50 protein-coding genes and 2 pseudogenes (2 of these 52 cut by a window edge) are annotated in these 55,943 nt (G+C 65.9%); 24 read left to right on the top strand and 28 right to left on the bottom strand.

The features are described from left to right. Positions 1-388: pseudogene (locus tag BMZ25_RS05645) on the bottom strand (YifB family Mg chelatase-like AAA ATPase); its annotated part reaches 488 nt to the left of the window's first position; the annotation flags it as partial. A 715-nt stretch (positions 389-1,103) separates the two neighbouring features. Here BMZ25_RS05645 and BMZ25_RS05640 point away from each other — a divergent pair. The 5 genes from BMZ25_RS05640 (at position 1,104) to BMZ25_RS05620 (ending at position 5,270) form a co-directional block, all read left to right on the top strand. Continuing rightward, on the top strand, positions 1,104-1,424 hold the full coding sequence (locus tag BMZ25_RS05640) for an H-NS histone family protein (RefSeq protein ID WP_092689874.1): 321 nt from the start codon (positions 1,104-1,106) through the stop codon (positions 1,422-1,424). 658 nt (positions 1,425-2,082) lie between these two features. Beyond that, positions 2,083-2,367 carry a hypothetical protein gene (locus tag BMZ25_RS05630; protein ID WP_092689868.1) on the top strand — a complete coding sequence of 95 codons (285 nt, stop codon included), beginning with the start codon at positions 2,083-2,085 and terminating at the stop codon, positions 2,365-2,367. A gap of 856 nt (positions 2,368-3,223) precedes the next feature. Then, complete coding sequence (locus BMZ25_RS20740; protein ID WP_177190397.1) at positions 3,224-3,394, top strand: hypothetical protein; 171 nt, start codon at positions 3,224-3,226, stop codon at positions 3,392-3,394. A 3-nt stretch (positions 3,395-3,397) separates the two neighbouring features. Then, positions 3,398-4,660, top strand: a complete 1,263-nt coding sequence (locus tag BMZ25_RS05625) for a radical SAM/SPASM domain-containing protein (protein WP_092689864.1) — start codon at positions 3,398-3,400, stop codon at positions 4,658-4,660. A gap of 34 nt (positions 4,661-4,694) precedes the next feature. Continuing rightward, the gene (locus BMZ25_RS05620; protein ID WP_092689862.1) at positions 4,695-5,270 is read left to right on the top strand and encodes a DUF1353 domain-containing protein; all 576 of its coding nucleotides are present in this window, start codon (positions 4,695-4,697) and stop codon (positions 5,268-5,270) included. Positions 5,271-6,251: 981 nt separating this feature from the next. Here the strand turns inward: BMZ25_RS05620 and BMZ25_RS05615 are convergent. From BMZ25_RS05615 to cobU, 8 genes and pseudogenes are all read right to left on the bottom strand, one after another. Continuing rightward, positions 6,252-6,518 carry a hypothetical protein gene (locus BMZ25_RS05615; protein WP_092689857.1) on the bottom strand — a complete coding sequence of 89 codons (267 nt, stop codon included), beginning with the start codon at positions 6,516-6,518 and terminating at the stop codon, positions 6,252-6,254. Further along, positions 6,515-7,066, bottom strand: coding sequence for a recombinase family protein (locus tag BMZ25_RS05610; protein WP_092689852.1), 552 nt, complete (start codon positions 7,064-7,066; stop codon positions 6,515-6,517). Before BMZ25_RS05610 ends, BMZ25_RS05615 begins: the two co-directional genes overlap by 4 nt. A gap of 145 nt (positions 7,067-7,211) precedes the next feature. Then, entirely contained in the window at positions 7,212-7,355 is a 144-nt protein-coding gene (locus BMZ25_RS20735) for a hypothetical protein (protein WP_177190395.1), read from the bottom strand. Next, positions 7,352-9,574, bottom strand: coding sequence for an NERD domain-containing protein (locus BMZ25_RS20395; RefSeq protein WP_143071493.1), 2,223 nt, complete (start codon positions 9,572-9,574; stop codon positions 7,352-7,354). Before BMZ25_RS20395 ends, BMZ25_RS20735 begins: the two co-directional genes overlap by 4 nt. Before the next feature lie 618 nt (positions 9,575-10,192). Beyond that, the gene (locus BMZ25_RS05605) at positions 10,193-11,956 is read right to left on the bottom strand and encodes a recombinase family protein (RefSeq protein WP_092689849.1); all 1,764 of its coding nucleotides are present in this window, start codon (positions 11,954-11,956) and stop codon (positions 10,193-10,195) included. 51 nt (positions 11,957-12,007) lie between these two features. After that, a pseudogene (locus BMZ25_RS05600) lies at positions 12,008-12,652 on the bottom strand (magnesium chelatase domain-containing protein); the annotation flags it as partial. A gap of 72 nt (positions 12,653-12,724) precedes the next feature. Beyond that, positions 12,725-13,297 (bottom strand): histidine phosphatase family protein, encoded by a 573-nt coding sequence (locus tag BMZ25_RS05595; protein WP_092689848.1) that lies wholly within the window; start codon positions 13,295-13,297, stop codon positions 12,725-12,727. Next, on the bottom strand, positions 13,294-13,827 hold the full coding sequence (cobU, locus tag BMZ25_RS05590) for a bifunctional adenosylcobinamide kinase/adenosylcobinamide-phosphate guanylyltransferase (RefSeq protein WP_092689845.1): 534 nt from the start codon (positions 13,825-13,827) through the stop codon (positions 13,294-13,296). Before cobU ends, BMZ25_RS05595 begins: the two co-directional genes overlap by 4 nt. A gap of 109 nt (positions 13,828-13,936) precedes the next feature. Here cobU and BMZ25_RS05585 point away from each other — a divergent pair, with 109 nt between their 5' ends. From BMZ25_RS05585 to BMZ25_RS05560, 6 genes are all read left to right on the top strand, one after another. Further along, positions 13,937-14,815, top strand: coding sequence for an RNA polymerase factor sigma-32 (locus BMZ25_RS05585; RefSeq protein ID WP_092689842.1), 879 nt, complete (start codon positions 13,937-13,939; stop codon positions 14,813-14,815). Continuing rightward, positions 14,812-15,606 carry a ChaN family lipoprotein gene (locus BMZ25_RS05580; protein ID WP_092689839.1) on the top strand — a complete coding sequence of 265 codons (795 nt, stop codon included), beginning with the start codon at positions 14,812-14,814 and terminating at the stop codon, positions 15,604-15,606. Before BMZ25_RS05585 ends, BMZ25_RS05580 begins: the two co-directional genes overlap by 4 nt. 63 nt (positions 15,607-15,669) lie before the next feature. Continuing rightward, a complete protein-coding gene (gene coaBC, locus BMZ25_RS05575; protein ID WP_092689836.1) occupies positions 15,670-16,863 on the top strand; it encodes a bifunctional phosphopantothenoylcysteine decarboxylase/phosphopantothenate--cysteine ligase CoaBC in 1,194 nt (397 codons plus the stop codon). Continuing rightward, complete coding sequence (gene dut / locus BMZ25_RS05570; RefSeq protein ID WP_092689833.1) at positions 16,860-17,327, top strand: dUTP diphosphatase; 468 nt, start codon at positions 16,860-16,862, stop codon at positions 17,325-17,327. Before coaBC ends, dut begins: the two co-directional genes overlap by 4 nt. Continuing rightward, a complete protein-coding gene (locus BMZ25_RS05565) occupies positions 17,327-18,379 on the top strand; it encodes a HesA/MoeB/ThiF family protein (RefSeq protein WP_092689829.1) in 1,053 nt (350 codons plus the stop codon). Before dut ends, BMZ25_RS05565 begins: the two co-directional genes overlap by 1 nt. Before the next feature lie 80 nt (positions 18,380-18,459). Next, complete coding sequence (locus BMZ25_RS05560) at positions 18,460-20,484, top strand: M3 family metallopeptidase (RefSeq protein ID WP_092690963.1); 2,025 nt, start codon at positions 18,460-18,462, stop codon at positions 20,482-20,484. Positions 20,485-20,503: 19 nt separating this feature from the next. Here BMZ25_RS05560 and BMZ25_RS05555 read toward each other — a convergent pair whose 3' ends face one another. The 3 genes from BMZ25_RS05555 to BMZ25_RS05545 are packed head-to-tail and all read right to left on the bottom strand — an operon-like array spanning position 20,504 to position 22,217. Continuing rightward, on the bottom strand, positions 20,504-20,752 hold the full coding sequence (locus BMZ25_RS05555; protein WP_092689826.1) for a hypothetical protein: 249 nt from the start codon (positions 20,750-20,752) through the stop codon (positions 20,504-20,506). Further along, positions 20,749-21,645 (bottom strand): cation diffusion facilitator family transporter, encoded by an 897-nt coding sequence (locus BMZ25_RS05550; RefSeq protein WP_092689820.1) that lies wholly within the window; start codon positions 21,643-21,645, stop codon positions 20,749-20,751. The genes BMZ25_RS05555 and BMZ25_RS05550 overlap by 4 nt, the downstream gene beginning before the upstream one ends. A 47-nt stretch (positions 21,646-21,692) precedes the next feature. Then, positions 21,693-22,217, bottom strand: a complete 525-nt coding sequence (locus BMZ25_RS05545) for an SH3 domain-containing protein (protein WP_092689817.1) — start codon at positions 22,215-22,217, stop codon at positions 21,693-21,695. Between the two features lie 127 nt (positions 22,218-22,344). On the opposite strand from BMZ25_RS05545, the gene BMZ25_RS05540 reads away from it, so the two are divergent. Continuing rightward, a complete protein-coding gene (locus tag BMZ25_RS05540; RefSeq protein ID WP_092689812.1) occupies positions 22,345-23,331 on the top strand; it encodes a 2-hydroxyacid dehydrogenase in 987 nt (328 codons plus the stop codon). A 204-nt stretch (positions 23,332-23,535) separates the two neighbouring features. Here the strand turns inward: BMZ25_RS05540 and BMZ25_RS05535 are convergent, their stop codons facing one another. Together BMZ25_RS05535 and BMZ25_RS05530 are read right to left on the bottom strand one after the other, a co-directional pair. Beyond that, positions 23,536-24,165 carry a Hint domain-containing protein gene (locus BMZ25_RS05535; RefSeq protein ID WP_092689809.1) on the bottom strand — a complete coding sequence of 210 codons (630 nt, stop codon included), beginning with the start codon at positions 24,163-24,165 and terminating at the stop codon, positions 23,536-23,538. 109 nt (positions 24,166-24,274) lie between these two features. Further along, positions 24,275-26,767: a GcvT family protein gene (locus BMZ25_RS05530; protein ID WP_092689804.1), complete on the bottom strand. Its 2,493-nt coding sequence runs from the start codon at positions 26,765-26,767 to the stop codon at positions 24,275-24,277. 218 nt (positions 26,768-26,985) lie between these two features. Here BMZ25_RS05530 and BMZ25_RS05525 point away from each other — a divergent pair, with 218 nt between their 5' ends. The 4 genes from BMZ25_RS05525 (at position 26,986) to BMZ25_RS05510 (ending at position 29,980) form a co-directional block, all read left to right on the top strand. Then, positions 26,986-27,636, top strand: coding sequence for an alpha/beta hydrolase family protein (locus BMZ25_RS05525; RefSeq protein WP_092689798.1), 651 nt, complete (start codon positions 26,986-26,988; stop codon positions 27,634-27,636). Positions 27,637-27,711: 75 nt separating this feature from the next. Beyond that, positions 27,712-28,569, top strand: a complete 858-nt coding sequence (gene panC, locus BMZ25_RS05520; protein WP_092689793.1) for a pantoate--beta-alanine ligase — start codon at positions 27,712-27,714, stop codon at positions 28,567-28,569. Next, positions 28,566-29,381 carry a 3-methyl-2-oxobutanoate hydroxymethyltransferase gene (gene panB, locus BMZ25_RS05515; protein ID WP_092689790.1) on the top strand — a complete coding sequence of 272 codons (816 nt, stop codon included), beginning with the start codon at positions 28,566-28,568 and terminating at the stop codon, positions 29,379-29,381. The genes panC and panB overlap by 4 nt, the downstream gene beginning before the upstream one ends. A 71-nt stretch (positions 29,382-29,452) precedes the next feature. Continuing rightward, on the top strand, positions 29,453-29,980 hold the full coding sequence (locus BMZ25_RS05510) for a hypothetical protein (RefSeq protein WP_092689785.1): 528 nt from the start codon (positions 29,453-29,455) through the stop codon (positions 29,978-29,980). A gap of 49 nt (positions 29,981-30,029) precedes the next feature. On the opposite strand, the gene BMZ25_RS05505 is transcribed toward BMZ25_RS05510, so the two are convergent. The 13 genes from BMZ25_RS05505 to BMZ25_RS05445 all read right to left on the bottom strand — a co-directional run bounded on the left by BMZ25_RS05505 (position 30,030) and on the right by BMZ25_RS05445 (position 45,174). Further along, on the bottom strand, positions 30,030-30,254 hold the full coding sequence (locus BMZ25_RS05505) for a CsbD family protein (protein WP_092689780.1): 225 nt from the start codon (positions 30,252-30,254) through the stop codon (positions 30,030-30,032). A gap of 191 nt (positions 30,255-30,445) precedes the next feature. Continuing rightward, entirely contained in the window at positions 30,446-31,225 is a 780-nt protein-coding gene (locus BMZ25_RS05500; protein ID WP_235859792.1) for a GH25 family lysozyme, read from the bottom strand. Continuing rightward, a complete protein-coding gene (locus BMZ25_RS05495; protein ID WP_092689775.1) occupies positions 31,222-32,301 on the bottom strand; it encodes an NAD(P)/FAD-dependent oxidoreductase in 1,080 nt (359 codons plus the stop codon). Before BMZ25_RS05495 ends, BMZ25_RS05500 begins: the two co-directional genes overlap by 4 nt. Continuing rightward, a complete protein-coding gene (locus tag BMZ25_RS05490; protein ID WP_092689772.1) occupies positions 32,298-33,230 on the bottom strand; it encodes an aldo/keto reductase in 933 nt (310 codons plus the stop codon). The genes BMZ25_RS05495 and BMZ25_RS05490 overlap by 4 nt, the downstream gene beginning before the upstream one ends. A gap of 185 nt (positions 33,231-33,415) precedes the next feature. Then, positions 33,416-34,489 carry a BMP family ABC transporter substrate-binding protein gene (locus tag BMZ25_RS05485; RefSeq protein WP_092689769.1) on the bottom strand — a complete coding sequence of 358 codons (1,074 nt, stop codon included), beginning with the start codon at positions 34,487-34,489 and terminating at the stop codon, positions 33,416-33,418. 68 nt (positions 34,490-34,557) lie between these two features. Beyond that, a complete protein-coding gene (locus BMZ25_RS05480) occupies positions 34,558-36,069 on the bottom strand; it encodes a tannase/feruloyl esterase family alpha/beta hydrolase (RefSeq protein WP_235859791.1) in 1,512 nt (503 codons plus the stop codon). 30 nt (positions 36,070-36,099) lie between these two features. Then, the gene (locus tag BMZ25_RS05475; protein WP_092689764.1) at positions 36,100-37,032 is read right to left on the bottom strand and encodes an ABC transporter permease; all 933 of its coding nucleotides are present in this window, start codon (positions 37,030-37,032) and stop codon (positions 36,100-36,102) included. After that, positions 37,032-38,114: an ABC transporter permease gene (locus BMZ25_RS05470; protein WP_092689760.1), complete on the bottom strand. Its 1,083-nt coding sequence runs from the start codon at positions 38,112-38,114 to the stop codon at positions 37,032-37,034. The genes BMZ25_RS05475 and BMZ25_RS05470 overlap by 1 nt, the downstream gene beginning before the upstream one ends. A 40-nt stretch (positions 38,115-38,154) precedes the next feature. Continuing rightward, positions 38,155-39,687 carry an ABC transporter ATP-binding protein gene (locus BMZ25_RS05465; protein WP_092689756.1) on the bottom strand — a complete coding sequence of 511 codons (1,533 nt, stop codon included), beginning with the start codon at positions 39,685-39,687 and terminating at the stop codon, positions 38,155-38,157. Next, entirely contained in the window at positions 39,684-40,616 is a 933-nt protein-coding gene (xdhC, locus tag BMZ25_RS05460; protein ID WP_092689752.1) for a xanthine dehydrogenase accessory protein XdhC, read from the bottom strand. Before xdhC ends, BMZ25_RS05465 begins: the two co-directional genes overlap by 4 nt. Further along, positions 40,613-43,087 (bottom strand): xanthine dehydrogenase molybdopterin binding subunit, encoded by a 2,475-nt coding sequence (gene xdhB, locus BMZ25_RS05455; RefSeq protein ID WP_092689748.1) that lies wholly within the window; start codon positions 43,085-43,087, stop codon positions 40,613-40,615. The genes xdhC and xdhB overlap by 4 nt, the downstream gene beginning before the upstream one ends. Next, positions 43,084-44,571, bottom strand: a complete 1,488-nt coding sequence (xdhA, locus tag BMZ25_RS05450) for a xanthine dehydrogenase small subunit (protein ID WP_092689746.1) — start codon at positions 44,569-44,571, stop codon at positions 43,084-43,086. Before xdhA ends, xdhB begins: the two co-directional genes overlap by 4 nt. Positions 44,572-44,709: 138 nt before the next feature. Continuing rightward, a complete protein-coding gene (locus tag BMZ25_RS05445) occupies positions 44,710-45,174 on the bottom strand; it encodes an SRPBCC family protein (RefSeq protein WP_092689743.1) in 465 nt (154 codons plus the stop codon). A gap of 139 nt (positions 45,175-45,313) precedes the next feature. Between BMZ25_RS05445 and dnaE the strand changes: the two genes are divergently transcribed. The 5 genes from dnaE to BMZ25_RS05420 are packed head-to-tail and all read left to right on the top strand — an operon-like array spanning position 45,314 to position 52,430. After that, a complete protein-coding gene (dnaE, locus tag BMZ25_RS05440) occupies positions 45,314-48,820 on the top strand; it encodes a DNA polymerase III subunit alpha (protein ID WP_092689737.1) in 3,507 nt (1,168 codons plus the stop codon). Then, positions 48,820-49,419 carry a hypothetical protein gene (locus BMZ25_RS05435; RefSeq protein WP_092689732.1) on the top strand — a complete coding sequence of 200 codons (600 nt, stop codon included), beginning with the start codon at positions 48,820-48,822 and terminating at the stop codon, positions 49,417-49,419. The genes dnaE and BMZ25_RS05435 overlap by 1 nt, the downstream gene beginning before the upstream one ends. A 46-nt stretch (positions 49,420-49,465) precedes the next feature. Then, positions 49,466-50,512: a pyridoxal-phosphate dependent enzyme gene (locus BMZ25_RS05430; protein WP_092689726.1), complete on the top strand. Its 1,047-nt coding sequence runs from the start codon at positions 49,466-49,468 to the stop codon at positions 50,510-50,512. Next, a complete protein-coding gene (locus tag BMZ25_RS05425; protein ID WP_092689723.1) occupies positions 50,509-51,672 on the top strand; it encodes a M24 family metallopeptidase in 1,164 nt (387 codons plus the stop codon). Before BMZ25_RS05430 ends, BMZ25_RS05425 begins: the two co-directional genes overlap by 4 nt. Next, positions 51,669-52,430 carry a maleate cis-trans isomerase family protein gene (locus BMZ25_RS05420; RefSeq protein ID WP_092689718.1) on the top strand — a complete coding sequence of 254 codons (762 nt, stop codon included), beginning with the start codon at positions 51,669-51,671 and terminating at the stop codon, positions 52,428-52,430. The genes BMZ25_RS05425 and BMZ25_RS05420 overlap by 4 nt, the downstream gene beginning before the upstream one ends. A gap of 10 nt (positions 52,431-52,440) precedes the next feature. Here the strand turns inward: BMZ25_RS05420 and BMZ25_RS05415 are convergent, their stop codons facing one another. After that, positions 52,441-52,647 carry a SlyX family protein gene (locus tag BMZ25_RS05415; protein ID WP_092689714.1) on the bottom strand — a complete coding sequence of 69 codons (207 nt, stop codon included), beginning with the start codon at positions 52,645-52,647 and terminating at the stop codon, positions 52,441-52,443. A gap of 111 nt (positions 52,648-52,758) precedes the next feature. On the opposite strand from BMZ25_RS05415, the gene hisS reads away from it, so the two are divergent. The 3 genes in view from hisS to hisG are tightly spaced (each overlapping or abutting the next) and all read left to right on the top strand, a layout consistent with a single transcriptional unit that may run on beyond the window. Next, positions 52,759-54,252, top strand: coding sequence for a histidine--tRNA ligase (hisS, locus tag BMZ25_RS05410; RefSeq protein WP_092689710.1), 1,494 nt, complete (start codon positions 52,759-52,761; stop codon positions 54,250-54,252). Beyond that, on the top strand, positions 54,252-55,340 hold the full coding sequence (locus BMZ25_RS05405) for an ATP phosphoribosyltransferase regulatory subunit (protein ID WP_092689707.1): 1,089 nt from the start codon (positions 54,252-54,254) through the stop codon (positions 55,338-55,340). Before hisS ends, BMZ25_RS05405 begins: the two co-directional genes overlap by 1 nt. Beyond that, positions 55,337-55,943, top strand: partial view of an ATP phosphoribosyltransferase gene (gene hisG, locus BMZ25_RS05400; RefSeq protein ID WP_092689704.1) — the 5' portion only. It continues 92 nt past the right edge of the window; the window shows 607 of its 699 coding nt (coding positions 1-607); it begins with the start codon at positions 55,337-55,339; its stop codon lies beyond the right edge, outside the window. Before BMZ25_RS05405 ends, hisG begins: the two co-directional genes overlap by 4 nt.

Below are 55,943 nucleotides of genomic sequence, written 5' to 3'. Positions count from 1 at the left end.
CGACCAGCATGAAGCGGCAGGGATAGCGCACATGGGCGTTCGCCCGCGCGATCACCACGTCGCCGGTCTCGATCGGCTGGCGCAGCGTCTCGAGCACTGCGCGGGGAAATTCGGGGAACTCGTCCATGAACAGCACGCCGTTGTGGGCGAGGCTGATCTCGCCGGGCTTGGCGCCCTTGCCGCCGCCCACCACCGCGGCCATCGAGGCAGTATGGTGCGGCTCGCGGAAGGGCCGCGCGCGTGAAATGCCGCCCTCGTCCAAGAGGCCGGCGAGCGAGTGGATCATCGAGGTCTCCAGCGCCTCGGCGGCGGAAAGCGGCGGCAGCAGGCCGGGCAGCCGCTGCGCCAGCATCGACTTGCCGGACCCCGGCGTGCCCACCAGCAACATGTTGTGGTCAATTCTACAACAGCGGGCGCGTGAAAAACTTGCAAAAACAGCGAAAAATCTTTGAGATACAGGGCGCTGGGCCACATGGGTCGTATAAATACATGTACTACGCACGGTTCCTCCCGGTGTCGTCGTAGCCATAAAACGGACGTCAAACCTGTTGAACGTCCAAGTTGCACATCGACTTGGCCGTGGAACTCAGTATAGGACCCGCTTCCTTCGGGAAGATCATGCTATCAGCAAAGGTAGACTGGCTGACGAAAAATTCCTACCGTGACGAGGGCAATGCTGCACTGTAACCCTCATGCTCAAACGAAGTCGCTCCAATGGCTCGTTTCGAGTAACCGTCAGGACGAAGCAGAGAATAAAAGGCGACCGGCTGACCGCCCTTTCCTGTTGTGATACAGGTTTCTCTATTGGAGGGTGCGACCGGGACGGTTAATAAGACCGAGGCACACTTCACCTGTCGGAAGGTGAAGTGTGTCTCCCAAACAATTAATAAGAAATTATTAAAATAAGGAATATTTGTAATAAAAGGTCATAAATGAAACGAATGCAACGCATTCAATCGCCAACGGCGATTTCTATGAAGTATCTATTGTGAAATTTTCTGGGTTGTTTGTTAAGATCCAATTTCGTGTTCTTAATCAGTTGATGATATTTCCAGCCTCACTATATTTTTTGTGTCTCTACACACTGTTCGGAGGTTTGGCTGTTGCACAAACAACTTGATCAAATGAACCGCGACGAACTTGTGGACCTTCGCAAGCAGGTCGACAAAGCCTTGAAGTCGTATGAGAAGCGCAAGTTGGAAGAGGCAAGGCGAGAGGCGGCAAAGGCTGCCGCCGAGTTCGGTTACTCGCTGAACGATCTCAGGGGAGGCGACAAGGGGAAGCCCAAGGGGGCGAAGTTGCCGCCGAAGTATGCACATCCGGATCAACCGGGATTGACGTACTCGGGACGGGGTCGGAAACCGAAGTGGCTTCAAGAACGGTTGGACGCCGGCGCGAGCCTTGACGATTTTCTCATAAAGTAACGTTGTTACAATTTCTTGTTGATAATCGAACGATATAACAGCATTCTCAAAATCCAAACAAATTGGAGTGTTTAATTATGGAGAAAACAATTGCTGTGGTTTCGTTCGGATTGTTCACAGCCATTGCGCCAGCCTACGCGGCTACCACGTCTTCTGTCTCTGGGATCCTCTCCCATCAAGCCGTTGAGCATGGTGGGGGTTGCAGGAAGGATTCGCCGGCGGGACAGTGCTGCCACGCGGGTTCGGAACCGTATCACTGCCATTGAGGCGGTGTTCCGAAGTTCTTAGCCAGTAGGGTCTGTAACGGGCCACGGTAATGGGTGACAGGGCGCTATGTCCTGTCATCTCATCGATATTACGAGGCTACCTTGCGTCTTTCCGCAGGTGTCTCGTGAGCCATGTTGACGGCTGTCCGGATGAGGTTCCGTCGGGTTGGTCCAGTAGCAACCTGATCGCGTTCTCGATTAGCCGCGTTCGGGACAACTGCTCTGTCCGGCGCTGATCCAGCCGGTCCACCAAGTCAGCATCAAGGTTCATGTGAACGGCTTTTGTTGTTTTTGGCATGTATCTACACTCCATGTTGTTTGGTCATGTAGATATTTATCCAGAAAACGTGCTGAACTATGAAAAGATCTAAAAAAGATAAAAGAAAGGTAGTATGGTAAGAAAACAGTTTCAGAATATTCCGCGAGAATCCGATACAACCATTATACTGCGAGCCGATGCCCACATCGACGATCTTGAAGTGTTATACGAGAAATGGTGTTGGGGCGGCATCTACGCTGAAAGCATCGTGTTTCTGGCCTCAGATGTTGCCGGCTACACAGACGAACAGATTTCAGACCTTGTTAATAGCACTGCTGTTCCGCAAGGCGAGGAAGATACGATCGTACGACGTTCGGGCGATTTCGTGTTTGCGAGCCTGAACTTCGTGGAGCCTTGACCGGGGCAGTTCCCCCAGCTCACCAAGGGTTGCCCTCATCGTCAAACGCCTGCGATACCTGCGCCGCCGCCGACTGGCTGGCGAGGACCTGTCGTCCATAAAATGCCGGCATCTCTGGTGACCGCCAGCGTCCGGCGACCATGATCGAGGACAAGTCGCGACCAAGCCGGAAGGCATCCTGAACCCCACCGACGCGCGTGCTGTGCGCTGAAACGTCTGCCCGGCCCGTGCAACGCTTTTGACCCGTGACGCCTTCGCTGGGTCAAGAGGCGTCTTCATACTGCCCTTCTGGGACTTCGTTAGTATCGGATCATCTTGTCTGAGGACGGCGACTTCGATCCATCGCAAGACGTCGACGGTTCCGCGTGCCGAGAGAAATGCATAGGCGCCCTCACCGAAGGGATCCGTTCTGGACCGGGCGACGAAAAGGACGCTGCTACCATCTTCTTGTCGGGTGACGTCCCGGACCTTGAACGCTACCAGTTCAGAAGCGCGGCACCAGCTATCGGTTGCGAGCCAGAGCAATGCCTTGTCACGCAAGTCTTTCCGCCTCCCACCGAGCCGTTCGATCGCGGTGACAACCTCACGCTTCCCAATGCGATCGACCGTGGGGATCTCCGGAACAGGAGAGGTCGGTCACGTAGTAAGCCTAGTTCCCGGCTTGCGTGTCTAGGTCGAACTTCGGTGGGCGCGAGGCGGGAGAATGTACAGACTTGCAAGCGCAGCGGCAATTATCCGTCCATCTCGTCCTCGTCTTCAGCAGTATTAGAGGAGGGTCGTGTAGGTGCGTGTCTAAAGTTGTAGCCATCAAACTGATTCTAGGATATAGTGTTTGTTATTAGCATGGGAGTCTATTATGGCAGAGCAAAAGATCTCCAGCGAACGCGGAGTTTTCCTTACCGTTGAAGATATTGAGCGGCTTGCAAAGGCGTTCGAGGGCACGGTGAAGGCGGACGTCAATGCAGCAGCTGATGCCCGTGCCAGTAGCTGTGGAGTGGTTGTTTGCGGTAATGGCGCTGCTGTGTAGCAAATGCCTCGCTTCTCACAGGCGCACTACGCCACTTGGTATGACACGTTGAGCCCCAAGGAACGACAATTTTTGGGGCCGGCGACACCAAGCGCGTCCGTGCGAAAGCTCGTTTTCGATCTCGCATCAACATGCAACATGGGTTGCACATATTGTTTCGCGGATCGAGGTATGTATGGCGCTCCCTCTGAGCCGACGTCCCGTATCCTTACAGCGGAAGCCGCGGCGCGGATCGTAGAGAAGGTTGTCCAGAACTGCGATCAAATTAATCATGTCAAGTTCTTCGGTGGTGAGCCGCTGCTAGGAGCTGATGCCATAGATGTAGTTTGCACTATGATGCGTCGTGCATTTGATGATGGCTTGCTTTCTAGGCAGCCGACTTTCAACATTATTACCAATGGAACGATCTATTCTGAAAAGATCGCCAGAATGTTAACTGAGCATTCTATACGAATTACTGTCAGTATTGATGGACCAAAAGACATACACGATGCTCAACGCCGATTCAATAACGGCCGAGGAACGTTTAATAAAATATGCAATAACGTTGAAAAACTCGCTAGTTATGGGTGCCGGTTAGGTGTGCTTGAAGCTGTTTTTACTCCTCTTCATGTTGAGCAGGGGTATTCATTGCTGTCATTGTATAAATCTCTCGCGAGCGACTTTTCAAAAGATTTCGAAATGATTGTAGTACACCCAATGGATCAGCCAACAATCAATGAGCTCCCCGAGAATGGATTCAAGAGCCGGTATCAGGATGCTATTAGAGAGCAAACGAAAGAGCTTTACGAGTACTTGATCTTTGAGGATGTGAAATCCGGCAGCGCGGAAAGAACACGACACGCAATAGATTCTCTTACCAGCGCGGCAAAAGACGAAAACCTATGTGGAGTTGGAAGCGATATTATCACAATAAAGCCAGATGGCGCCGTGGTATCCTGCTATGTTTTTTCAAGTCAGAAAGAGTTTTTGTACGGTAATATCCTTTCGGATAAATTTTGGAAGCGCTTCAGATCTGGGTCTCTGTCAAGTGCTATGCGCTCTGCGAGCAGGTTTTCGCATGACGCGTGCAACGCTTGCGACATCCAGAAGTCCTGTACTCATTGCCTGAGCGGAATGGATAAAGATAGTGGGCTGAATAGCCAGCTCCCAGATGTGAACTGTGGATTCAATATTGGTCAAATCGAAGGCATTTTTGACGCGCTTAATGGGCTAAAGAAAAAAGACGAATTCGAAATCCTTCTTCGACGGTGGGCATCTGAGTAAATCTTTAGCTAAATTCATTTGGAGCGCCTTGCGAATGAATGCGGAGGATCGCATTGCTCTTGAAGCAAAGAGGGCGGAGATTGAATATCGGCGGTCGCTATCTCGTGAAAGCAGCATCAAAGATGCGATTAGTCGCCAAGGCAGTAATCATAACCCTCGCAGCTATGATGATACTCCGGTGGGTACTTTCCATAGTGCTGATAAAATTTTTCTTCGTTGGGTTGAGCCGGATCTTTTTGAGTATATGCCAAGGCAGCCTGAAAATTTTTCATTCGAGAGAAGTTCGGGAGATGTGATTACACCAACGCGAATGTTCACAGACGGAGGCTCTATTCCTAGAGCTGGTTGGGTGCTCGCTGACTTTTCACCATGGAACTACGTTCCAGCCTTCATTGTGCATGACTGGGAGTTCGATGCTCATCATTGCGAAGTATCTGAAAAGACGTTTGATGAAGTTTCCGCTACAATGATGGAAGGCGTGAAGACTCTGATGGAGACCGGTGTGTGTGAAAAGAGCATCTTCGCATTCAACGCGATACAAGCCGGAATAAGTTCATTCATCGGAAGGCGTTCTTGGGAGCGGCGCGTTGACGTCTGCCCTTTGCCCTAGGTGCTTTTCCTCACGTCAAATGCAGGGGCTATCTTGGTAGTGCATATTTTTTAATGGGCAACATTATGCTAAAGAATGTGCTGAGGTTAACGGTTGTATTTCTGATTTCAGGCGCACTTCCGGTACCGGCGCAGGACGAAGCGATTTCCTTGCCCGGTTGGCAGAGTCTCGAAGCGGAGACACAGAATACAATTCGAGAAATAATTCAAGATAGTGGATTAATTTCGGGCAAGACCGTGATCTCTGGTAATGGCAACTCAACTCCTTCTCCGGCGTCACGAGTGTTATGTATCGGGGCCTGTGATAGTCGTTATCAAGCGGCTGTCGCGGCTTGTAACGAGATAACATCTGAAGGCGATCCGAGAGAGAAATGTATTCTTCTTGCCAATATAGCTTACCAGAATTGCCTTGCAGCGTGTTATAACAATCGATAACTGGTTTCTTCCAGACTAAGGGGAGGGGCAGATTTGGCCGGAAAGGTAATGATTATTATAATTAAAGTTTCGGTCGTGGTCCGCAGTCGTTGCACCACTGGCAGAACTGGCCGACTATCAGGGGATAGTTCCTAAGTGTTTGTGGCGCAAAGGCTTCTTCCGATCGTCGCTGGTATTCCTCGATGAGCGCATCCCGCGCTTCGCCGGGGGCGATCGTCAAGTTTGCGATCACCTGACTCCGTTCGTCCTCTCGGTTGAACCTCGCGTCCATGACTGGCCCTTAACGATACCCAGTCTTGCTATGTTAACCGATCATTAACCGGTTCTTGCGAGGAACTTGCGTCGAGTGACACGGGAGGCAAGAATGCGCGCACCGCGGGGACTTGAAGGGTTTGACGCAGCCTGCATGAAGGCGTTGCTCGACTACGTTGAGCGGTATGGGCTAACCGAACTTGCGCGAGAAGCCCTTGTTGCTACCAGTGATGCGGACGGCGCAACGGCCATTCCCCAAACGGGCAAGACGCACCCGCAGGCTTGACCTTCGATCTCAGTTCTCGGAGCCGCCTCCGTCCCAATCGTCATTCCGATCAATGTTCACGCGGCTGCGTATCGCCTTCATGTCTTTCATGGAAAGAAGGGGTGCGGACCATTTATCGGTGCCCGGTCCGTTATCCCTTACGCGCTGGCGGGCAAGGTCCAGCATGCCGTCGTCTGCCATGCCGATTTCGCCAAACGCCTGTAGCAGACGCTCGTAGTTCTTGCCCTCGCGCGCTACCTCAATCGCCACAGTGTCGAGTAGCTGTTGATCGATCATCGGGGCGACCTCTCTGCCAGCACCCGGTACACGCTCGCGCGTGAAGCCCCGACGGCGTCGGCAATAGCCGTGGCTCCAAAGCCGGCATCCTTCAGTCGGCGGACCTCGCTGCGGTCTATGGACGGTTTGCGACCCTTGTAGACCCCGTTTGCCTTGGCCTTGGCGATGCCTTCTGCCTGACGCTTCCGGATGATGCTGCGCTCGAACTCAGCGAAGGCGCCCATCATCTGTAGTTGTAGCTTGGCGAACGCGTCGTCGGCGTCTGCGGTGAATGACAACCGCTCGGTGAGGAAGGTCACGGCGACACCCTTGTCGTTCAGTGTCTGTATGACCTCCTGCAAGTCGCGAAGATCGCGCGCCAGACGGTCGATCGAGAACACGATGACTTCGTCACCTTCCCGTGCGAAGTCTAGCATCTGTCGCAGGGCAGGGCGGTTCTTGAAAGAGCCGCCGGAAACCTTCTCTTCGAAAACTTTGTCCGTCTCGCCCAACTCCTGACGAGCAAGGTTTTGATCCTCGGAAGAAACCCTTCGATAACCAATCTTCAACGAGTGATGTCTCCTCGTTGCAAATACCTCTAGACCTTAATGAGATTCGTCTCAAAATGCAATATTGAACCCATGTAAGACGCAAGATCGTGTCCAAGGGCGATGTCTCGAAAGGGTAGAGGTTCTCAAGACGCTGGACCGCCTGTTAGGCTTGCTTCACTTTCGCAGGATGAAATTTCCCGATGCGAAGGTCGAAGGTGGCCAGCATTGCTTGGGCTCGTGCGAAAATTAAAAACGATTCTGTCTGCCCAGTGCCGTCATCCGCAAAAGCAAAGGTTTCCTTGATCATAGAGCGAACATCTTGCTACGAATTTTTTCGGCATCAGCCAGCAATTCGGCGTAGTCTTGCCTGACAGCGGGCGGAGCAGTCACAGACTTGCTGACAACTCCAACAACATTCCCAGTTGGCCTCACACTGATCTCGAATAGTCGAATATTTGGCTGCTTCAAAGAAATTGCGATTGTTTCAGCGATTCGGATTACATCCGTCGTGACCGGATCGACATTGTCTCTTATGAGGGCAAACACGGCCGTAATCTCACCGCCAACGGCAAAGTATGTTGAGACTTTATGGGCAAGATTGGGAAGTACTTTCTCGTATTGGTTGGATATTTGCGCCCGACCTTCGCCCGACATGTCACGAATGAAGCTGTCTCCCGAAAGCCAGCCCGGTTGTGCAGTAGTGGCTAGCCCATCGAGAACTTCTTGCGTCCGGACAGGATACTTCTGGGTGGGGGGCTGGCAATCCGGCCACTCAGGATGGGTGAAGTAGGGATCCAGTATATCTTCCTGCATGCCGTCGATGGTGATATAATCTGCACCCTCATCTTCAACCATTTGTCTGACACGTTGATCGATACGGTTGTTTGAGATGTATGCTCCTACGTGATCCATCTCGTCGAAAAGATTTACATTTTTCATACCAGCCAGCGCCTGCCTTACGTCCAAATAGTGTAGGAACTCTCCTGCGCCACTTAGCAACCGTCGCAATACGAACAGATCATCGATAGACAATGAGATGAAGTTATGTTGATCGGCGGCTGCAATCACGTCATCTCTTTCCTTTACAGCAGCCGAGTACGGAGAGAACGCTTCTACCGTAAGACCAATTGGATAGACTTTCCGCAGTTCGGCCTTTCTGACCCGTGCAACCTCAACGAAGGTTCCGTCATCGCCTTTTGTATAAAGTGGGGCTTCATCCGATGCATAAATATATTCGATAAAACGTTTGGCCTGACGGTAAGCCTTGATCACAAGTTCTTCGATCTTGTTGACGTGAGACGCCATATTTGACGATGGCGCGGCAAGAGACTCACTTCCCGCCTTTGCTTCCAAGCAGATCATTACGTCATCGATCAAGATGACGCCATCGGTCTCGGCCCACTTCTTCTTTCCAATGGGGTAATAAACGTCGGAGAACACTTTTGCCGTGTGGAGGCTGCTTTTCATCAATTCAGCAAAGGCTGCTTCCGACATCTCTTTCTGCCGGCGGTTCCAATCCTCCCGATACTCTGGTCTGCGCGCTATAATTGCCCGTTGTAAAGCGCGATACAGTGAGTCTCGTATAAAATTTGGTTCAGTACAGAAATAGTCACCGTCGATCTTAACTAGGGGGCGAACTCGTGCTGGTAGCGTCTGAAGTGGCGTTCCGGAAAAATCGGATCCATCTACGAACTGATCTTCGGAGCCTGCTTCATAGCATAGGTCTGCAAGTAGATCATGTGGAATACTGGTTTGCTTGCTTACGTTGAAAATACCGCCAAGCATCATGTCATCGTATGCACTAGATAGCTGTTCGCGGTCTTCGTCGGTCATATTGCCACCGCCTTCTAAGATGGCCAATATGCTCGTTTCAGCAGAATCGGCTTGGTCCGTCGTTTTTTGCAATAACCTTTCTATCACGTCTCTTGCTCGATCAATTCCTTCTCGAGCCGCGGCAGCAGCCGCCTGTATTTCCTTAGCAAGGTCTGGCGCGGAAATGTCATACAGTTCTCGGATGATAGCGTCATGAGGCTGGAGAACATAATTGAGGAACTCCTCTTCCATGACCGGATATCGCCTGCCACGTATCAAGACCCAATTCGTCAGAATCGTGGATTGTAGTTGATAAAGGCTTGTGGTTTCGTTATCGAGATGCTCTGAAATAGAAGAAAAGCCAAGACGAAAAGCTTGTGTGATCGCCTTTTCAGATAACTCAAGAAGTTCCTTAAGGATAACGTCGTCGACGGTTTTTGACGCGGTGGTGTCGGGGAGTCCTTCGGCTGCATAAGTTGCGTGGAGGTATTCCAATGCGAACAAGACATGTTTCTCATCGGCGGTAACGTTTGGAAGGCTTCCATTGCCTTCGTCATCAAATCTAGAGATTAAACTCATCAACATGGTTGACCAGAGGCCGCCAATGAGTTGTTGAGGGTTATACATTAATATTTTTGAGCGAATTTGATCGCAGATGCTGCGAAGTTCAGAAAGTTCTCGTTTTATTTCAGGGGCTGTAAGATCTGCGTGCATATCGTCAATCCAAACCATATTTCAATTTCAATTATTACATGATCGAGTTGAGGTTTTTTGTCCAGCCCTATACCCATAGTGGCACTGCTGTCCTGTGCCTTGTCGCGAATAGTCACAAACGGGTGCATCTTTGAGGCCGTGACACGAAGCACCGCATTGAGGGTTCTTTGCGCATTTTGTTCGCGGACAGCGACGGGCCGGAACCCGCGCTTACGTTTGAGTTGTCGGCCAATGATGCGCAACAAAGCAGAATCGTTGGGCTGGGTGGCGCTTCGGCGTGGGTTGGCCCAGAACGAGTGGTGCGATTCTTCGTGTCGAAGTTGTCGGTTCGACGGCTAACCTATGGCCGCCGTTGCACCGCGCTTCACCGTGGCGAGTTGTTAGGGCGTTTGTAAGGGTTGACCATGCCTTTGCCCTGACACTAGTTCGAATGCGTTGAATGAAACGTTAGATAAAACTCGTTCGGTAGGGCGTGCTGCATGCCTGTTCGTAGACTCTGAAGAGCAAGGGTTTGTGATTCGGCTGGCGGTCGGAAGCGTCATCTTGCCTTGTTGGTCTCAAAAGAGTTGCCGCATACCGTGCGGGCGAGCAGAGTGTGATCTGCCGTGAAAGCAAGAGTCAGGCGTAACCATGCTTTTCCTTCGCTTTTAGAGTGAACTCGTTGATAGTCTGCATGGTGCCCCCAAGGCCCGGCCAAACCAGTCTGTGAGTTCCGTTCCGGAACTTGACCACGTAGTTTCTCTCAAATTCGTCTAGGCGGCGCTTCCCATAGTCGCTTTCAAATAGCTGCTCAAGCTGTTTACTTTCGGTGTACCCTTCTTGTGCGAGTTGATACAGGAGACGATTCGGAACGAGATCAGGAACGTCGCTCGGGTGAACTTCGAAGCCGTTGAAAACCTCAATCCTCTCAATCAAGTCTCGTAGTAGGGCGTGAACTTCGGCTCGGAATATTTTCGCTTCCTCAGGTGTCGTGCCTGTTAAGCGATCCTCGTAATGCTTGAGAGTACTGTTAGTTGCTTTCGATGGTCGTGTGTGGTCCAGCCGGAAGAGTTCACTGTTGATTTGCTTAATGCTAGTTTCGGCTTCATCTATCATGGACTGCGTGGCATCTATTTTTTGTGCTACAGTCTTTGCGGCTGTTGGGTTGGTGAGGAGTCCTAAATTTTCACTCAGATTGGATATCTTCGACTCGGCCTCGTCAATTTTTGCTTGTAGTACTGCCCGCCTCTCCTTGAGGCTTGATTTATGGGCGGCGTTCTCGTTGGATTCGCTTTCAAGTTCATTTAGATCGATCTCCGAAATAAGGCGAAGAAAGCTATTCTCGAATTCGTCGTATCGCCAATGGGGGCAGGTGCAGCCGTTCCCTTGGTATGAGTTTTGGCAAAGAAGATAGCTTTGTCCCTTCGGCGGGCGGCCCTTGTTTCGAAAGATCATTGTGCCGCCACAGTTCCCGCAGTATGCGAGGCGCGAGAATAGGTTTGAGAACTCAGTTCCTTTCCGCCCGGCTCCGGTCGTTCGTCGCTCCTTCATAAGGAGCTGCGCACGTGTGAATTTTTCAATACTGATGATCTGAGGGAAATAGTCTTCAACCGGGCCACCTTCGGGCGTTCGCTTGCCGTCATTTTTTTTGTGTGGCTGGAATGTTCCGACTGTTGCTTCGTTTTTCAGTATCTTGTTTACGTATGACTTGTTCCAATGCTTGGCCTTTGCGATTGGTGGGTGGTTTTCTAGGTCGGAGTTCAAATGTTTTGTAATTGCGTAGACGCCCAAGCCGCCAATATAGAGATCGAAAATTTTCTGAACTGTTTTGGCGCGATGTTCGATAATTTCGAAGCTACGTCGATCGTCAGTTAGGCGCAGCCACGAGGGCGCTTTACTGGTTATCGGTATTTCGGAGATTTCATCTCGTTTTTTCTTCCAGACCGCTTGCAGGCGTTTCGATTTTGTTTCCGACTCTTCGTTTGCCCGCATCATTGCGATTATAGAAATATGTATTTGCCCAGTATTGTCGTCGATGCTTTCCTTTGTGTAATACTGGTTGTCAAATAGTGTTACGATCCCAATTCCACTATTAATGATGGAAAAGAATAGTTCGAGCGCATCAGTTATTTTGCTTCTGGTTAGGCGATCGAGTGATTCGATGATTAAAATACTTTCTTGTGGGATCCTGCCGCTCTTAACGTCGGCAAGAAATTTGCTCAGGGCGCCGCTTTGGGCGTTGTCGCCTTTAAACGCACTAACGCCGATATCTTTGTAGTTGTCCACTAACTGATAGCCATTCTGCTCGGCATAGACGCGGCTGGCTTCTAGCTGCCTGCGTAGGCTATCGCCAGTTAATTGGACGTCTGTCGACATTCGAAGGTAGCTGTATGCTTGTTTCATGTCGGTTTCCTTGGCGTTACTTTCGTCTATAACGCGTCAAACAATTGGTTACAACAGCAACAGGTGGTGCCGCCCCGCCGCCGCGATCTCGAGCGCGCGCTTGGCGCGCTCCTGCCCCTTCACCTCGCGCAGGTCGCGGCGTGAATCGCCGGCCCTGACCTCGCCGGCATCGGCGGGGGGCAGCACCGTCTGGCCCGAGACATGCTGGATCGCGGCGGCGAGCGAGGTCGGCGCGATCACCTCGGCGGCGCCGACCCAGGCGGCCTCGGGGCCGCAGGGCTCGGGGCAGATCAGCGTGCGCTCTTCCTCGGCGGCGGTCATGGCGGCGGGCAGCGCGCCGATCACGGGAACGAGCGTGCCGTCGAGCGACAGCTCGCCCAGGGCCAGACTGCGCTCCACCGCGTCGCGTGGCAGGATGTCCAGCGCCGCCAGCAGGGCCAGCGCGATGGGCAAGTCGAAATGCGAGCCCTCCTTGGGCAGATCGGCCGGCGACAGGTTCACCGTGATGCGCTTGGACGGCAGCGCGATGGACAGGCTGCTGAGCGCGGCGCGGACGCGGTCGCGCGCCTCGCTCACCGCCTTGTCGGGCAGGCCCACGAGGGAGAACGCGGGCAGTCCCGGCGCGACGGCGCATTGCACCTCGACCAGCCGGGCCTCGATCCCCTCGAAGGCCACCGTATAGGCGCGCGCGATCATCGGCCCCTTTCCTGCACGACAGGGATACCGGCTAGTGCAGGGGCGTTGAGGAAGGGTTAACGGCCCTCGCGCTCAGGGAGACCGGTTGACGCTTTCCATCCGCCAGCTGCCGTCGAAGACGATCGTCGTGACCGAGAGGTTGGCGATCGGTTGGCCGAACGTCCGGTATCCGTCGAAGCCCGTGGCCCTCTGCACCTGGGTCAGGATCGCGCCCATATGCGCGACCGCGACGATCTCGCCGCCCCACGCCGCCAGGCGGTCCGCGGCGGCCGAGACGCGGCGGCAGACGTCGTTCCAGCTTTCGCCCTCGGGGGCGGTGACCTCGCCGGGCTCGTCCCAGAAGCGGCGGATCAGCTGCGCCTCGTCCCCGGTGATCTCGTCATGGCGCCGCATCTCCCACGTGCCGAAATTGATCTCTCGCAGGTCGGGGTCGTGAGGCAGGCGGGGCCGCCCGTCGGCGATGGCGTCCGCCGTGGTGACCGCGCGGCCGAGATCGGACGAGACGACCGCAGCGTCGCGCGGAAGCACCGCCGCCAGCCGCCCCAGCGCCGCGGCGTCCGACAGGTCGGCGGCCACGTCGGACCAGCCCACCATGCCCGAGGCATGGGTCGGCCCGTGCCGCACCCACCAGAGCCGCGCCGTCATGCCAGCCCCTCCGGCAGCGTGCCCTTCAGCGCGAAGGGCAGGCCGGCCATCACGCCAATGACGGTGCCCGCCTCTGCCGCGAGCGACCGGTTCAGCTGCCCCTGAGCGGCGCGAAAGCGGCGCGAGAGGGCGTTCTCGGGCACGATCCCCTGGCCGACCTCGTTCGAGACGACCACGACCGGGCAGGGCGCGTCGGCGAGGGCCGAGACCAGCCGCGCGCCTTCGGCGTCGACGTCGCGGTCGGCAAGCAGAACGTTGCTCAGCCACAGCGTCGCGCAGTCCAGAAGCACGATTTCGCCTGAGTCCCGGCCGGAAATCGCCCCGGCGGCGTCGAACGGGGCCTCGAGCGTGGTCCACGCCTCGCCCCGCGCCGCGCGGTGCCGCTTTATCTTGGCCCGCATTTCTTCGTCGAACGCCTGGGCGGTGGCGACATAGACCCGCGGTAACCCGCTTTTAAGAACGAATTTCTCGGCGATATCCGATTTTCCGGAACTCGCCCCGCCTAGGACGAGAGTAACTTTTGACAACATCCAACGGAACTTTCTGTAATCCGCACGCGTCTACCCCCCGTAACCAGTAACGTCTGACGCATTCAGCCCGGGCGCGCTGCGCAGGGCAAAATTACCGCGGGGAATACGTATGGCACTCGATGGATTCACCGACCAGACCTTGTCGCGCCGCGCGATGCAAGCGGAGTTGCTGGACGCCGAAACCGAACTGGAACTGGCTTATGCCTGGCGCGATCATCGCGACGAGCAGGCACTGCACCGGCTCGTGACCGCCTACATGCGGCTGGCGATATCCATGGCGGCGAAGTTCAGGCGCTATGGCGCCCCGATGAACGATCTTATCCAGGAAGCCGGGCTGGGCCTGATGAAGGCCGCCGAAAAGTTCGACCCCGATCGCGGCGTGCGGTTCTCGACCTACGCGGTCTGGTGGATCAAGGCGTCGATCCAGGATTACGTTATGCGGAACTGGTCGATGGTTCGCACCGGGTCGACCAGCAGCCAGAAATCCCTGTTCTTCAACATGCGCCGGGTCCAGGCGCGGCTGGAGCGTGAAGCTGCGGCCCGTGGCGAGAAGATGGACCGTCATCAGCTGCGCGAGCTGATCTCCGTCGAGGTCGGCGTGCCGATCCACGACGTCGAGATGATGGAAGGCCGCCTGGCCGGCTCGGATTACTCGCTCAACGCCACGCAATCCGCCGAGGACGAGGGGCGCGAGTGGATCGACGCGCTCGAGGACGAGGGCCAGCAGGCCGCCGAGAGCGTCGCCCACGACAAGGACATGGGGACGCTCCGCACTTGGCTCGTCTCGGCCATGTCGCAACTGAACGACCGCGAGCAGTTCATCGTCCGCGAGCGCAAGCTGCGCGACGATCCGCGGACGCTCGAGAGCCTCGGCTCGGAGCTGGGCCTCTCGAAAGAGCGGGTCCGACAGCTCGAGGCGGCGGCGTTCACCAAGATGCGCCGGTCGCTCGAGACCCAGTCGCGCGAAGTGATGCACTTCCTCGCGTGAAGGCGCTGGTCTGTGCTGCGGCGCTGGGTGTCGCCGGCGCCGCGCAGGCGGAACTGATCGATCCCGAAGCGCTGCGCTTCGAGGGTGCCGATGTCGTCATCATGGGCGAACGGCACGACAATCCCGTTCATCACGTCAACCAAGCGGCCTGGATCGCGCGGCTGCAGCCGGCGGCGGTCGTCTTCGAGATGCTGACGCCCGATCTTGCCCTGACGGCCGAGAGCAACTCGGACCCCGCCGTGCTGGGCGCCGTGCTGCGCTGGGAAGAGCGGGGGTGGCCGGATTTCACGATGTATTACCCGGTGTTCCGCGCGGCGCGCGAGGCGGCCATCTTCGGCGGCGGCGTGCCCACTGAAGAGGCGCGGCTGGCCGTGTCCGACGGCGCCGCGTCGGTGATGGGGCCGGCGGCGGAGATGTTCGGCCTCGACCTGCCGCTTTCGGACGAAGAACAGGCGACCCGCGAAGCGGACCAGGCGACGGCCCACTGCGATGCGTTGCCCGACGACGTCCTCCCCGGCATGGTCGAGGCGCAGCGACTGCGCGACGCCGCCCTTGCGCGCGCCGTGATCGCCGCGATGGCCGAGACCGGCGGTCCGGTGGTCGTTGTCACCGGTAACGGCCATGCCCGGCGGGACCGGGGCGTTCCCGCGGCGCTGGAGGCGGCGGGGCAATCGCTCGAGGTTCTGTCCATCGGACAGCTCGAGGCGCCGGCCGAAGGGGCGGTGCCCTACGATGTCTGGACCGTGACGGATGCGCCCGAACGTCCCGATCCGTGCGAGGCCTTTCGCTGAGCCTTGCCGCCTTCCGGCATGACTCCTAGAACCGGAGCGTGGGGCGTCACCGGAAGGACAGCGATGCTGGCGGGCAAACATATTCTTCTGATCGTCGGCGGAGGGATCGCGGCCTACAAGTCGCTCGATCTCATCCGGCGACTGCGGGAACGCGGCGCGGCCGTCACGCCGGTCCTGACCCGTGCGGGGGCCGAGTTCGTGACCCCGCTCTCGCTGTCGGCGCTGGCCGGGCGCAAGGTCTATTCCGATCTCTGGGACCTCACCGACGAGGCCGAGATGGGGCATATCCAGTTGTCCCGCGCCGCCGATCTGGTGGTCGTTGCGCCCGCGACGGCGGACCTGATGGCCAAGATGACCGGCGGTCATGCCGATGACCTGGCCTCGACCCTGCTGATGGCCACCGACAAGCGCGTGTTGATCGCGCCGGCGATGAACGTTCGGATGTGGCAGCACCCGGCGACGGTGCGGAACCTCGCGACCCTGACCGCCGACGGCGTGCTGACGGTCGGCCCGAACGAGGGCGACATGGCCTGTGGCGAATACGGCCCCGGCCGCATGGCCGAGCCGCTGGAGATCGTCACCGCGATCGAGAGCGCCTTGGGAGACGGGCCGCTGAAGGGCCGGCGCGTGCTGGTGACCTCGGGCCCCACGCACGAGCCGATCGACCCCGTCCGCTACATCGCCAACCGCTCCTCGGGCGCGCAGGGCTCGGCTCTGGGGCATGCGCTGGCGGCGCTCGGGGCCGACGTGACCTTCGTGACGGGCCCGGCGGAGGTGCCGCCGCCCGCCGGCGTCGACGTTGTCCGCGTCGAGACCGCGCGCGAGATGCTGGCCGCGACCGAGGCGGCGCTGCCTGTGGACGCGGCCATCTTTGCCGCGGCGGTGGCGGATTGGCACGTCGCCGGGTCGGAGCAGAAGATCAAGAAGACCGGCACGACGCCGGTGCTGGAGTTCTCCGAGAACCCCGACATCCTGGCGCGCGTGGCGCAGCGCGACCGCGACCGTCCGCGCCTTGTCGTGGGCTTCGCCGCCGAGACCGAGAACGTTCTGGCCCATGCCGAGGCCAAGCGGACGCGCAAGGGCTGCGACTGGATCGTTGCCAACGACGTCTCGCCCGCGACGGGGATCATGGGCGGAACCGAGAACGCTGTGACGCTGATCACCGAGACAGGCGCCGAGGAATGGCCGCGCGCCGGCAAGGCCGACGTCGCCCGCCGGCTGGCCGAACGCATCGCCGACGCGTTGGGCCCGGCATGAGCGTCACGATCGAGATCCTGCGCGACGATGGCGCCGATCCCGCCGTCGCCTTGCCCGACTACGCGACGGCCGGCGCGGCGGGGGCCGACGTCAGGGCGAATTTGGCCGAGGCGGATCGCGCGGCGGGGCTGCTGCTGGCGCCGATGGCGCGGGCGATCGTGCCCACCGGCCTGCGGCTGGCGATCCCCGACGGCTACGAGGTGCAGATCCGGCCCCGGTCGGGGCTGGCCGCGCGCCACGGGGTGACGCTGGTCAATGCGCCCGGCACGATCGACGCGGATTACCGCGGGCCGCTTGGCGTGCTCCTGATCAATCTCGGCGGGCAGGCAGTCCGGATCGGGCATGGCGACCGGATCGCGCAGATGGTCGTCGCCCCCGTCACGCGGGCGAGCTTCCACGAGGTCGGCACTCTGGGCGAGACCGCGCGCGGCGCGGGCGGGTTCGGGTCCACGGGGCGCAGCTGATGGCGCTGATCCTGATCATGGCGGCGGCGCTGTGGGGGCTGGGGCATCTGATGGACGCGCCCCGGCAGGCCCGCTGGACGATGATCGGCCTTCTGTATGTCGCCGTTCTGGCCGTTCACGTAGCGTTGCCGCAGGGTCATCCACTGCGTGCGGCGACCGGCGGCTCGGCCGGGGAGTGGCTGGTGCTGGGCGGTCTCCTGGGGCTGGTCCTGGCCTATCGCAAGGGGCTGGCGCGGGTGCGCGCCCGCGTCCGTCCCGAGAACCGCCCCGCCGAGGCGCAGCCGGGCACCTTCGCGACCGGCGAGATAGACCGCTACGCCCGGCACATCGTCCTGCGCGAGATCGGCGGCGTCGGGCAGAAGCGGCTGAAGGAGGCCAGCGTGCTGGTCGTGGGCGCCGGGGGGCTGGGCTCGCCCGCGATGCTTTACCTCGCTGCCGCCGGTGTCGGCACGATCGGGGTGGTCGACGACGACGACGTCGAGGGCACGAACCTGCAGCGGCAGGTGATCCACACGGACGCTAGGATCGGCAAGCCCAAGGTCTTTTCCGCGGTCGACGGCATGCGGGCGGTCAATCCCCATGTCACCGCGCGGCCCTATCGCCGCCGGCTCGACGCCGAGGCCGCCGCCGATCTGGTGGGCGCGTACGATCTTGTGCTGGACGGCTGCGACAATTTCGAGACGCGCTATCTGGTGAACCGCGCCTGCGCCGAGGCCGGCGTGCCCCTGATCGGCGCTGCCCTGTCGCAATGGGAAGGGCAGCTGTCGACCTATGCGCCGGCCGCCGGGACGCCCTGCTACGAATGTATCTTTCCCAGCGCCCCCGCCGCCGGGCTGGCGCCCAGCTGTGCCGAGGCGGGCGTGCTGGGACCGCTGCCAGGCGTCGTCGGCTCGATGATGGCGGTCGAGGCGATCAAGGAGCTGACCGGGGCGGGCGAGGGGCTGCGCGGGCGGCTGCTGATCTATGACGCGCTCTACGGCGAGACGCGGACCATCGCGTTGAAACGCCGGCCCGATTGCCCCGTCTGCGGCGACCGGCCCGCGCCTGCGTGACACCACTGGCGCTTGATCCCCGACCGGGGGCACGCCACCTTTCCAACACGGCGCCCTGTCGGCGACCGAGAGGAGACATGATGACCAACCCGCTTCTGTCCGAATGGGACACGCGCTTCGAGATGCCCCCCTTCGACAAGATCGAGGATTCGCACTTCGAAGAGGCCGTCGATGCCGCGCTGGCCGAGGCCCGCGAAGCGGTCGACGCCATCGCAAAGTCGGAGGCGTCGCCCACCTTCGCCAACACGGTCGAGGCGCTGGAGCGCGCGGACGAGACGCTGGGCCGCATCCTGTCGGTGTTCTACACGCTGGCCTCGACCGACTCGAACCCCGAGCGGCAGCGCCTGCAACGCGAGTTCTCGCGCAAGCTGTCGGCCTATTCCTCGGAGGTGGCGATGAACGCCGACCTCTTCGCGCGGATCGAGACGCTCTGGCAGCAGCGCGACTCGCTCGACCTGACCGACGAGCAGCATCGGCTTCTCTACCTGACGCGGCGCTCCTTCGTGCGCGCGGGGGCGCAGCTCGAAGGGTTTCCGCGCGACCGGCTGTCCGAGGTCAAGGCGCGGCTGTCGAGCCTGGGGACGCAGTTCACCCAGAACATCCTGGCCGACGAGCGGGAGTGGGCGATGGAACTGGCCGAGGCCGACCTGGAGGGCCTGCCGCAATTCGTCATCGACGGCGCCCGCGCTGCCGGGGCCGAGCGCGGTCTGGACGGACCCGCGATCACGCTGTCGCGCTCGCTGATCGTGCCCTTCCTGCAGTTCTCGCCCCGCCGCGATCTGCGCGAAACCGCGTGGCGTGCCTGGACCTCGCGCGGTGCGAATGGCGGCGAGACCGACAACCGCGACATCGCCGCCGAGGTGCTGCAGTTGCGGGAAGAGCGGGCGATGCTGCTGGGCTATGACAGCTTCGCCGATTACAAGCTCGAGACCGAGATGGCCAAGACGCCCGGCGCCGTCCGCGACCTGTTGATGAAGGTCTGGACGCCCGCGAAGGAGGCCGCCGATGCCGACGCCACCCGCCTGGCGGCGATGATGCATGCCGACGGCGTGAACGGCGACCTCGAACCCTGGGACTGGCGTTATTACTCCGAGAAGCGCCGCAAGGAAGACCACGATCTCGACGAGGCCGAGCTTAAGCCGTATTTCCAGCTGGACCGCATGCTCGAGGCCGCGTTCGCCTGCGCCAACCGACTGTTCGGGATCGAGGCGCAGCCCGTGGACATACCTGTCCATCACCCCGACGTGCGCGCCTACGAGATCACCCGCAATGGCGCCCATGTCGCCATCTTCCTCGGCGACTATTTCGCGCGGGGCGGCAAGCGGTCGGGTGCGTGGTGCACCACCCTGCGCAATCAGCAGAAGCTGGCCGGCGACATCCGCCCCGTCGTGCTGAACGTGTGCAACTTCGCCAAGCCGACGGAGGGGCAGCCCGCGCTTCTCTCCTATGACGACGCGCGCACGCTGTTCCACGAGTTCGGCCATGCGCTGCACCAGATGCTATCGGACGTGACCTACGAATCCGTCTCGGGCACCTCGGTCGCGCGTGACTTCGTCGAATTGCCCAGCCAGCTCTACGAGCACTGGCTCGAAGTGCCCGAGGTGCTGTCCGAATTCGCCACCCACGCCGAAACCGGAGAGCCGATTCCCGAGGCGCTGCGCGACCGGCTGCTCGCCGCGACGACGCATGACATGGGCTTCCAGACGGTCGAGTATATCGGCTCGGCGCTGGTCGATCTGGAGTTCCACGCCGAAGAGGCGCCGGACGATCCGATGGAGCGGCAGGCCGAGATCCTGGAATCAATCGGCATGCCCGCCGCGATCCCCATGCGCCACGCGACGCCGCATTTCGCCCATGTATTCGCCGGCGACGGCTATTCCAGCGCCTACTACAGCTACATGTGGTCCGAGGTGATGGACGCCGACGCCTTCGCCGCCTTCGAGGAGGCGGGCGGCGCCTTCGACCCCGAGCGCGCGAAGGCGCTCGAGGACGACATCCTGTCCAAGGGCGGCACCGAAGAGGCCGAGACGCTCTATACCCGGTTCCGTGGCCGGATGCCGGGGGTCGAGGCGCTGCTAAAGGGGCGTGGCCTGATCGACGCCTGACGGTGCCGGGCCGCCGCGCTCACTCCTGCCGGTAGCGGCGCGTGGCGGCCAGGATCTCGCGCATCTCGTCGGACAGGGCCGCCTCCACCGCGACGGCGTCGCCCGGCAGGCTGCCGGGATCCTCCTGCGCGTCCTGCAGGACCGCACCGTCCTGCAGCCACTCCAGCAGCGCCTCGCCGTCGGGGCGGGCGGCTAGCGTCGCGACGATCCGGGCCAGCACCTTGCGCTGCGCCAGAAGTCGGCCTTCGAGGGTATCGGTCGATGTCATGCGGGGTCCTCCTCCGGCTCGTCGTCCGGGTCCTTGTGGATGATCACGTCGGCATGGGGATAGTGGTGCAGGATCTCGCGCCGCAACCCTGCGCCGATGGCATGGGCGTCGCGCAGCGGCTGGTCGCCGTCCAGTTCGATGTGCAGGTTGACGAAGACCCGGCTGCCGGCCGTGCGCGTCTTGAGGTCGTGCCAGCCCCGCACGCCGGGCCAGCGGTCCGCGATGGCGGCGATCCCCTCGACCAGCCGCGGGTCCGCGCGCCGGTCCATCAGGGCGTTCCAGGCGCTCAGGCCGATCCGCACGGCCCCCACCGCCAGCATCCCGGCGGCGCCCAGGGCCACCACGCTGTCGACCTGCCCCAGCCCGAACCGCGCCGAGGCCCAGAGGGCCAGGATCGCGCCGATATTCGGGATCAGGTCGCCGAGATAGTGCAACCGGTCGGCCTGGACCACGCGGTTGCCGGTCTTGCGCGCGACCCGGGCCTGCCAGGTGATGAGGCCCGCGGTCAGCACCACCGACAGAAACATCACCGCGATCCCGCGGCCCTCGGCCTCCAGCGGCGGCGCCTCGCCGGTCAGCCGCAGCATCGCCGCCACGGCAATCGCCGCAGCCGAGATCAGGATGAACAGGCTCTGCCCCAGCGCGGCCAGGTCCTCGGCCGAGGAATGTCCGAAGGCGTGGTCCTCGTCCGGCGGCCGCGCGGCGTAGGCGACCGCGGCCAGCCCACCGAGGGACACCATCAGGTCGAGCGCGCTGTCGGCCAGCGAGGCCGCGATGGACAGCGCGTTCGTCGTCCCGAGCGCCCAGAGCTTCGCCAGCACGAGACATCCCGCCACGCTGACAGACGCCAGTGTGGCCGACAGGTTCATGCGGGTCTGCGTGTCGACGCTCATGTGTCCCTGCTAGGCCCGGGCGGGGCCGGGGGCAAGCGGCCGCGCGGTCACTCGCGCAGCTCGTCCGCGCCTACGCCCCAGATTTCCGACTTGTGCACCCAACCACCGTAGCCGCCGGTCCGGACATAGCACCAGCGCGGCTCGCAGGCGCCGAGGCGGCCGACCACGCCGGACTGGGCGAGGGCGTTGGCCGGCGCGGTGTCCACCGGCTTCATCCGCATCGTCGCCTCTTCCTCGAACAGCACGGTGCGCACGCCGGACAGGAGCGAGTAATGCACCCAGCCGCCCGCGCCGTCGCGGTCCTGGATGCGCCGCCAGTGGCCGTATTCCGCGGTGATCTGCAGGGGCAGGTCCTTGCGGCGATAGACCCAGTCGATCCGGTGGGTCAGCGACGGCCCCCGGCGCACGTTGGCCTCGGTGGCCTTCATCGACACGAAACGCGGAATCGGCAGCCCAGTGACGGGGCCGACCGGCTTGCCCTCACCGGTGTCCGCCGCCAAGGCGGCCTGCGCCGCGAGGCACAGGATCAGCGCGGCGCGAAGGACCGCGCGCCCGCACGCTCTGATCGTCATGTTGCGGTTTCCGTTGCTCAAGCCTGCTTGCCCGTGGATGCGGGATCTTGCGGTACTTGCCCCGCGTCCCGTTCCTTGACACTTTGCCCGCCAAGGGCCGAAAAGAAAAGCGCGAGGAGGCGGGCAGATGCCGACAGGCAGATTGAGTGTGGTCGTCACGCGACGGTTGCCCGAACGGGTCGAGGCCCGCCTGGCCGAGCTGTTCGACGTTCGGTTCAATCCGGACGACCGGCGGATGCCCAAGTCCGAGCTGGCCGAGGCGATGCGCGGCGCCGACGTTCTGGTCTCCACCATCACCGACACGATCGACGCAGGCCTCCTGGCGCAGGCCGGCGACCGGCTGAAGCTGATCGCGCAGTTCGGCTCGGGCGTCGACAATCTCGACGTCGCCACGGCGCGGCAGCGGGGCATCCTGGTGTCGAACACGCCGGGCGTGGTCACCGACGACACGGCCGACATGACGATGGCGCTGATCCTCGCCGTCACCCGTCGCATCCCCGAGGGGCTCGCGGCGATGCAATCCGCCACGTGGGAGGGCTGGTCCCCCACCGCCTTCCTCGGCGGCCGCATCGCCGGCCGGCGCCTCGGCATCCTCGGCATGGGGCGGATCGGGCAGGCCGTCGCCCGCCGGGCCAGGGCATTCGGGATGCAGGTCCACTACCACAACCGCCGCCGCGTCCGCCCCGAGGTCGAGACCGAGCTCGACGCGACATACTGGGAAAGCCTCGACCAGATGGTCGCGCGGATGGACATCGTCAGCATCAACTGCCCGCACACTCCCGCGACCTTCCATCTGATGAACGCCCGCCGCCTCAAGCTGATGAAGCCCGAGGCAGTGATCGTGAACACTTCCCGCGGCGAAGTCATCGACGAGAACGCGCTCACCCGCGGCCTTCGCGCCGGCGAACTCGCGGGCGCCGGGCTCGACGTCTACGAGCACGGACAGGAGATCAATCCGCGCCTGCGCGAACTGCGCAACGTGGTCCTGCTCCCGCACATGGGATCGGCCACCCGCGAGGGCCGGCTGGAGATGGGCGAGAAAGTGATCATCAACATCAAGACCTTCGCCGACGGCCACCGTCCCCCCGACCAGGTCGTCCCCTCGATGCTCTGACCGCCCCGTCTTCTTCTGCCCGTCAAATATCCCGGGGGAGTCGCCGCCAGGCGACGGGGGCAGCGCCCCCAGCCCCCGTTCGAACCTTCGCACGGTGGATTCAGAGAGCGAGTTGCGTGGGTTCGAGGTCATAGGGGCAGACTGCAACCAACGGCCGGGCAGCGCCCCCAGACCGCGCCGATCGCGCGGCCCCCGCGCCGGCGCTCACTCCATTGCCGCCAGGTACGAAGCCGCCGGCGCGACCGGCACGGGCAGGGCGGGAAAGGCCTGCTCGCTGCGCCTCAGGGCCGGAAACCGGCGGACCAGTTCGAGTCGCGTGCCGGCATCAAACCGGTCCAGAAGGTCGGGGCGGGGGCGGAACGTCTCCACCGGCAGGCCGCTGGCGCAGAGCACCTCGTGCCGGTCGAAGACGAAGTTGTAGAACGTCACTTCCTCGGCCGCGCGGTCGCGCCAGGCCGCATCCGTGCCACCGGCGAGGGCGCCGGCCTCCAGCAGACCGCCATCCGCACCGCCGTCCTCCAGCATCCATCCCGGCAGCAGCACCCGGTGGGCCGGGGCCAGCAGGAACCCGCGAGCAGGCATCATCGGGCCGAGCGCCCGCGCGGCCAGCCGCACCGGCGCCGTGCCGGGATCGGCCTGCATCCGGGCGCGGCCGATGCGGTGCGTCCAGACCAGCCGCACGGGCCTGAGCCCGCCGGTCCGGGTCACGATCAGGTCGCCGGGTCGGACGAACTCGGCGCGGCGCGCGCCGCACGGGGTTTGCAGAAGGGCCTCGCCCGAAACACCGGTCAGGCACCCTTCGTCGGCCGCGCCGACACGCTCCATGAAGCTCATCGCACCGATTCCCTTTCGCACTTTTCGCGATAGGGCCAGCCGTGTGCGGCAACTTTAAGGAAACGACGCGCCGCCAGCGGCAGAATTGGCGGCGCGTGCGAAAAAATATCTAGGAATCCACACGAATTCTCGCGTTCGTCGGATCGTGAGGGCTGTCCTCGACGATCTCGGCCGGCCACAGCTCGCGGAACATCCGGAGTTGCAGGCGCGTGCCCGGCACGGCGAGATCGGGGCGGACATAGCCCATCCCGATGGACTTGCCCGAGACCACGGAATACCCGCCCGAGGTCAGCCGTCCGACCTTCTCGTTGCCGAGATACAGCGCCTCGCGGCCCCACGGGTCGGCGTCCTGCGGGCCGTCGATCAGCACGGTCACGCATTTCATGCGGTGGCCCGTCGCCAGCATCGGCTCCTTGCCGCGGAATTCCTTCTCGAGATCGACGAAGCGGTCGAGCCCGGCCTCGAGCGGCGTTGAATCGCGGCCCAGTTCGGCGCCGAAGGCGCGGTAGGACTTTTCCTGCCGGAGCCAGTTCATCGCGCGCGCGCCCACCAGCTTCATGCCGTGCGACGCGCCGGCCTCCATCAGCCGGTCGAAGAGATAGGTCTGCATTTCCATCGGGTGATGCAATTCCCAGCCCAGCTCGCCGGTATAGGCGACGCGGATCGCGGTGGTGGGGCACATCTTCAGCTCGATGTCCCGCGCCGACAGCCACGGGAAGCGCTTGTTCGACAGGGCGGTCTCGGGGTCGGGATCGCGGATCAGCTCCTTGAGGATGTCCCGCGCGCGCGGCCCGGCCAGCGCGAACACGCCGTACTGCCCGGTTACCTCCTGCAGGAACACCGGGCCGAAGCGGCCCTGCGTGTCCTCGATGGCGCGCTTGAGATAGTCGCGGTCGTAGGTCTCCCACGCGCCGGACGAGACCATGTAGTAGGTGTTCTCGGCCTTGCGGACGATCGTGTACTCGCTGTGCGTCGTGCCGGCTTCGGTCAGCGCATAGGTCAGGTTGATGCGCCCGACCTTCGGCAGCCGGTTGCTGGTGAACCAGTCGAGGAAGGCGGTCGCGCCGGGGCCCGACAGGATGTGCTTGGCGAAGGGCGTGACATCGATCAGCCCGGCGGTCTCGCGCAGTGCCTCGGCCTCGGCCCGCGCGTGTTGCCACCAGCCGCCGCGCCGGAACGAGCGCGCGGCGTGGTCGTCGAAGCCCTGCGGTGCGAAGTAGTTCGGCCGCTCCCAGCCGTTGACGCAGCCGAACTGCGCCCCCTGCGCCGCCATCCGGTCATAGCACGGCGCGGTCTTGAGCGGCCGCGCGGCGGGGCGTTCCTCGTCGGGGTGGTGCAGGACGTAGACGTGGTCGTACGCCTCCTCGTTCTTGCGCGCGGCGTACTCGGTGGTCATCCAATCGCCGAAGCGGCGCGGATCCAGCACGGCCATGTCGATCTCGGCGTCGCCCTCGACCATCCGCTGCGCGAGGTAGTAGCCGGCGCCGCCGGCGGCGGTGATGCCGAAGCTGAATCCCTCGGCCAGCCACATGTTCCGCAGTCCCGGCGCGGGCCCCAGCAGGGGGTTGCCGTCGGGCGTGTAGCAGATCGGGCCGTTGTAATCGTCCTTGAGACCCACGGTCTCGGAGGACGGGATCCGGTGGATGAACTCCATGTACTCCTCCTCGATCCGGTCGAGATCGAGGGGGAAGAGGTCGGCGCGGAAGGTGTCGGGCACCCCGAACTCGAAACAGGCCGGCGCGCCCTTCTCATAGGGGCCGAGGATCCAGCCGCCGCGCTCTTCGCGGACATACCATTTCGCGTCGGCGTCGCGCAGGACGGGATGCTGCGGGTTGCCCGCCTCGCGCCATTCGACCAGCGCGGGGTCGGCTTCGGTCACGACATACTGATGCTCGACCGGGATCGCCGGCATCTTGATGCCCAGCTGTCGGGCTGTCCGCTGGGCGTGGTTGCCCGTCGCGGTGACGACATGCTCGGCGCGGATGTCCACCTTTTCGTCGGTGGGGACGAGGTTGCCGCCCTTTTCGGCCATCTTGGTGCAGCTGACCGTCCAGGCCTCGCCGTCCCAGGCATAGCCGTCGACCTGCCAGCGGCGCTCGATCGTGACGCCGCGCTGCCGGGCGCCCTTGGCCATCGCCATGGTGACGTCGGCGGGGTTGATGTAGCCGTCGGTGGGATGAAGGATCCCGCCCTTCAGGTCATCGCTGCGCACCAGCGGATAGCGCTCGGCGATCTCCTGCGGCGAGAGCCACTCGAAGGGCACGCCGATCGTCTCGGCCGTCGCGGCGTAAAGCATGTACTCGTCCATCCGCTCCTGCGTGCGGGCCATGCGCAGGTTGCCGACGACCGAGAAGCCGGCGTTCAGGCCGGTCTCTTCCTCGAGGGTCTTGTAGAACCTGATCGAGTAGTCGTGGATGTGGGTCGTGGCGTAGCCCATGTTGAAATACGGCAGCAGTCCCGCCGCGTGCCAGGTTGAGCCGCTCGTGAGCTCGTCCCGCTCCAACAGCATCACGTCCGACCAACCGGCCTTGGCAAGGTGGTAGGCGATCGAGGTGCCGACGGCGCCGCCGCCGACCACCAGGGCTTTGACTTCTGTCTTCATGGGTGATGTCCGCGTCTGCAGTTGCTTCGGGCTGGGTCCGGTGTCGCATTGGCTCCGCCCGCGCTGTCAGGCGGAGCCGACGTCCCATCGCTTCAAACCGACGTCGCCGCACCTGACCCGAGGGAAACTTCTGGACTCGGAGGGCTGTGCAGGGTGTCATTCAACCGGCCCGTGTATTTTTGACGGGACGCGAGAACATTTCAGGAAAGGAATTGGCCATGAAATCCCTGTCATTGCTGGAGGCGGCGCAGATGATGCTGCGCGTCTACGACCGCGACCGCGACCCCGAGCTCGAGATCGTCCAGCAGATCGATATCCGCGGCGTCCAGGCCTGCACGTTGAAGGGCGGGATCCTGGTGATCCCTGGCACCAACGAGTTCTCGGACTGGTTCCAGTTCAATTTCGACCTCGGCGGTCGCGACCGGGTCGAGCGGCACGGATTCGCCGTCGCGCACGGGGACAGCGGCGCGCGCTGGCACGGCGGGTTCCTCGAACATGCGCAGATCGTCTATACCTTCGCCAAGCCGCAGCCGCTCAGGTACATCATCGGACATTCGCTGGGCGCGGCGTCCGCGCAGATCGTGGGCGCCTCGCTGAAACTGCCGACGATCGCGCTGGCCAGCCCGCGGACCCTGCGCGGCGACAGGCCTTTTCCGGGTGAGGGATGGGTGGTGAATGTCTGCCGAACCGACGACACGGTCTGCCACGTGCCGCCCGACTTCATGGGGTTCCGCCATCTCGGCAGCGTCTACTGGCTCAGCCCGCCCGAGGTGAATGTCGGCGAGGATCACCGGGTCGACAAGTACATCGCTCTGATGGAGGCGAAGGTCAGCCCGACCCTGCCGCAGGCGTGGCCGCGCGCGGCCTGAGGCGTCTCCTTGCCCCCCGTGGTCTCGCGTCCTAGACATTCGCGGGTGCGGAGCCGCACCGAGGAGGGGGCAGACATGCAGACCGCCGAGACCAAAGCCGACATCCGCGCGGCTGTCGCGGAGTATCGCCGCGCGGGCGAGAGCGTGGCGCTCGTGCCGACCATGGGATATCTGCACGAGGGACACCTGAGCCTGGTCCGCGCCGCCCGCGCCGCCAACGACCGGACCGTCGTGTCGATCTTCGTCAATCCCACGCAGTTCGGCCCGCGCGAGGACCTGGCGACCTATCCGCGCGACATCGAGCGCGATCTCGATCTGTTGCGGCGCGAGGGCGTCGATGCCGTGTTCCTGCCCTCGGTCGACGAGATGTATCACCCCGACCGGCAGACCATCGTCGAGACGACGCGCCTGTCGCGGGTGCTGATGGGCCGCCTGCGGCCCGGCCACTATCGGGGCGTCGCCACGGTGGTGACCAAGCTGTTCAACATCGTCCAGCCCGACGCCGCCTATTTCGGCGAGAAGGACTACCAGCAGCTCTGCGTGATCCGGGCGATGGTCCGCGACCTGGACAGTCCAGTCGCGGTGCACGGCGTGCCGACTGTCCGCGAGGCGGACGGGCTGGCCATGTCCTCGCGCAATGTGCGGCTGTCGGCCGAGGACCGCGCCGCGGCACCGGTACTGAACGCGTCGCTCGACGCGGCGGAACGTATCGCCGCGACGGGCGCGCGCGTCTCCGACATCAAGGCCGCCGTGCGCGGCGAGATCGACAGCGCACCGCGCGCCGGGCTTCAATCCGTTGACATCCGGGACGCGCAGACCCTGGCGCCGGTCCAGGGCGTGCCCTCCGGGCCGCTCGTGGTGCTGCTTGCCGCACGGTTCGGCGACGTTCTCCTGATCGACCAGCGTGTCGTGACCCCGAAAGGAAAGACATGAGCACAGAAAGCCACAAACCCGTCCGCCGCAAGACCGTGCCCCAGATCGCGGCGCGCAAGGGCGGCGAGCCCATCGTCTCGCTGACCTCGTACCATGCGCACACCGCGGCCATCGTGGACAAGTACGCCGACTTCATCCTGGTGGGCGACAGCCTGGGGATGGTGATGCACGGCATGGAGTCGACCGTGGGCGTGCCGCTGGACCTGATGATCATGCACGGCCGCGCCGTGGTGCGCGGCACCAGCAGGTCGCTGATCGTGGTGGACATGCCGTTCGGTACCTACGAGGAAAGCCCGAACGTCGCCTTCCGCAACGCCGCGAAGATCATGAAGGAGACCGGGTGCGGCGCGGTCAAGCTGGAGGGCGGGGCCCGCATGGCCGAGACCATCCGCTTCCTGACCGAGCGCGGCATCCCGGTCATGGCGCATATCGGCCTGACGCCGCAATCGAGCCACGTGATGGGCGGCTTCAAGACCCAGGGCCGCGACGAGGACAGCTGGCCCGCCCACGAGGCAGATGCCCGCGCGGTGGCCGAGGCGGGGGCCTTCGCCGTGGTTCTCGAGGGCATGGTCGAACGTCTCGCCGCCAAGATCTCGAAGCAGATCGCGATTCCGACCATCGGCATCGGTGCCAGCGCCGAGTGCGACGGCCAGATCCTGGTGCTCGAGGACATGCTGGGCCTTAATCCCAAGCCGCCGAAATTCGTGAAGGTCTACGGGCGGCTGGCCGAAGAGATCGAGACCGCGGTCGAAGGCTATGCGCGCGATGTGCGCGACCGGAGTTTCCCCACCGACGACCAGACCTACAGTTGAGGGATGTGCCGGCCCCGACACGGAGACCCGTGGAGGGCGGGTCGGCAGCGTAACGAACCGGAGTGTATCCCATGACCACACGCAGAGTGTTCCTGTTGACCGGCGGTGCCGCGCTCGGCCTGGCGGCCTGCGCACCGATGCCGCGGAGCAATCCGCTGAGCCGCGCCGCGGCCTCGAACCTGACCTTCTCGGGGGTGACGGTGTCGACCTCGGGGGCGGGCTATGAGAACAGCCGCGCGGCGCAGTATTCCAGCCGCCTCGGACCCGATCTGCAGGGGGTGCTGGAGCAGGAATTCAGCAGCCGCATCCAGGGCGGCGGCGGCGCGCGGATGGAGGTCGACGTGGCGCGGCTCAACCTCGCCAACAGCGCGCGCACGGCCTTCGGCGGCGACCAGTCGCGGCTGCAGGGGACCGTGCGTCTCATCGAGAACGGGTCGAACGCCACAATCGCGAGCTACGTCATCGATGTCGTGGCGGGGGCGGCGGCCGAGACCCGGACGGGGGCCCTGTTCGGCGCGGCGGTGAATTCGTCGGACCGCTTCTACCGCCAGTTGCTGACGGCGTTCGCGGACCAGGCGCGCGAGCAGATCGAAGCCTGATCGCCAGGCGCGGCGGCCCGGCCCCCATCGGAGGCCGGGCGCGGCGATGTCAGGCGCGGTGCGTCTGGTCGTTGGCGTCCTCGTCGGCGAGCCAGCTGTCCACATCGGCGCGGACCTGCTCCTTGGTCTCGCCGTAGCGCTCCTGGATGAGGCCTTCGAGCCGCTCGCGGTTGCCCGCGGCCTCTTCGACCTCGTCGTCCGTGAGCTGACCCCAGCGGGCCTGCACGCGGCCTTTCATCTGCTTCCAGTTGCCCTTGACCTGATCCCAGTCCATGGCGGCCTCCTGTTCGTGGTTGCGTTACCGGGAGAACAGGATGGGCCGGGCGGGGGTTCCCGCCGATCACGCGGCGCGCCTGCGGCGCACACGACATCTTGCGTCGCCTCCGGCGCCGCGATCGCGGGGGCGCTGCCCCCGTCCGCCCTGTCGGGCGGACTCCCCCGGGATATTTCGGGGCCGAAGAAAGTTCAGCGGATAGCGCGGCGGGCGAGCCAGATCTGCCAGTCGCGGCGCGAGCCGGCGAAGGCGTTGATGTCGACGGGGCCGGCGACGCCGCGGATGCGGCCGGTGCCGGTATACTGCCAGAAATGCCAGTCGGCGCCCGGATAGGTCTCGGACGGATGGGCGGCGGTGCTGCGCAGCCAGACCTCCTCGCCGAGACGGGCGATGTCGTTGCGCTCCCAGAAATCCGGGGTGGTGTAGATCACAGGGCGCTGGCCGTAGTGGCGCTCGAGGATGTCGAGGAACCTGTCGGCCTGGGCGCGCACCTCGGCCGCGGGCGGGCGGTGGGTGCAGGTGGGCGAGAACGGGTTCCACTCGAGGTCGAGCACGGGCGGCAGGCTGCCCGTCTGTTTCGGGACGTTGGCGATGAACCAGCGGGCCTGCACCTCGGGAGGGGTGCAGAAATAGTAGAAATGGTAGGCGCCGCGGGCCACCCCGGCCCGGGCGGCGGCGGCCCAGTTGCCGGCGAAGGCCTCGTCGACGCGGTCGCCGCCCTCGGTCGCCTTGAGATAGGCGAAGCCGACGCCCGCATCGCGCGCGGCGCGGAAGTCGATCCGGCCCTGGTATCGGGCGGCGTCGATGCCGTGCACGGGGTAGGCGTCGGGGCCGGGACCGCGGAAATCGACGGGGTCGGTGTCAGTGAAGGCGCGGGTCACCGGGGGCATGTCGGGCGAGACCGGCGCGGTGGCCTGGCCGCCGCAGGCGGCGAGCAGGAGAAGCGACGTCGTGGCGAGGGTGCGGATCATGGGGCGAACCTTGCTGGCGAGAGGGCTGCGACGAGGGCGGGGTCGAGGTCGGGGTGCGTGCCGCCGGCGAGATCGGCGAGCAGGCGGCTTGCGGCGGGAGCGGTCTGGAAGCCGTATCCGCCCTGTCCGGCGCACCAGAGGAAGTGTGCGTCGGCGGGATCGGGACCGATGACGAGAACGCGGTCGGGGGCGAAGCTGCGCAGTCCGGCCCAACTGGTCAGGACGCGGGTGACCGGTTCGGCAACCATCTCCTCGTAGCGGGCAAGGCCTTCGGCCAGGACCATCTCGTCGGCCCAGGCGTCGTGCGGATCCACCGGGTCCTCGTCGGCCGGAGAGACCAGCAGCCTGCCGGCGTCGGGCTTGGCGTACCACGTCTCGCCGGCGCCAATCACCATGGGCCAGGACGCGACGTCGTGGCCGCCGGGGGCGGGGAGCTGGGCGATGGAGCGGCGGTGCGGCACGATGCCCTTCGGGGCGATGCCGGCCAGGCGCGCGACGGTATCGGCCCAGGCGCCGGCCGCGTTGACGAGGATGCGGGCCTCGAGCGGGCCCTCCGGCATCTCGAGCCGCCAGCCCGTGCCGGTGCGTACGATCGACGCGGGCGCCGTGCGCAGGCGGATGTCGCCGCCGTTGCCGCGGAGCTCGCGGATGAAGTTCTGCATCTGCAGGTCGGTGTCGAGATCCCATCCGGCCGGGTGGTAGCCGGCAAATGCTACGGTCTCGGGGTTCAGGACGGGGATCATCGTGCGCGCCTCATCAAGACCGATCTCTTCGAGGCCGAGCGTCGCGCGGTCGGCCTCGAAGGCGTCGCGGTCGGCGGCGCGGCCCACCACCATCACGCCGCGCGGCGACAGGACGCCGCCATGCGCTGTCTCGTGATAGGCCTTCGAGGCGCGGTTCAGGGCCACCACGGCGGGGTGTCCGTAGGATTCCTCGAACAGCGCGGCCGAGCGGCCCGAGGCGTGGAAGCCGGTGGCGGCCTCCTGTTCCAGCACGGTGACGTTGCCCAGATGAGACAGGCGGGCGGCGGCCGACAGGCCGGCGATGCCGCCGCCGATCACCGCGAAGTCGATCATGCCTCTTCCAGCCGGTCGGTGGCCGGCGCGGGCGCCGGGCTCAGCGCCGACAGCCGGGCCATCAGGGCATCGTCCAGCTCGAAATCGAGCGCCGCAAGCGAGGGAAGCAATTGCGCCACCGTGCGGGCGGAGACGATCGGCATCGTCACGGCGGGATGGCGCGCGACCCAGGCCACGGCGAGGGTGGCGGGGTCGGTGCCGACCTCGGTCGCGAGGGTGACGAGATCGGAGGCCGCGGCGTGCATCCAGTCGGGCGCGTAGCGGGCGCTGTACCGCTCGTCCTCGGTCAGCCGGCCGGTGCCGCCGGCGGCGTACTTGCCGCTGAGAAGCCCGCCGCCCAGGGGCGAATAGGTCGCGACGGCGATGTCCTCGTCCAGCGCCATCGGCAGAATCTCGGTCTCGGCCTGGCGTTTCACGAGGTTGTACATCGGCTGCACGATGTCGATGCGCGTGCCGCAAGCGGCGGCGACGGCCTGGGCGCGCATCACCTGCCAGGCGGCATAGTTCGACACGCCCACATGGCGGATCAGACCGTCCGATTGCAGGCGGGCGAGGGTCTCGAACGTCTCTTGTGGGGGCGTGTCGGGGTCGAAGCGGTGCAGGTAGAGGATGTCGACGCTGTCGAGGCCGAGACGACGCCGGCTCTCGTCGAAGCCGGCCAGGATTTCGGACCGGGTCTGCGGCCGCGAAAAGGGGGCCTTGGTGGCGATGACGAGGCGGTCCCGCTCGCGCGCGGCGAACCGGCCGAGATAGGTCTCGGACGTGCCGTCGGTATAGGAGTGGGCGGTGTCGAAGGCGTTGACGCCCCGGTTGCGGCAGGCGTCGTAGAGCGCCCGCGACGTGCCTTCGTCGGCCCCGCCGCCGAATTGCATGGCCCCGAAGCAGAATGGAGAGACCGGAGTGCCGTCCGGCGCCGTGATCTTGGTCATGGGCCGAAGAGTGTCACGGCTTCGGTGTCATGGGAAGCGGGCCGGGACGGCGGGCGAGGGCGAGCGCCCGCTCGCGTGCATGATGGCGCCCATGCGTGGCCGGAAGGTGACACGGGAGGCGCGCGAAAAAAGGCCCGCCCGGTGACGGGCGGGCCCTGGTCGCGTGGCGCCTGGAACGCGCCGGATCAGTTCGGGATGTCGCCGGTCATGCCCTCGACGTAGAAATCCATGCCCAGCAGGGTCTCGTCGTCGGCGACCTCGCCCTCGGCCAGCCATGCGCTGCCGTCCTGCTTGTTGATCGGGCCGGTGAAGGGGTGGTACTCGCCCGAGCCGATGCGGTCGCGCAGGTCGGCGGCCTCCTGGCGGACATCTTCGGGGACCGCGTCGGTGATCTCACCGATCTCGACGGTGCCGTCGCCGATGCCCTGCCAGACCGAGTGGCTTTCCCAGGTGCCGTCGATCACCGCCTGCACGCGGTCGATGTAGTAGGGCGACCAGTTGTCGATGATCGAGGCGACGCGCGGGCTGGGCTTGTACTCGGCCATGTCGGACGCCTGGCCGAAGCCGATCACGTCGCCGGCCTGCTCGGCCGCGGCGAGGGGCGCGGTGGAATCGGTGTGCTGCAGGATCACGTCGGCGCCCTGTTCGATCAGCGCCTGGGCGGCGTCTGCCTCTTTCGCGGGGTCGAACCAAGTGTAGGCCCAGACCACGTTGAATTCGACATCGGGGTTCACCTTGCGGGCGTGGAGGAAGGCCGAGTTGATGCCGCGGATCACTTCGGGGATCGGGAACGAACCGATATAGCCGACCTTGTTGGATTCGGTCATCGATCCGGCGATGTGGCCCAGCACGGCGCGGCCCTGATAGAAGCGCGCGTTGTAGGTGGCGACGTTCTCGGCCGTCTTGTAGCCGGTGGCATGCTCGAACTTCACGTCGGGGAACTTCTCGGCGACGTTGATGGTCGCGTCCATGAAGCCGAACGACGTGGTGAAGATCAGGTCGGCCCCGCCAAGCGCCATCTGCGTGATCGCGCGTTCGGCGTCGGCGCCCTCGGGCACGCTTTCGCGGTAGACCGTCTCGACCTGGTCGCCGAAATGCTCTTCGACGGCCTGACGGGCCTGGTCGTGTTCGTAGGTCCAGCCGCCGTCGCCGATCGGCCCGACATAGATGAACCCGACCTTCACCGGGTCGTCCTGCGCCCCGGCCTGCGTCGCCGCCAGCAGCGCGGCCGCGGCGGCCATCGTCTTGATTAGCTTCATGTTTCGATCCCTTCGCTTTCTTCTCTTTCGGAAGTCTCACGGCGGCAGATGGGCCGTCGTCCTGTTGGTCAGTCCGTTTCGCAGCTCCAGCCGCCGGCTTCGCGCCAGTCGCCCTCGCCGTCGAAGACGGGGCGGGCCGGGTAGGCGCAGACGGGGCGCTGCCACTGGCTCTCGCCCTCCGTGGTCTTTTCCGTCATCAGCCGCTCGGGGGCGTCGCCGTCCTCGACCCAGCGTTCCATCGCGCCGAGCGGGTCGAAGCCGGTCTGACCGATGCCGGGGCCGCTGCCCTGGATGCCGCAATGATCCATGCCGGGAATCATGAAGAGCCGGCCGGACTCGCTGCCGCTCGCCTGGGTCATGCGGTCCCAGTAGTCGATCGTCTTGCCGGGAAAGACGATGGCGTCGGCCCAGCCGTGATACATCAGCAGCTTGCCGCCCGCGTCGTAGAAGGGCGTGATATCCGGATCGTCGGAATTGTAGAGTTCCGCTTGCGGCTGCATGCGCTGCGGATCGGCGGAAAAGTCGAAATCGGTGCCGTCGAAGTCGCTGGCCGGGTCGTCGGGGAAGGCCATGTAGCGCAGGAAGTCGCGGTTGAAGGCGGGCACGATCTTGCCGCCGCCGCCCTCCAAGCCCGTCAGCCAGAGCTGCCAGAACGGCTCGGACCCTTCGGGCACCGCGGCGGGGTAGAGCGTCTCGTCGCCGCTTTCGGCGGGGCGGTACCATTTCTGCAGGACCGTGATCTTTTCGTCCGAGAGGGTGTCGGACAGGCTGGCCGGGTCGAAGTCGCAGGATTGCGGGTCCGAGATCAGGCCGTCCTCGACCCCGTCATCGCCGTCACAGGCGTCGTAGACGGCGTCCTGCACGGTCGCGACGTCCTCGGGTTGCAGGATCTGCTGGCCGTCGGCATCGGTGTTGGCCTGCACGATCCAGGAGAACGCGGTGCCGACGAGGCCGGGGTAATCCAGCGCGGGGGCGCCCGAGATGATGCCGTCAAAGGCCTCGGGGGTGCGCAGCGCGGCCATGTTGGCCTGCCGGCCGCCGGTGGAGCAGCCCTGGAAGTAGGAGTATTCCGGGGGCCCCGCGTAGAAACGCTCGGTCACCGCCTTGCCGACGCGCGTGGTCTCTTCGACCGCGCGGTGGGCCCAGTCGACCTCGGCCACAGGGTTCGCCTTGGCCCAGCGGCCGTCGGCGGACGAGTTGCCCCAATGCCCGCCATCCATGGTGGCGGCGGCATAGCCCCGGCGCAGGGCGTGGTTGATCGCGTTGAACGTGTCCTCGGAATCGCTGGCGAGCGTGCCGCAGAAGCCGCCGCAGCCCGCCATGTAGAACTTGCCGTTCCACTCATCGAGCGGCAGGCGGACCTCGAAATTGATCGCCGGGCGGACGTAGCCGCGCACCTGGCAGAAGGCGGGCAGGTCGCCCTCGGGCGTGACCTCCTGCGCCGACAGCATGTTGGTCGCCTCGAGGTCCATCGCGGCCAGCGCCGCGCAGTCTCCGTCCGCAGGGTCGTCCTTTGCGAAGGCCGCGCCCGGCGCCGCAAGGGCGAGGGCCGCGATCGTTCCGTGCCAGCGTGTCGTCATCTTCATCCTCCCTGAAATCTCGGCCGGGCCTCAGCGGTTTGCGTGGAACACCCGCCCCAGCGAGGCCGGCGCACCGAGGCGGGCGCCGAACCGGTCCGACGAGATGATGACGAGCACGAGAATGGTGATCAAGTACGGCGACATCGACAGGATCTCGACCGGAACCGCCGCGCCCGCGGCCTGCAGGTTCAGCTGCAGGACCGTGACGCCGCCGAAGAGATAGGCGCCCACCAGTACCCGCCAGGGCCGCCAGCTTGCGAACACGACGAGCGCCAGCGCGATCCAGCCCGCCCCGGCGGTCATGCCCTCGGTCCATTGCGGCACGCGGATCAGGCTCAGATACGCGCCGCCCAGGCCCGCGCAGGCCCCGCCGAAGGCGATGGCGAGGAGGCGGATCGTCACGACGCGATAGCCCAGGGCGTGCGCGGCGTCGTGGCTCTCGCCCACCGCGCGCAGGATCAGGCCGGCACGGGTATAGCGCAGGAAGGCCCAGACGCCGGCCACGAGCAGCAGGCTGGCATAGACGACAAGGTCATGGCCGAAGACGATGCGCCCGACGACGGGCAGATCGCTCAGGGGGCCGAAATCCATTTTGGGCGTCGCCGGCGGGCGCACGCCGACATAGCCCTGTCCCAGCAGCGCTGACAGGCCCAGCCCGAACAGCGTCAGTGCAAGGCCGGTGGCCACGTGGTTCGAGAGCAGGAACTGCGTCAGCACGCCGAACACCATCGCCAGCAGGGCGCCACCGGCCATCGCCGCGAGAAAGCCGATCGTGGGCGAGCCGGTCTCGACCGCGATGGCGAAGCCGCAGATCGCGCCGGTGATCATCATGCCCTCGACGCCGAGGTTGAGCACGCCCGAGCGCTCGACCACCAGTTCGCCGACCGCGGCCAGCAGGATCGGGGTCGCCGCCACCATCAGCGAGGCGACGAGGATCACGGGATTGATCGCGGAAAGGTCCATCAGGCCACCTGTGCCCGGCCGAAGCGCAGCCGGTAGTTCGTGAGCATGTCCACCGCCAGCAGGAAGAACAGCAGCATCCCCTGGAACGCCTGGATCGCCGCCGCGGGCAGGCCCAGCTGGGACTGCGCCGCTTCGCCGCCGATATAGGTCAGCGCCATCAGCAGCCCCGCAAGGAGGATGCCGACGGGATGCAGTCGGCCGAGAAAGGCGACGATGATCGCGGTAAATCCGTAGCCGACGTTGAAATCGATGCTGATCTGCCCGGCCGGCCCGGCGACCTCGAACAGTCCCGCCAGCCCGGCGAGCGCCCCGGAGGTGCCGAGGCAGAAGATCGTTAGCAGGTTCGGGTTCACCCCGGCGAACCGCGCCGCGCGCGGGGCCTGCCCGGTCAGCCGGATATGGTAGCCGGTCAAGTGGCGGTTCAGCAGGACATAAGCGGCAATCACCGCGATGAAGGCCGCGACGACGCCCCAGTGCATGCCGCTGCCCGCGATCAGCTCATTGTTTGCGGCCGCATCATACTGGCTCAGGTTGCGGCTGCCGGGAAATCCCTGTCCCTCCGGGTTCTTCAGGGGGCCGAGCGCCATGTAGGCCAGCAGTTGCTCGGCCACGTAGACCAGAAGCAGCGACACGAGGATCTCGTTGGTGCGGAACTTTACCTTCAGGAGCGCCGGGATCATCGCCCACAGGAAGCCGCCAAAGGCTCCCGCCACCACCATCAGCGGGAACACGATCCACGAGTCGAGCGGATAGAAGGCCAGCCCGACCGCGCCCCCGGTGATCGCGCCCAGGATGTACTGCCCCTCGGCGCCGATGTTCCAGATCCCGGCGCGGAAGCCCAGGCTCAGGCCGATCGCGATCAGGATCAGCGGCGCGGCCTTCACCAGAAGCTGTCCGCGGTAGTAGAACGCGAACTCGCCGAAGAGCGGATCCCAGAAGATCGTGCGGATCGCGAGGACCGGGTCCTTGCCGAGCGCAGCGAACATCAATCCGCCGGCCACCATCGTCGCCAGCACCGCCAGAGGCGGTGTCAGGACGGTCCACAGCCGCGACGGCGCGGGTCGTCTGACCAGCGCGATCATCGCGACACTCCCGTGACGTCTGCCGTAATACCGAAACTCCTCATTCCGCTGCCCGTGCCGCGGTGTCCAAGTCGTGCGCGCCGCCCATCATCAGGCCGATCTCCTCGATCCCCAGCCCTTTGGCGGGGCGGGGCGCGGCGAGCCGTCCCTCGTTCAGCGCAGCGAAGCGGTCGGAGATCTCCATCAGCTCGTCGAGATCCTGGCTGATCACCACCACCGCGGTGCCGTTCGCCGCAAGGTCCAGCAGCGCCTGCCGGATCGCCGCGGCGGCCGAGGCATCGACGCCCCAGGTCGGCTGGTTCACCACCAGGACCTCGGGCCGTTGCAGGATCTCGCGCCCGATGACGAATTTCTGCAGGTTGCCGCCCGACAGCGACCGCGCCGCCTGTCCGGGGCCGGGGGTGCGCACGTCGAACCGCTCGATCACCTGCTCGGCAAAGCCGCGCGCCTTGCCCCAGTCGAGGAAACCGTGCCGCGTCAGACCCTCGCGCACCGTTCCCGTCAACACCGCGTTCTCGGTCAGCGACATGTCCGGCGCCGCCGCATGGCCCAGCCGTTCCTCCGGCGCGGCCAGCAGCCCCAGCGCGCGCCGTGCGGTCGGGCCCATCTGGCCCACCGGCCGCCCCTTCAGCGTCACCGCTTCGGCGGCGACGCGGGCCTCGCCCGACAAGGCCGCCAGCAGCTCGTCCTGGCCGTTCCCGGCGACCCCGCCGATGCCCAGCACCTCGCCCGCGCGCAGCTCGAAGTCGATGTCCTTCAGCGCCGTGCCGAACGGGTTGGCTGACCGCATCGACAGGTCGTGGATCCTCAGGACGACCTCGCCACCCTCCTGCGGTTCGCGGCTCGGGGTGTGCAGTGTCGCGCCCACCATCAGCTCGGCCAGCTCGCGCGCGGATTTTTCCGACGGCGTGCAGGTCGCCACCACCTGTCCCTGCCGGAGGATCGTCGCGCTGTCGCAGAGCGCGCGGATCTCTTCCAGCTTGTGACTGATATACAGGATCGCCGTGCCCTCGGCGGCCAGCTTGCGCAGGGTCGAGAACAGGATCTCGACCTCCTGCGGCGTCAGCACGCTGGTGGGTTCGTCCATGATCAGCAGCTGCGGATCCTGCAACAGGCAGCGCACGATCTCGACCCGCTGCCGCTCGCCCGCCGACAATTCGCCGACAAGGCGCGTGGGGTCCAGTGGCAGCCCGTAGGCCTCGCTGACCTCGCGGATGCGCCGGGCGAGCTGGCGCTGCGAGGGCGGCGTCTCCATCCCCAGCGCCACGTTCTCGGCCACGTCCAGAGCGTCGAACAGCGAGAAGTGCTGGAACACCATCGCCACTCCGGACGACCGCGCCTCGTGCGGGCTGGTCGGGGCGAAGTCGCGGCCGTGCAGCTGCATCCGGCCCTTGTCCGGCGCGACGAGGCCGTAGATCATCTTGACCAGCGTCGATTTGCCGGCGCCGTTCTCGCCCAGCAGCGCATGGATCCTTCCCGCCGGAACCGCGAACGACACGTCGTCATTCGCCACGACCCCCGGAAAGGCCTTCGTCAGCCCCTCGATCCGGAGGAGATCCGCCGCGCCGCTCATGCCGTGTCCCTGATCTCTGCCGTCCCCATCGGCGCCGACAGTATTTCGGCGGCGACGCCGACAGCAATGGCTTGCGGGTGCTTCCCCAGCGTCTTTTGCCCGATCGGGCAGCGGATGCGCGATATTTGTGCGTCGGCGTGGCCCAAATCCCTCAGCCGGGACCGGAATCGCGCCCGCTTCGTGTCGGATCCGATCAGGCCCGCGCGGGCGAACCCGCGGGTCAGCAGCGCATCGCACAGCGCCAGGTCGAGCGCGTGGGAATAGGTCAGGATCAGATGCTCGGCGGTGACGGGCGCATGGGCGGCCGCCACGGTCGGCTCGGCGGCGACCAGCCGCGTGACCGGGGCGGGGATCGTGTCGGGAAACCGCTCCGGCGCGGTGTCGACCCAGGTGATCGCCAGGTCGGGCAGGGGCGCCAGCACCTCGACCAGCGCGCGGCCCACATGCCCCGCCCCCCAGATCCACAAGGGCCGGGTGGCCTGCGTCACCGGCTCCACCATCCATCCCTCGACCAGCGCCGGCCCCGGCGGCGCTGCGCCGGACCGCATGTCCGCGACCAGGCGCCGGACGGCGAGCGGCATCGCACCGCCCTCGGTCCGCGCGGGCCGCACCACGAGATCGCCCTCGATCCCGCCAAGGTCCGCGGCGGTCCAGTACTCGGTCAGAAGCGTCACCGCCCCGCCGCAGCATTGCCCCAGGCCCGGCCCCAGCGGCACACGGCGGAGGCCGCGCTCTCCGGCCCGCGCCCGCGCGGCGGCGTCATGCTCCAGCGCGCCGCCGCCGATCGTGCCCGCCTGTCCGTCCGGCCAGACCAGCATCGCGGCGCCGACCTCGCGCGGCACCGACCCGGAGGTCTCCGCGACCACGACACGCGCGACCTCCCTGCGCTCCGAGAGCGCCTGTTCGAGCCCGGCGCGGTCGAAGCTCATGCCGCCCGGACCCGCTGGATCGCCGCCAGCACCCGCTCGGGCGTGGCCGGCGCGTCCAGCGCGGGATAGCCCGGGCCGCAGGCCGCGATCGCGTCCGAGAGCGCCAGGAACGACGAGATGCCCAGCATGAAGGGCGGCTCTCCCACCGCCTTCGAGCGATAGATCGTGTCGGCGAAGTTCTCCCCGTCCCAGAGCGTGACGGTGAACAGGTCCGGCCGGTCCGAGCAGGCGGGGATCTTGTAGGTCGAGGGCGCATGGGTCCGCAGCCTCCCCTCGGCGTCCCAGACCAGCTCCTCGGTGGTCAGCCAGCCGGTGCCCTGGATGTAGCCGCCCTCGATCTGGCCGATGTCGATCGCCGGGTTCAGCGACGCGCCCGCGTCGTGCAGGATGTCGGTACGCAGCAGTCGGTATTCCCCGGTCAGGGTGTCGACCACCGCCTCGGTCACCGCGGCGCCGTAGGCGAAATAGAAGAACGGCCGCCCCTCGCCGCGAATCCTGTCCCAGACGATGTCGGGCGTCCGGTAATAGCCCGTGGCCGACAGGCTGACCCGCCCCAGATAAGCCAGCCGCACCGCCTCGGCGAAGTCGTAGCGCTCGGCGCCCGTGATCACCGCGCCGTCCTCGAACCGCACCGTGGCGGCGTCGACACCGTCCTTCTCGGCGAGGAACGCGGCGATCCGGTCGCGGATCGTGTCGCAGGCCGCCTTCACGGCCATGCCGTTCAGGTCCGACCCCGAAGACGCGGCGGTGGCCGAGGTGTTGGGCACCTTGCCGGTATCGGTCGCCGTGATCCTTACCCGGTCCACGTCCAGGCCGAACCGGCTCGCCGCGACCTGGCTCACCTTGCGGAACAGGCCCTGGCCCATCTCGGTGCCGCCGTGGTTCATCTGGATCGAGCCGTCCTGGTAGACATGCACCAGCGCCCCGGCCTGGTTCAGGTGGGTCAGCGTGAAGCTGATGCCGAACTTCACCGGCGTCAGCGCCAGCCCCTTCTTCAGGATCGGCGACTGCGCGTTCCAGGCCTCGATCCCGGCCCGCCGGGCGGTATAGTCGGCGCTCTGGCACAGCCGGTCGGTCATCTCGTGCAGGATGAAATCGGTCACCGGCATGTGGTACGGCGTGGTCTGCTCCCCCGACGCCGCGACACGACCGGCGGCGGGCTCGACGACCTCTCCCAAGGCGCCGCGCGACGCGATGTCGTCCGGCAGCGCGTCATGGACCTTCTTCTGTCCCGAAATATCCCGGGGGAGCGGCGCCGCAGGCGTCGCGGGGGCAGCGCCCCCCTCCGCGCTTTGGGCCGCCGCGCGATAATAGTTCAGGCGCCGCACCTCCACCGGGTCCAGGGACAGCGCATGGGCGATCTCGTCGATCACCCGTTCCATCGGAATCATGCCCTGAGGTCCACCGAAGCCGCGGAAGGCGGTCGCCGACTGGGTGTGGGTCTTCAGCCGGTGGCTCTCGATCCGCACGTCGACGAGGTGATAGGCGTTTTCGGCATGCAGCATCGCCCGGTCGGCCACCGGCAGCGACAGGTCCTGGCTCCAGCCGCAGCGGCAGTACTGGACGAACTCCAGCCCCAGGATGCGGCCGTCGTCGTCGTGGCCGGCGCGGTAGGTGATGCGAAAGTCGTGCCGCTTGCCGGTGATGACGAAATCGTCGTCCCGGTCATAGCGCATCTTGCAGGGCCTGCCGGTTCGCGCAGCCGCCACGGCGCAGGCCACGGCCAGCGCGTTGCCCTGGCTCTCCTTGCCGCCGAAGGCGCCGCCCATGCGGCGGACCTCGGCGCGGACGGCGTGCATCGGCAGTCCCAGCGCCTCGGCCACCTTGTGCTGGATCTCGGTAGGGTGCTGGGACGAGCACTGGACGACCATGTCGCCGTCCTCCTGCGGCAATGCCAGCGCGGCCTGCCCCTCGAGGTAGAAGTGCTCCTGCCCGCCGATCTCCATCGAGCCCTCGACCCGGCGCGGAGCGGCGGCGATTGCACCGTCGGCGTCGCCCTTGGCATAGACGCGCGGCCCCTCCTCGAACCGCGAGTCCGCGGCGAGCGCGTCGTCGATGGTCAGGATCGGCGTCTGTGCGTCGTAGTCGATACGCGCCAGCCGCACCGCCTTGCGCGCGGCCAGGTGGCTGTCGGCGACCACGGCAAAGACCGGCTGGCCGAAATAGAACACCTCGCCATCGGCCAGGAGCGGCTCGTCATGGGCCGAGGGCGAGACGTCGTTGGCGAAGGGCAGGTCGCCGGCGGTGATCACGTCGCGCACGCCCGGCGCGGACCGCACTGCCGACAGGTCCATCGCGGTGATCGTGCCGCGGGCGATCTCCGACAGGCCGAACGCCATGTGCAGGCAGCCCGCCGGCACGGGGATGTCGTCGACGTAGCGGGCGGCGCCGGTGACGTGCAGGGTCGCCGCGTCGTGGGGCAGGGGGCTGCGCACCGCGCGGGCGGTGCGGTCGGGGCGCTCGTCCTTCATGGGGTCACCTCCAGCACGCGGGTCTGGCCGCCGAGATCCTCCAGCAGCGCGCGCATCAGCATACCGCGCGCCGCCTTGAGCCGGTACGCCGACGAGGCGCGCATGTCCGACATCGGCGCGAAATCCTCGGCCCAGGCGTCCCAGGTCGCCGCGACGGCGTCGGCGTCCCAGGCCCGGCCGGTCAGCGCGGCCTCGACGTGGCGGGCGCGTTTCGGCGTGCCGGCCATGCCGCCGAAGGCGATGCGGGCCTCCGCCACGCGGCCCTCGGACAGTGTGATCCGGAAGGCACCGCAGACCGCCGAGATGTCCTGATCGAACCGCTTGGACAGCTTGTAGCAGCGCAGGCGGTCCTCCTGCCGCGGCAGGCTCACCGCCTCGACGAATTCGCCCGGCGCGCGGTCCTGCTTGCCGTAATCGATGAAGAAGTCCTCCAGCGGGATGTCGCGCCGCGCATCGCCGCGCCGCAGATGCAGCGTGGCGTCCAGCGCGATCAGGCAGGGCGGGCCGTCGCCGATGGGAGAGCCGTTGGCGATGTTGCCGCCGATTGTAGCCGCGGCGCGCACCTGTTCTGAGCCGTAGCGTCGGATCAACTCGGCGAAGTCGGGATGCAGCACGGCCATCGCGTCGCGGACCCGGTCCATCGTGACGCCCGCGCCGATCCGGACGGTGTTGTCGTCGATGTCGATCCGCTGCAGGTCCGCGATCCCGTTGAGGAAGGCCACGTCGCCCAGGTCCTGCAGCCCCTTCGTGACCCAGAGCCCGACATCCGTCGCCCCGGCCACGAGCGTGGCGTCGGGGTGGTCGAGATACCACTCCGCCAGTGCGTCGACGCTGTCGGGCCGGACCCAGGCCTCCGCCCGCGTGCCGCCACCGGCCCGGCTGGCGCCGGTGGCCCCCTCGGGGGCGCGGCGGCCCCAGGCGCCCGGCACGTCCGCATAGTCGGGGTCTCCGACCGAGTCGCCGCCGCCGCCTTCGGCCTTGGCCTCGGCGCCCGGCGGAATGTCGGCCCGCATCCAGTCCGGCACCGGATGTTTGGCGGCGGCGTCGGCCGCCCGGACGATGGGGGCATACCCTGTGCACCGGCACAGGTTGCCGGCGAGCTGGTCGTCGAAATCGCGCCGCCCGTTCAGATGTGCCGTCGCCATCGAGACGATGAAACCCGGCGTGCAGAAGCCGCATTGCGATCCGTGGTGGTCGACCATGGCGCTCTGGACGGGATGCAGGGCGCCGCCCGGTCCGGCGATGCCCTCGACCGTGCGCACCGCCTTGCCGTCCAGCTGGGGCAGGAACAAGATGCAGGCGTTGAGCGCGCGGGCGCCGTGCTCGTCGGTGACCATCACCGTGCAGGCGCCGCAATCGCCCTCGTTGCAGCCCTCCTTCGTGCCGGTCAGGCCCCGGTCCTCGCGCAGCCAGTCGAGCAGGGTTCGTGTCGCCGGAGCGCTCTCCAGCGTGACGTTCTCTCCGTTGAGACGAAACGTGATCATCGGAATGTCCGCCGCGGTCTTTGCACCGAAGGCCCCCGGTGCGCGCCCGCCCGATGCGGCGTAAAGCGTGGCGCGCGGCCCTTCTCAGCGATGAATCAAAGCGACAAAACCCCGCTCATGCAAGGGGGACGCCGCGTTTCAGGCCCCAAGGCTCCGCGCGACGGCCTCGAGCTGGTCGGCGGCGGCGCCCCAGCCTCTCTCGAATCCCATCTCGGCGTGGCGGTCGCGGGCAGGGGCATCGGCGTGAAGGACGCGGGCGCCATAGGCCGTGCCCTGCCCGTCGGGGGCGAGCGTGATGATCGCCGTCATGAACGGGCTTGGTGCGGGGCGCCAGCCCTCGGTCATCGCGTCGGTGAATACGAGCCGGCGCTCGGGTTCGACCGACAGGATGCAGCCCTCGCTCGCGATCTCGGTCCCGTCGGGAAGGCGCATGCAGGTATAGAACCGCCCGCCGGGGCGCGGGTCGATCACCGCCTCGCGCACCGTGACGGGGGCCGGTGTGAACCATTGTCGCAGCAGGTCCGCATCGGTCCAGGCCCGCCAGACGAGGTCCGGCGCGGCGTCGAGGTGCCGGGCGAGAGTCAGGTCGAATTCGTCACTCATGCCATCACGATATGGCGGCGCGTGGTGGGTGTCGCCGTAAAAGTTCTTGCCTGTCGCGTGGGCGTCGCCTCGCCGATCGGACCGGGTCCGCGATGCAATCGCTGGTGGCAAGGTCGCTGTCGATTGCTAAGAGTGGTCCATGACCAGTGCCCCGCGATTCATCCATCTCCGCGTCCATACCGAATACTCCCTTCTCGAAGGCGCGATCCGCCTCAAGAAGCTGCCCGGCATGGCGTCCGGGATGGGCATGCCTGCTGTCGCCGTGACCGACAGCAACAACCTGTTCGCCGCGCTCGAGTTCTCCGTTGCCGCCTCGGGCGAGGGCGTGCAGCCGATCATCGGCTGCCAGGTCGATCTCGACTATGACCCCGTCCAGCCCGGCGAGAAGCCGCGCCCGCCCGCGCCCGTCGTGCTGCTGGCGCAGAGCGAGACGGGCTATGCCAACCTGATGAAGCTGAACTCGGCGCTCTATCTGGGCAAGGCGGGGGCGACGGTCCAAGTGACGATGGACGACCTTGCGGCCCATTCCGAGGGGCTGATCTGCCTGACCGGTGGCCCGGACGGCCCGGTCGGGCGCCTGCTGCGGCAGGGACAGCGCGCCAGGGCCGAGGCGCTGATGACGCGGCTGGCGGCGTTCTATCCCGACCGGCTCTACGTCGAGTTGCAGCGGCATCCGGGCGAGGGCGGCCAGCTGCCCGAGGCCGAGCGCGACAGCGAGCGCGGCCATGTCGAGATGGCGTACGCCATGCACCTGCCGCTGGTCGCCACGAACGACGTCTATTTCCCCAAGACGGGCATGTACGAGGCGCACGACGCGCTGATTTGCATCGCCGAGGGCGCGTATGTCGACCAGAACCAGCCGCGCCGCCGCCTGACGCCTCAGCACTATTTTAAATCGCCCTCCGAGATGGCGACGCTGTTCGCCGACCTGCCAGAGGCGCTGGAGAACACAGTCGAGATCGCCATGCGCTGCGCCTACAAGGCCGAGAAGCGCGCACCGATCCTGCCGCGCTTCGCCGATGACGAGGTCGAGGAACTGCGCCGCCAGGCGAAGGAGGGGCTCGAGGCGCGGCTTGCGGTTATCCCCCATGCCGCCCCGGTCGAGGAGTACCAGAAGCGGCTCGACTTCGAGCTGGGCATCATCGAGGGGATGGGCTTTCCCGGTTACTTCCTGATCGTTGCCGACTTCATCAAGTGGGGGAAAGAGCACGACATCCCCGTCGGGCCGGGCCGGGGGTCGGGCGCGGGGTCGCTCGTGGCCTACGCGCTGACGATCACCGACCTCGACCCGTTGCGCTACAAGCTGCTGTTCGAGCGGTTCCTCAACCCCGAGCGTGTGTCGATGCCGGACTTCGACATCGACTTCTGCATGGATCGCAGGGAAGAGGTCATCAGCTACGTCCAGGAGAAATACGGCCGCGACAAGGTGGGCCAGATCATAACCTTCGGCGCGCTTCTGTCGAAGGCGGCGGTGCGTGACGTGGGCCGGGTGCTGCAGATGCCCTTCGGCCAGGTGGATCGCCTGTCCAAGATGATCCCGGTCGAGGGGGTCAAGCCCGTCAGCATCGAGAAGGCTCTCGCGGACGAACCGCGCCTGCGCGAAGAGGCCCGCAACGAAGAGGTCGTCGACCGGCTTCTGACCTATGGCCAGCAGGTCGAGGGCCTGCTGCGGAACGCCTCGACCCACGCCGCGGGCGTGGTCATCGGCGACCGTCCGCTGGACGAGCTGGTGCCGCTCTATCAGGATCCGCGCTCGGACATGCCGGCGACCCAGTTCAACATGAAATGGGTCGAGCAGGCGGGGCTGGTGAAGTTCGACTTCCTCGGCCTCAAGACGCTGACGGTGGTGCAGAACGCCATCGACCAGATCCACGGCCAGGGCCGCGACCTGCACGTCGCCGCCGACGGCACCACGATCTACGAGCCGTTCGAGGGCGCCGAGAACGACATCGGGCAGATCCCGCTGGACGATCCGCGCACCTACGAGCTCTATTCTCAGGCCAAGACGGTCGCCGTGTTCCAGGTCGAAAGCTCGGGCATGATGGATGCGCTGCGGCGCATGAAGCCGACCTGCATCGAGGACATCGTCGCGCTGGTGGCGCTTTACCGTCCGGGTCCGATGGAAAACATTCCCAAGTACTGCGAGGTCAAGAACGGCCTGCGGGAACGGGAATCGATCCACGAATCCATCGACCACATCCTCGACGAGACGCAGGGCATCATCGTCTATCAGGAGCAGGTGATGCAGATCGCACAGGACATGGCCGGCTACAGCCTTGGCGGCGCCGACCTGCTGCGCCGCGCGATGGGCAAGAAGATCCAGGAGGCGATGGACGCCGAGAAGCCGAAGTTCCTCGAAGGCGCCCAGCAGAACGGCGTCACCAAGGACAAGGCCAAGGAAGTCTGGGACCTGCTCGACAAGTTCGCCAACTACGGCTTCAACAAGTCCCACGCGGCCGCCTACGCGGTGGTCAGCTACCAGACCGCCTGGCTCAAGGCGAACCACCCGGTCGAGTTCATGGCCGGCGTGATGAACTGCGACATCCATCTCACCGACAAACTGGGCATCTACGCCGAAGAGGTCCGCCGTGGCCTCAAGCTCGAGATCGTGCCGCCCTGCGTGAACCGCTCGCTCGAGACGTTTAGCGTGCACGAGGGTAAGTTGGTCTACGGACTCGGCGCACTCAAGAACGTCGGCCTCGAGGTGATGAAGCTGATCGTCGAGGGGCGCGACGGCAAGCCCTTCGCGACGCTCTTCGACGTCGCCCGCCGGGTGGACCTGAAGCGGATCGGCAAGCGTCCGATGGAGATGCTTGCCCGCGCGGGGGCGTTCGACCAGCTCGACCGCAACCGCCGGCGCGTGTTCGATAGCCTCGATGCGCTGGTCGCCTACTCCGCGGCGATCCACGACCAGAAGAACTCGAACCAGGTCTCGCTGTTCGGCGAGGCGGGCGACGACCTGCCCGAACCGCGGCTGGCGAATGTCGAGGACTGGCTGCCGAACGAGCGGCTGGCCGAAGAGCACAAGGCGATCGGCTTCTACCTCTCGGGCCATCCGCTGGACGACTACATGGGCGCGCTCAAGCGGTCCGGCGCGATGACGCTCGCCGATCTCAAGACGCGGGTCGAGCAAGGGCCGCTGGTCGCCAAGCTGGCCGGCGCCGTCTCGGCCCGGCAGGAGCGGAAGTCGGCCAAGGGCAACCGGTTCGCCTTCGTCGCGATGTCCGATCCCACCGGGCTCTACGAGGTCACGCTGTTCTCCGACACGCTGGAACAGTCGCGAGAGCATCTCGAGACCGGCGCGAACGTGGTGGTCACCGTCGAGGCCACGCTCGAGAGCGATCAGCTGAAACTGCTGGGCCGGTCCGTCGCGCCCATCGACACGGCGGTCGCCGGTGCGGCGGGCGGCGGGCTGCGCGTCTTCGTCGACGACGAGGCCGCGATCTCGGCCGTGGCCGGGCTCTTGGGCCGCGCGATGGAGGATCAGCGGCAGGCGCGGCTGAAGGGGCCGGTGTCGCTCTGCCTGATGCATCCGGACCTGCCGGGCGAGGTCGAGGTCAGCCTTGGCGACGCCTTCCCCGTGACCCCGCAGATCAAGGGCGCGATCAAGTCCCTGGGCGGTGTCGTCACCGTGGAGGACCTCTGATGCGCGCCGTCGCGGCCGGCCTGGCGATGACGCTCGTCCTGGCGGGATGCGACATGGGCGGGCGCACTGGCGTCTTCGGCCCCGTGGGCACCGGCGGCGACGTCACCGCGGCAGATGTGCCTGCCGATGCCGATCTGCCCTTCGGGCAGGTCGCGCGGGCATGCGGCGTCCGGGGCCGTAACCTGGGTACCGAGGTGTCCCGCGCGCCAGAAGACGGGCGGGCGCAGTACCGGCTCTACGATACGGCGCCGGGTCAGACGGGGCCGCGGACGCAGTACATCACCGGGTTCGACGACAATTGCCCCCGGCGCATCACCGCCGCGCTGGTCACTTTCGGCAGCGCGGACGTGCACGAGACGACCCGCTACGAGACCGCGAACACGTCGCCCTATTCGCCCACCGACGATGCCTACGAGGACATCAAGGCGCGGGTCTGCGGCGTGCGGGCGGGGGCGGCCTGCCCGGCGGACCGCAGCGACCGTATCGCCCGCGAGGCGGTGTTCGTTTCGGCCTATCCGCGCTTCGGGGCCAGCAATCGGCGGCTCGAGCTGCTGCTGCACGGCGGCGATCTGGTGGCCGAGGCGGCGAGCCCGCGCTGACGCCACCGCTTGACGCGGCGGCGGAACCGTGCGGCACTCGATCCCGATGCGGCACCTTGCCAACACCCATCGCGGTGCGGGGCTGGGCCATCGGGCGCTGGAGGATGTGCCGTGGCCCGAAGCCGACGCGACCCGCACGCTCGACCTGCTCGCGCGCTGTCCCCGCGCGGCCCGGACCCCGCTTGTCCGGTCCGATGCCTTGGCGCGGGACGCCGGTGTCGACGTGCTGGACATAAAGGATGAGCGGGGCCGCATGGGGCTGGGCAGCTTCAAGGCGCTCGGCGCTGCGAACGTGATCGCCCATGACGCGCTGGCCGGGCGCGCGCGCGGGCGCACCTATGTCGCCGCCAGCGCCGGCAATCACGGCCTTTCGGTCGCCGCCGGCGCACATGCCTTCGGCGCGGATTCGATGATCTTTCTCGCCGAAGGCGTGCCCGAGAGCTTTGCCGACCGCTTGCGTGCAGAGGGCGCCCAGGTGGTGCGGGCGGGCGCGACCTACGAGGACAGCACGGCAGCCGCCGCGCGCGCCGCCGATGAGCCGGGCCGTGTCCTGTTGTCCGACAGTTCCTGGCCCGGCTATCTTGAGAGGCCGCATCTCCTGATGGAGGGATACACGGTCCTGATGGCCGAAACTGTGGCGCAGATCCCCGCGACGCCGACGCATGTGTTCCTGCAGGCCGGGGTCGGCGGGCTTGCCGGTGCCGCCGCCGCCCATGCCCGCGCCGCGTGGGGTGACGGTCCGGTCATCGTCGTGGTCGAGCCCGAGGCCGCGCCGGCGCTGGCCGGTTCGATCGCCGCGGGCGCACCCTTGGCGGCCGAGGGGCCGGTCTCGATCATGGGGCGGCTCGACTGCAAGGAGCCGTCGCTGATCGCGCTGAAGGGGCTGGCGCGGGATGCCGACCATTTCCTGACCCTCACCGAGGACGAGGCGCGGGACGGGGCGGAGCGCGTGGGCGCCGCCGGGCTGCCCTCGACGCCCTCGGGCGCGGCGGGCGTCGCCGCGCTGCTCTGTGGCGGGCCTTGGCGGGACGCGGTGGGGCTGACGCCCGAGTCCCGCGTTCTCGCGGTCCTGTCCGAGGCGCCGGAGGCATGAGCGCCGCGCAGGGTGCCCCGGAGACCGAGTTCCGCGACCGCACCCGCCGCGCCCAGACGATGATGCACGAGGCCGGGCTGGGCGCGCTGTTGCTGACGACAGAGCCCGAGGTGCGCTATTTCAGCGGTTTCCTCACCCGCTTCTGGGAAAGCCCGACACGTCCGTGGTTCCTTGTCGTGCCGGCCGAGGGCGCCCCGGTCGCCGTGATCCCTGCGATCGGCGCACATCTGATGGGCCGGACTTGGATCGCCGACATCCGCACCTGGCGCTCGCCCGATTACGCCGACGACGGCGTGTCGCTGCTGGCCGAGACGCTGACCGAATGTGCCGGCCCCAATGGGGCCGTGGGCGTGCCCAGCGGCGGCGAGACGCATCTGCGGATGCCGCTGTCCGACTGGGCCGATCTTTGCCGGCGGCTTCCAGGGCTGCGCCTTACCGACGATGGAGGTCTGACCCGGTCGCTGCGGATGACGAAGTCCCCGGGGGAGATCGGGCAAATCCGCGAAAGCTGCGCCGTGGCGGACCGCGCCTTTGCGCGTGTCCCAGAGATCGCGTGGGGCGGCGTGCCGCTGTCGGAGGTCTTTCGCGGCTTTCAGATCCTGTGCCTCGAGGAAGGCGCAGACTGGGTGCCGTATCTGGCCGGGGCCTCGGCGCCCGGCGGCTATGCCGACGTGATCTCGCCCGCGGACGCACGGCCGCTTGCGGCCGGCGATGTGCTGATGCTCGACACCGGGCTCGTGCGGGCGGGCTATTTCTGCGACTTCGACCGGAATTTCTCGGTCGGGCCGCCGGATCGCCGTGTGAGCGACGCCCATGCGCGCCTGATCGAGGCGACCGAGGCCGGCTTTGCCGCGGCGCGGCCCGGCGTCACCGCCAGCGACCTGTTTCACGTCATGGACCGGATCGTGACCGGCGGGGCCGGGGGATCGGAGGCCGGGCGGCTGGGGCACGGGCTGGGGATGCAGCTGACCGAGCCGCCCTCTCTGATCCCGGCGGATCAGACCGAGTTGCGGCCGGGCATGGTCCTGACGCTGGAGCCGGGGGTCGAGGTGGAGCCGGGGCGGATGATCGTCCACGAGGAGAACATCGTGATCCGCGACGGCGGGGCAGAGTGGCTGTCGACGCCGAGCGGCGCGGAAATCGCGGTGCTGGACGCATGACGCTCCGCCGGTTCCCCCACGAGGTCGACCCCCATCAGGCGGCGCAGATCGGTCTGGTCGTGCTGCAGGCCGACGAGACGATCGAGCGCGATTTCCGGCAGGTGATTCCGCCCGCCATCGAGGTGCTCGTCACGCGGATCGCCTCTGGCGCCGATCTCAGCCCCGAGAGCCTTTCGGCGATGGAGGCGCATCTCGGCGCCGCGGCCGGCCTGCTGCCGCAGCGCGGTCGCTTTGCCGCGGTCGCCTATGCCTGCACCTCCGGCACCGCTCAGATCGGCGTCGACCGTACCGGCGCGCTGCTGCGCGGGGCGGTGGCGACGCGGGCGGTCACCGATCCGGTCACCGCGCTGGTCGCGGCGTGCCGGGCGCTCGGCGTGCGCCGTCTGGGGCTGCTGTCGCCCTACGTGCCCGAGGTGTCCGACCGCCTGCGCCGTGTCTTGGCCGACGCCGGGCTGGAGACGCCGGTGTTCGGCAGTTTCGAGGTCGCCGACGAATCCCGAGTGGTCCGAATCGATGCCACGTCGATCCTGTCCGCCGCCCGTGCCCTGGCGGGCGAGGGCGGCATCGACGCGCTGTTCCTGTCGTGCACCAACCTGCGCACCCTCGGCCTGATCGACACGCTCGAGTCGCAGACGCATCTGCCGGTCCTTTCGAGCAACCAGGTGCTGGCGTGGCACATGGCGCGGCTCGCCGGGGTGGCGGTCACGCCGGCTCTGCCGGGGCGGCTAGCAGCGCTGGAACTGCACGAGGCGGACTAGGCACCGCCGTTCACCAGTGCGGCGGGCGTTCTTCCCCGAGATAGACGCCGCCTTCCTCGTCCGCCGCGCGGGTGGCTTCGCGTTCCATCAGCATGGCGAGCCGGCGTTCCAGCGCGTCGATGCGTGAAGCCTGGTCCCAGACGACCTGGCTCAGCTCCTCGGCCTGGTGCTCGAGATGCGCGATACGTTCCTGCAGGGCGGTGGGATCTGTGGTCATGGCAAGAGCCTTTAGCATCGTCGCGGCGCCGGTCAAAGCGCGGCCAGCTTGTTCCCCGGACGGGCATCGGCTAGACCCCGGCGCGCAAGCCGGTGCGAGCAAGGATCACCCATGGCCAAGGTCAAGAAACAGCCCCGCCCCAAGGCCGAGACGCCGCGGGGCTTCCGAGACTATTTCGGCGCCGACGTAACCGAGCGCAAGGCGATGCTGGATGCCATCGCGCAGGTCTATCACCGCTACGGGTTCGACCCGCTGGAAACCTCCGCCGTCGAGACGGTCGAGGCGCTCGGCAAGTTCCTTCCCGACGTGGACCGCCCGAACGAGGGCGTGTTCGCCTGGCAGGAAGAGGACGACGGCGCCTGGCTTGCGCTGCGCTATGACCTGACCGCGCCGCTGGCGCGGGTGGCGGCGCAGTACCGCAACGATCTGGCCTTCCCCTATCGCCGCTACGCGATGGGGCCGGTCTGGCGGAACGAGAAGCCGGGGCCGGGGCGGTTCCGCCAGTTCTACCAATGCGACGCCGATACCGTCGGCGCCCCCAACGTGGCCGCCGATGCCGAGATCTGCGCGATGCTGGCCGACGTGCTCGAGGCGGTCGGTATCCCGCGCGGCGACTACATCGTGCGCGTCAACAACCGGAAGGTCCTGAACGGGGTTATGGAGGTCGCCGGCGTGCTGGACCCCTCCGATCATTCCCGGTTCGAGGCCGAGCGCGGGATCGTGCTGCGCGCGATCGACAAGCTCGACCGGCTGGGCCCCGACGGCGTGCGCGCGCTTCTGGGCGAGGGGCGCAAGGACGACAGCGGCGACTTCACCAAGGGCGCGGGCCTGTCGCCCGAGCAGGCCGAGACGGTGATGGGGTTCATGGACGCCAAGCGCGACACTGGCGCGGCCACGGTCGCCCGGCTGCGTGAACTGGTCGCCGGCTCGCAGATCGGGTCGGACGGTGTCGACGAGCTCGAGACGATATCGGACCTGCTGGACGCGCAGGGCTATGGCGCCGACCGGGCGGTCATCGACCCGTCTGTGGTGCGCGGTCTGGGCTATTACACCGGCCCGGTCTTCGAGGCCGAGCTGACCTTCGAGATCACCGGCGAGGATGGCCGCCGTCAGCAGTTCGGCTCGGTCGCCGGAGGCGGGCGCTACGACGATCTGGTCAAGCGCTTCACCGGGCAGGAAGTGCCGGCGACCGGCGTGTCGATCGGCGTCGACCGGCTGCTGGCCGCCCTGCGCGCCACGGGCCGCGTCGGCAGCAGCGCCGCGGGGCCGGTCGTCGTGACCGTGATGGACCGCGACCGCATGGCCGATTACCAGGCGATGGTGGGCGAGCTGCGCGATGCCGGCATCCGCGCCGAGGTGTATCTCGGCAACCCCAAGAATTTCGGCAACCAGCTCAAGTATGCCGACCGCCGCCAGGCCCCGATCGCCGTGATCGAGGGCGGTGACGAGAAGGAGAACGGCGTGGTGCAGCTCAAGGACCTCGTCCTGGGCGCCAAGCTGGCCGAGAACGCGAGCCTCGAGGAATGGAAGTCGCAGCCCGCCCAGATCACCTGCGTCCGCGGCGACCTGGTGGCCGAGGTGCGGCAGATGCTGGACCGTCACTGATGGCCGAGAAATCCGCCAGCCTGGCCGAGGCGCTGCGCCACCGCGCCGCCTTCGAGACGCTGGGGGCCCAGGTCGTCGAGGCGGACATCCTTCAACCCGCCGACGTACTGCTGGACCTCTACGGCGAGGACATCCGCGGCCGGGCCTTCACCACCACCGACCCGATCCGGGGCGAGCAGATGCTGCGGCCGGATTTCACCGTGCCGGTCGTTCAGATGCACATGTCGGGCCGGGTCACGCCCGCGCGGTACACTTACGCGGGCGAGGTGTTCCGCCGGCAGGAGCGCGATCCCTCGCGTCCGCCGGAATACATGCAGGTCGGTTTCGAGATCTTCGGCGGCGAGGATCCGGCGGCTGCGGATGCCGAGGTGTTCACGGCTATCGCCGACCGGGTGGCGCCGCTGGGGCTCGGCGCCTCTACCGGCGATTACGGCATCCTGATCGCCGCGGTGCGCGGGCTGTCCACGACCGAGGCGCGCAAGGCGGCACTGCTCAGGCATATCTGGCGGCCCCGCCGGTTCCGGCAGCTCCTGGACCGCTTCGGTGGCAAGACGCCGCGCTCGGAAGAGCGGCTGGCGCTGCTGAACAATGCTGATCCGCTGGCGGATGCGGGCCCCGAGATCGGGCTGCGTCGCCGCGCCGACGTGATGGCGCGGATCGAGGCGCTACGCGCCGACGCCGCCGAGCCGCCGCTGGGCGCGGGCGAGGTCGAGTTGCTGGATACGATCCTGGACCTGCGCGAGACCGCGCCGAACGTGCTTGCCAACCTGCGCGACATCGCCGTCGACCTGCCCGCCATCGACGACGCGGTGGACCGTCTCGACGCGCGGCTCTCGGCGCTGGACGCCGCCGGCGTGGATGTCGAGACGCTGCCGTTCGAGGCGAGCTACGCGCGGACGGCGATGGAGTATTACGACGGGTTCGTCTTCGGCTTTTCCGCTCCGGGCCGGCCCGACCTGCCGCCTGTCGCCACGGGCGGGCGCTATGACGCGCTGACCCGCATCCTCGGCGGCGGACGGGCGAGCCCGGCCGTGGGCGGCGTGATCCGGCCGGACCTTGTTCTCTCGCTGGGGGAGGGCGCGGCATGAGCCTGAAACTCGGTGTCCCCTCCAAGGGCCGTCTGATGGAAAAGACCTTCGACTGGTTCGCGGCGCGGGGGATCACCCTGTCGCGGACCGGTTCGGACCGGGAATACGCCGGCGCCGTCGAGGGGGCCGAGGGCGTCGAGCTGGTGTTGCTGGCAGCCGGGGAAATCCCGCGCGAACTGGCGGCGGGACGCATCCACCTTGGCGTCACCGGCTCGGACCTGGTCCGCGAAAAGCTCGCCGCGTGGGAACGGCAGGTGGGCGCGCTCACGCGGCTGGGCTTCGGCCATGCCGACCTGATCATCGCGGTGCCGCGCTTCTGGGTCGATGTCGAGACGCTGGACGATCTCGACGCCGCCGCCGCCGCCTTCCGGGCCGCGCACGGCCACCGCCTGCGCATCGCCACCAAGTATCACCGCCTGGTGCGGGACTTCCTGCGCGAGGCCGGCGTCGCGGATTACGCGCTGGTCGATAGCCAGGGCGCGACCGAGGGCACGGTCAAGAACGAGACGGCGGAAGCCATCGCCGACATCACGTCGACCGGCGAGACGCTGCGGGCGAACCACCTGAAAATCCTGACCGACGGCTGCGTCCACCGCAGCGAGG

The sequence above is a fragment of the Tranquillimonas rosea genome (genome assembly GCF_900111315.1).
Lineage (GTDB): Bacteria > Pseudomonadota > Alphaproteobacteria > Rhodobacterales > Rhodobacteraceae > Tranquillimonas > Tranquillimonas rosea.
This window is presented reverse-complemented; position numbering and strand designations above follow the sequence as displayed.

What these genes read in the sequence shown, in the direction of transcription:
- BMZ25_RS05495 (WP_092689775.1), bottom strand. Translation starts at nt 32,301, where the DNA reads ATGATCGACTTCGCGGTGATCGGCGGCGGCATCGCCGGCCTGTCGGCC.
- BMZ25_RS05405 (WP_092689707.1), top strand. Translation starts at nt 54,252, where the DNA reads ATGGCCGAGAAATCCGCCAGCCTGGCCGAGGCGCTGCGCCACCGCGCC.
- BMZ25_RS20395 (WP_143071493.1), bottom strand. Translation starts at nt 9,574, where the DNA reads ATGCACGCAGATCTTACAGCCCCTGAAATAAAACGAGAACTTTCTGAA.
- BMZ25_RS05630 (WP_092689868.1), top strand. Translation starts at nt 2,083, where the DNA reads ATGGTAAGAAAACAGTTTCAGAATATTCCGCGAGAATCCGATACAACC.
- BMZ25_RS05525 (WP_092689798.1), top strand. Translation starts at nt 26,986, where the DNA reads ATGAAATCCCTGTCATTGCTGGAGGCGGCGCAGATGATGCTGCGCGTC.
- BMZ25_RS05505 (WP_092689780.1), bottom strand. Translation starts at nt 30,254, where the DNA reads ATGGACTGGGATCAGGTCAAGGGCAACTGGAAGCAGATGAAAGGCCGC.
- BMZ25_RS05420 (WP_092689718.1), top strand. Translation starts at nt 51,669, where the DNA reads ATGACGCTCCGCCGGTTCCCCCACGAGGTCGACCCCCATCAGGCGGCG.
- BMZ25_RS05595 (WP_092689848.1), bottom strand. Translation starts at nt 13,297, where the DNA reads ATGACGGCGCGGCTCTGGTGGGTGCGGCACGGGCCGACCCATGCCTCG.
- BMZ25_RS05535 (WP_092689809.1), bottom strand. Translation starts at nt 24,165, where the DNA reads ATGAGCTTCATGGAGCGTGTCGGCGCGGCCGACGAAGGGTGCCTGACC.
- BMZ25_RS05465 (WP_092689756.1), bottom strand. Translation starts at nt 39,687, where the DNA reads ATGAGCGGCGCGGCGGATCTCCTCCGGATCGAGGGGCTGACGAAGGCC.
- BMZ25_RS05615 (WP_092689857.1), bottom strand. Translation starts at nt 6,518, where the DNA reads ATGATCGATCAACAGCTACTCGACACTGTGGCGATTGAGGTAGCGCGC.
- BMZ25_RS05430 (WP_092689726.1), top strand. Translation starts at nt 49,466, where the DNA reads ATGCGGCACCTTGCCAACACCCATCGCGGTGCGGGGCTGGGCCATCGG.
- BMZ25_RS05625 (WP_092689864.1), top strand. Translation starts at nt 3,398, where the DNA reads ATGCCTCGCTTCTCACAGGCGCACTACGCCACTTGGTATGACACGTTG.
- panC (WP_092689793.1), top strand. Translation starts at nt 27,712, where the DNA reads ATGCAGACCGCCGAGACCAAAGCCGACATCCGCGCGGCTGTCGCGGAG.
- BMZ25_RS05550 (WP_092689820.1), bottom strand. Translation starts at nt 21,645, where the DNA reads ATGAGCGTCGACACGCAGACCCGCATGAACCTGTCGGCCACACTGGCG.
- xdhA (WP_092689746.1), bottom strand. Translation starts at nt 44,571, where the DNA reads ATGATCACGTTTCGTCTCAACGGAGAGAACGTCACGCTGGAGAGCGCT.
- cobU (WP_092689845.1), bottom strand. Translation starts at nt 13,827, where the DNA reads ATGTTGTCAAAAGTTACTCTCGTCCTAGGCGGGGCGAGTTCCGGAAAA.
- BMZ25_RS05605 (WP_092689849.1), bottom strand. Translation starts at nt 11,956, where the DNA reads ATGAAACAAGCATACAGCTACCTTCGAATGTCGACAGACGTCCAATTA.
- BMZ25_RS05620 (WP_092689862.1), top strand. Translation starts at nt 4,695, where the DNA reads ATGAATGCGGAGGATCGCATTGCTCTTGAAGCAAAGAGGGCGGAGATT.
- BMZ25_RS05500 (WP_235859792.1), bottom strand. Translation starts at nt 31,225, where the DNA reads ATGATCCGCACCCTCGCCACGACGTCGCTTCTCCTGCTCGCCGCCTGC.
- BMZ25_RS05485 (WP_092689769.1), bottom strand. Translation starts at nt 34,489, where the DNA reads ATGAAGCTAATCAAGACGATGGCCGCCGCGGCCGCGCTGCTGGCGGCG.
- BMZ25_RS05445 (WP_092689743.1), bottom strand. Translation starts at nt 45,174, where the DNA reads ATGAGTGACGAATTCGACCTGACTCTCGCCCGGCACCTCGACGCCGCG.
- BMZ25_RS05480 (WP_235859791.1), bottom strand. Translation starts at nt 36,069, where the DNA reads ATGACGACACGCTGGCACGGAACGATCGCGGCCCTCGCCCTTGCGGCG.
- dnaE (WP_092689737.1), top strand. Translation starts at nt 45,314, where the DNA reads ATGACCAGTGCCCCGCGATTCATCCATCTCCGCGTCCATACCGAATAC.
- coaBC (WP_092689836.1), top strand. Translation starts at nt 15,670, where the DNA reads ATGCTGGCGGGCAAACATATTCTTCTGATCGTCGGCGGAGGGATCGCG.
- BMZ25_RS05415 (WP_092689714.1), bottom strand. Translation starts at nt 52,647, where the DNA reads ATGACCACAGATCCCACCGCCCTGCAGGAACGTATCGCGCATCTCGAG.
- hisS (WP_092689710.1), top strand. Translation starts at nt 52,759, where the DNA reads ATGGCCAAGGTCAAGAAACAGCCCCGCCCCAAGGCCGAGACGCCGCGG.
- BMZ25_RS05545 (WP_092689817.1), bottom strand. Translation starts at nt 22,217, where the DNA reads ATGACGATCAGAGCGTGCGGGCGCGCGGTCCTTCGCGCCGCGCTGATC.
- BMZ25_RS05510 (WP_092689785.1), top strand. Translation starts at nt 29,453, where the DNA reads ATGACCACACGCAGAGTGTTCCTGTTGACCGGCGGTGCCGCGCTCGGC.
- BMZ25_RS05435 (WP_092689732.1), top strand. Translation starts at nt 48,820, where the DNA reads ATGCGCGCCGTCGCGGCCGGCCTGGCGATGACGCTCGTCCTGGCGGGA.
- panB (WP_092689790.1), top strand. Translation starts at nt 28,566, where the DNA reads ATGAGCACAGAAAGCCACAAACCCGTCCGCCGCAAGACCGTGCCCCAG.
- BMZ25_RS05540 (WP_092689812.1), top strand. Translation starts at nt 22,345, where the DNA reads ATGCCGACAGGCAGATTGAGTGTGGTCGTCACGCGACGGTTGCCCGAA.
- dut (WP_092689833.1), top strand. Translation starts at nt 16,860, where the DNA reads ATGAGCGTCACGATCGAGATCCTGCGCGACGATGGCGCCGATCCCGCC.
- BMZ25_RS05555 (WP_092689826.1), bottom strand. Translation starts at nt 20,752, where the DNA reads ATGACATCGACCGATACCCTCGAAGGCCGACTTCTGGCGCAGCGCAAG.
- BMZ25_RS05565 (WP_092689829.1), top strand. Translation starts at nt 17,327, where the DNA reads ATGGCGCTGATCCTGATCATGGCGGCGGCGCTGTGGGGGCTGGGGCAT.
- BMZ25_RS05475 (WP_092689764.1), bottom strand. Translation starts at nt 37,032, where the DNA reads ATGGACCTTTCCGCGATCAATCCCGTGATCCTCGTCGCCTCGCTGATG.
- BMZ25_RS05470 (WP_092689760.1), bottom strand. Translation starts at nt 38,114, where the DNA reads ATGATCGCGCTGGTCAGACGACCCGCGCCGTCGCGGCTGTGGACCGTC.
- BMZ25_RS20740 (WP_177190397.1), top strand. Translation starts at nt 3,224, where the DNA reads ATGGCAGAGCAAAAGATCTCCAGCGAACGCGGAGTTTTCCTTACCGTT.
- BMZ25_RS05490 (WP_092689772.1), bottom strand. Translation starts at nt 33,230, where the DNA reads ATGACCAAGATCACGGCGCCGGACGGCACTCCGGTCTCTCCATTCTGC.
- BMZ25_RS05425 (WP_092689723.1), top strand. Translation starts at nt 50,509, where the DNA reads ATGAGCGCCGCGCAGGGTGCCCCGGAGACCGAGTTCCGCGACCGCACC.
- BMZ25_RS05585 (WP_092689842.1), top strand. Translation starts at nt 13,937, where the DNA reads ATGGCACTCGATGGATTCACCGACCAGACCTTGTCGCGCCGCGCGATG.
- xdhB (WP_092689748.1), bottom strand. Translation starts at nt 43,087, where the DNA reads ATGAAGGACGAGCGCCCCGACCGCACCGCCCGCGCGGTGCGCAGCCCC.
- BMZ25_RS05530 (WP_092689804.1), bottom strand. Translation starts at nt 26,767, where the DNA reads ATGAAGACAGAAGTCAAAGCCCTGGTGGTCGGCGGCGGCGCCGTCGGC.
- xdhC (WP_092689752.1), bottom strand. Translation starts at nt 40,616, where the DNA reads ATGAGCTTCGACCGCGCCGGGCTCGAACAGGCGCTCTCGGAGCGCAGG.
- BMZ25_RS20735 (WP_177190395.1), bottom strand. Translation starts at nt 7,355, where the DNA reads ATGATCAAGGAAACCTTTGCTTTTGCGGATGACGGCACTGGGCAGACA.
- BMZ25_RS05560 (WP_092690963.1), top strand. Translation starts at nt 18,460, where the DNA reads ATGACCAACCCGCTTCTGTCCGAATGGGACACGCGCTTCGAGATGCCC.